49 protein-coding genes and 3 pseudogenes (2 of these 52 running past the window's edge) are annotated in these 56,138 nt (G+C 64.6%); 25 read left to right on the top strand and 27 right to left on the bottom strand.

Translation table 11 applies throughout. From position 1 onward, the window contains the following. On the bottom strand, window positions 1-362 hold the beginning of the coding sequence (gene paaG / locus HWV67_RS07200; protein WP_175650569.1) for a 2-(1,2-epoxy-1,2-dihydrophenyl)acetyl-CoA isomerase PaaG. Its footprint begins 430 nt before the window's first position; only the first 362 of its 792 coding nucleotides appear in the window; the start codon lies at window positions 360-362; the stop codon falls past the left edge of the window. Between the two features lie 11 nt (window positions 363-373). Further along, window positions 374-1,144, bottom strand: coding sequence for a 2,3-dehydroadipyl-CoA hydratase PaaF (paaF, locus tag HWV67_RS07195; protein WP_175650568.1), 771 nt, complete (start codon window positions 1,142-1,144; stop codon window positions 374-376). Between the two features lie 238 nt (window positions 1,145-1,382). Between paaF and paaY the strand changes: the two genes are divergently transcribed. The 3 genes from paaY (at window position 1,383) to HWV67_RS07180 (ending at window position 4,904) form a co-directional block, all read left to right on the top strand. Beyond that, window positions 1,383-1,982: a phenylacetic acid degradation protein PaaY gene (paaY, locus tag HWV67_RS07190; protein WP_175650567.1), complete on the top strand. Its 600-nt coding sequence runs from the start codon at window positions 1,383-1,385 to the stop codon at window positions 1,980-1,982. Window positions 1,983-2,057: 75 nt separating this feature from the next. Then, complete coding sequence (paaX, locus tag HWV67_RS07185) at window positions 2,058-2,981, top strand: phenylacetic acid degradation operon negative regulatory protein PaaX (RefSeq protein WP_175650566.1); 924 nt, start codon at window positions 2,058-2,060, stop codon at window positions 2,979-2,981. A 69-nt stretch (window positions 2,982-3,050) separates the two neighbouring features. Continuing rightward, window positions 3,051-4,904 (top strand): hypothetical protein, encoded by a 1,854-nt coding sequence (locus HWV67_RS07180; protein WP_175650565.1) that lies wholly within the window; start codon window positions 3,051-3,053, stop codon window positions 4,902-4,904. Window positions 4,905-4,910: 6 nt separating this feature from the next. Here the strand turns inward: HWV67_RS07180 and HWV67_RS07175 are convergent, their stop codons facing one another. The 5 genes and pseudogenes from HWV67_RS07175 to wecB all read right to left on the bottom strand — a co-directional run bounded on the left by HWV67_RS07175 (window position 4,911) and on the right by wecB (window position 13,685). Then, window positions 4,911-6,020 (bottom strand): GGDEF domain-containing protein, encoded by a 1,110-nt coding sequence (locus HWV67_RS07175; RefSeq protein ID WP_175650564.1) that lies wholly within the window; start codon window positions 6,018-6,020, stop codon window positions 4,911-4,913. Between the two features lie 340 nt (window positions 6,021-6,360). Continuing rightward, window positions 6,361-7,200, bottom strand: coding sequence for a DUF4434 family protein (locus HWV67_RS07170; protein ID WP_175650563.1), 840 nt, complete (start codon window positions 7,198-7,200; stop codon window positions 6,361-6,363). Beyond that, window positions 7,200-10,351 (bottom strand): annotated as a pseudogene (locus HWV67_RS07165) (NfrA family protein). The gene HWV67_RS07170 and the pseudogene HWV67_RS07165 overlap by 1 nt, the downstream one beginning before the upstream one ends. Beyond that, a complete protein-coding gene (gene nfrB, locus HWV67_RS07160; RefSeq protein WP_175650562.1) occupies window positions 10,348-12,522 on the bottom strand; it encodes a cyclic di-3',5'-guanylate-activated glycosyltransferase NfrB in 2,175 nt (724 codons plus the stop codon). The pseudogene HWV67_RS07165 and the gene nfrB overlap by 4 nt, the downstream one beginning before the upstream one ends. After that, window positions 12,519-13,685, bottom strand: coding sequence for a non-hydrolyzing UDP-N-acetylglucosamine 2-epimerase (wecB, locus tag HWV67_RS07155; protein WP_175650561.1), 1,167 nt, complete (start codon window positions 13,683-13,685; stop codon window positions 12,519-12,521). Before wecB ends, nfrB begins: the two co-directional genes overlap by 4 nt. Window positions 13,686-13,985: 300 nt before the next feature. Here wecB and ilvA point away from each other — a divergent pair, with 300 nt between their 5' ends. The 5 genes and pseudogenes from ilvA to HWV67_RS32030 all read left to right on the top strand — a co-directional run bounded on the left by ilvA (window position 13,986) and on the right by HWV67_RS32030 (window position 19,612). Beyond that, window positions 13,986-15,548, top strand: a complete 1,563-nt coding sequence (gene ilvA, locus HWV67_RS07150; RefSeq protein WP_175650560.1) for a threonine ammonia-lyase, biosynthetic — start codon at window positions 13,986-13,988, stop codon at window positions 15,546-15,548. Window positions 15,549-15,628: 80 nt separating this feature from the next. Then, window positions 15,629-16,777 carry an L-threonine dehydrogenase gene (yiaY, locus tag HWV67_RS07145; RefSeq protein ID WP_175650559.1) on the top strand — a complete coding sequence of 383 codons (1,149 nt, stop codon included), beginning with the start codon at window positions 15,629-15,631 and terminating at the stop codon, window positions 16,775-16,777. A 404-nt stretch (window positions 16,778-17,181) separates the two neighbouring features. After that, a complete protein-coding gene (locus tag HWV67_RS07140; protein ID WP_175650558.1) occupies window positions 17,182-18,201 on the top strand; it encodes a LacI family DNA-binding transcriptional regulator in 1,020 nt (339 codons plus the stop codon). A gap of 91 nt (window positions 18,202-18,292) precedes the next feature. Then, window positions 18,293-19,075 (top strand): annotated as a pseudogene (locus tag HWV67_RS32035) (PAS domain-containing protein); the annotation flags it as partial. Between the two features lie 42 nt (window positions 19,076-19,117). After that, window positions 19,118-19,612, top strand: a complete 495-nt coding sequence (locus HWV67_RS32030; protein WP_225422445.1) for a methyl-accepting chemotaxis protein — start codon at window positions 19,118-19,120, stop codon at window positions 19,610-19,612. Window positions 19,613-19,659: 47 nt separating this feature from the next. Here HWV67_RS32030 and HWV67_RS07130 read toward each other — a convergent pair whose 3' ends face one another. The 5 genes from HWV67_RS07130 to HWV67_RS07110 form a co-directional block, all read right to left on the bottom strand. After that, window positions 19,660-20,862, bottom strand: coding sequence for an MFS transporter (locus HWV67_RS07130; RefSeq protein ID WP_175650556.1), 1,203 nt, complete (start codon window positions 20,860-20,862; stop codon window positions 19,660-19,662). A 58-nt stretch (window positions 20,863-20,920) separates the two neighbouring features. Further along, window positions 20,921-21,970, bottom strand: coding sequence for a heme-dependent oxidative N-demethylase family protein (locus tag HWV67_RS07125; protein WP_175650555.1), 1,050 nt, complete (start codon window positions 21,968-21,970; stop codon window positions 20,921-20,923). Between the two features lie 16 nt (window positions 21,971-21,986). Further along, window positions 21,987-22,955, bottom strand: coding sequence for a PDR/VanB family oxidoreductase (locus HWV67_RS07120; protein WP_175650554.1), 969 nt, complete (start codon window positions 22,953-22,955; stop codon window positions 21,987-21,989). Beyond that, window positions 22,952-23,557, bottom strand: coding sequence for a dimethylamine monooxygenase subunit DmmA family protein (locus HWV67_RS07115; RefSeq protein WP_095155041.1), 606 nt, complete (start codon window positions 23,555-23,557; stop codon window positions 22,952-22,954). The genes HWV67_RS07120 and HWV67_RS07115 overlap by 4 nt, the downstream gene beginning before the upstream one ends. Before the next feature lie 239 nt (window positions 23,558-23,796). Continuing rightward, complete coding sequence (locus HWV67_RS07110) at window positions 23,797-25,221, bottom strand: gamma-aminobutyraldehyde dehydrogenase (protein ID WP_175650553.1); 1,425 nt, start codon at window positions 25,219-25,221, stop codon at window positions 23,797-23,799. 249 nt (window positions 25,222-25,470) lie between these two features. Here HWV67_RS07110 and HWV67_RS07105 point away from each other — a divergent pair, with 249 nt between their 5' ends. Then, entirely contained in the window at window positions 25,471-26,223 is a 753-nt protein-coding gene (locus HWV67_RS07105) for a FadR/GntR family transcriptional regulator (RefSeq protein WP_175650552.1), read from the top strand. Between the two features lie 62 nt (window positions 26,224-26,285). Then, window positions 26,286-27,035: a PDC sensor domain-containing protein gene (locus HWV67_RS07100; protein ID WP_110968615.1), complete on the top strand. Its 750-nt coding sequence runs from the start codon at window positions 26,286-26,288 to the stop codon at window positions 27,033-27,035. Window positions 27,036-27,082: 47 nt separating this feature from the next. Here HWV67_RS07100 and HWV67_RS07095 read toward each other — a convergent pair whose 3' ends face one another. The 3 genes from HWV67_RS07095 to HWV67_RS07085 form a co-directional block, all read right to left on the bottom strand. Next, on the bottom strand, window positions 27,083-30,346 hold the full coding sequence (locus HWV67_RS07095) for a transporter substrate-binding domain-containing protein (RefSeq protein WP_175650551.1): 3,264 nt from the start codon (window positions 30,344-30,346) through the stop codon (window positions 27,083-27,085). 7 nt (window positions 30,347-30,353) lie between these two features. Further along, window positions 30,354-30,968 carry a response regulator transcription factor gene (locus HWV67_RS07090; RefSeq protein ID WP_175650550.1) on the bottom strand — a complete coding sequence of 205 codons (615 nt, stop codon included), beginning with the start codon at window positions 30,966-30,968 and terminating at the stop codon, window positions 30,354-30,356. Between the two features lie 283 nt (window positions 30,969-31,251). After that, a complete protein-coding gene (locus HWV67_RS07085; protein ID WP_175650549.1) occupies window positions 31,252-31,842 on the bottom strand; it encodes an eCIS core domain-containing protein in 591 nt (196 codons plus the stop codon). Between the two features lie 154 nt (window positions 31,843-31,996). On the opposite strand from HWV67_RS07085, the gene HWV67_RS07080 reads away from it, so the two are divergent. Further along, entirely contained in the window at window positions 31,997-32,626 is a 630-nt protein-coding gene (locus HWV67_RS07080; RefSeq protein WP_175650548.1) for a LysE family translocator, read from the top strand. 7 nt (window positions 32,627-32,633) lie between these two features. Here the strand turns inward: HWV67_RS07080 and HWV67_RS07075 are convergent, their stop codons facing one another. Then, a complete protein-coding gene (locus HWV67_RS07075; protein WP_175650547.1) occupies window positions 32,634-33,200 on the bottom strand; it encodes a TetR/AcrR family transcriptional regulator in 567 nt (188 codons plus the stop codon). Window positions 33,201-33,292: 92 nt separating this feature from the next. On the opposite strand from HWV67_RS07075, the gene HWV67_RS07070 reads away from it, so the two are divergent. Next, on the top strand, window positions 33,293-34,027 hold the full coding sequence (locus tag HWV67_RS07070; protein ID WP_175650546.1) for an SDR family oxidoreductase: 735 nt from the start codon (window positions 33,293-33,295) through the stop codon (window positions 34,025-34,027). A 53-nt stretch (window positions 34,028-34,080) separates the two neighbouring features. Then, complete coding sequence (locus HWV67_RS07065) at window positions 34,081-34,671, top strand: 2-hydroxychromene-2-carboxylate isomerase (RefSeq protein ID WP_175650545.1); 591 nt, start codon at window positions 34,081-34,083, stop codon at window positions 34,669-34,671. A gap of 28 nt (window positions 34,672-34,699) precedes the next feature. Here HWV67_RS07065 and HWV67_RS07060 read toward each other — a convergent pair whose 3' ends face one another. Beyond that, window positions 34,700-35,605, bottom strand: coding sequence for a helix-turn-helix domain-containing protein (locus HWV67_RS07060; protein WP_175650544.1), 906 nt, complete (start codon window positions 35,603-35,605; stop codon window positions 34,700-34,702). Between the two features lie 175 nt (window positions 35,606-35,780). On the opposite strand from HWV67_RS07060, the gene HWV67_RS07055 reads away from it, so the two are divergent. From HWV67_RS07055 to HWV67_RS07040, 4 genes are all read left to right on the top strand, one after another. Continuing rightward, a complete protein-coding gene (locus HWV67_RS07055; RefSeq protein ID WP_175650543.1) occupies window positions 35,781-36,608 on the top strand; it encodes an SDR family NAD(P)-dependent oxidoreductase in 828 nt (275 codons plus the stop codon). Beyond that, a complete protein-coding gene (locus HWV67_RS07050; protein ID WP_175650542.1) occupies window positions 36,605-38,335 on the top strand; it encodes an FAD-dependent oxidoreductase in 1,731 nt (576 codons plus the stop codon). The genes HWV67_RS07055 and HWV67_RS07050 overlap by 4 nt, the downstream gene beginning before the upstream one ends. Then, on the top strand, window positions 38,335-38,664 hold the full coding sequence (locus tag HWV67_RS07045) for an NIPSNAP family protein (RefSeq protein WP_175650541.1): 330 nt from the start codon (window positions 38,335-38,337) through the stop codon (window positions 38,662-38,664). Before HWV67_RS07050 ends, HWV67_RS07045 begins: the two co-directional genes overlap by 1 nt. 84 nt (window positions 38,665-38,748) lie before the next feature. Further along, window positions 38,749-40,098, top strand: a complete 1,350-nt coding sequence (locus tag HWV67_RS07040) for an MFS transporter (RefSeq protein WP_175650540.1) — start codon at window positions 38,749-38,751, stop codon at window positions 40,096-40,098. Here HWV67_RS07040 and ampC read toward each other — a convergent pair whose 3' ends face one another. The 3 genes and pseudogenes from ampC to HWV67_RS32370 all read right to left on the bottom strand — a co-directional run. Beyond that, complete coding sequence (gene ampC, locus HWV67_RS07035) at window positions 40,099-41,229, bottom strand: class C beta-lactamase (RefSeq protein WP_175650539.1); 1,131 nt, start codon at window positions 41,227-41,229, stop codon at window positions 40,099-40,101. A gap of 80 nt (window positions 41,230-41,309) precedes the next feature. Beyond that, window positions 41,310-42,077: a methyl-accepting chemotaxis protein gene (locus HWV67_RS32375; protein ID WP_444851804.1), complete on the bottom strand. Its 768-nt coding sequence runs from the start codon at window positions 42,075-42,077 to the stop codon at window positions 41,310-41,312. An 87-nt stretch (window positions 42,078-42,164) separates the two neighbouring features. Beyond that, a pseudogene (locus tag HWV67_RS32370) lies at window positions 42,165-43,052 on the bottom strand (cache domain-containing protein); the annotation flags it as partial. 458 nt (window positions 43,053-43,510) lie between these two features. Here HWV67_RS32370 and HWV67_RS07025 point away from each other — a divergent pair. The 3 genes from HWV67_RS07025 to HWV67_RS07015 all read left to right on the top strand — a co-directional run bounded on the left by HWV67_RS07025 (window position 43,511) and on the right by HWV67_RS07015 (window position 45,641). Beyond that, a complete protein-coding gene (locus HWV67_RS07025; protein WP_175650537.1) occupies window positions 43,511-43,828 on the top strand; it encodes a DUF2388 domain-containing protein in 318 nt (105 codons plus the stop codon). Window positions 43,829-43,911: 83 nt separating this feature from the next. Beyond that, a complete protein-coding gene (locus HWV67_RS07020; protein WP_175650536.1) occupies window positions 43,912-44,358 on the top strand; it encodes an SRPBCC family protein in 447 nt (148 codons plus the stop codon). 83 nt (window positions 44,359-44,441) lie between these two features. Further along, window positions 44,442-45,641 (top strand): MFS transporter, encoded by a 1,200-nt coding sequence (locus HWV67_RS07015; protein WP_175650535.1) that lies wholly within the window; start codon window positions 44,442-44,444, stop codon window positions 45,639-45,641. Between the two features lie 2 nt (window positions 45,642-45,643). Here the strand turns inward: HWV67_RS07015 and HWV67_RS07010 are convergent, their stop codons facing one another. Continuing rightward, entirely contained in the window at window positions 45,644-46,114 is a 471-nt protein-coding gene (locus tag HWV67_RS07010; RefSeq protein WP_110968604.1) for an FAD/FMN-containing dehydrogenase, read from the bottom strand. A 90-nt stretch (window positions 46,115-46,204) separates the two neighbouring features. Next, on the bottom strand, window positions 46,205-47,002 hold the full coding sequence (locus tag HWV67_RS07005; protein WP_175650534.1) for an AraC family transcriptional regulator: 798 nt from the start codon (window positions 47,000-47,002) through the stop codon (window positions 46,205-46,207). 82 nt (window positions 47,003-47,084) lie between these two features. On the opposite strand from HWV67_RS07005, the gene HWV67_RS07000 reads away from it, so the two are divergent. Then, window positions 47,085-48,056, top strand: coding sequence for a bile acid:sodium symporter family protein (locus HWV67_RS07000; protein ID WP_175650533.1), 972 nt, complete (start codon window positions 47,085-47,087; stop codon window positions 48,054-48,056). A gap of 200 nt (window positions 48,057-48,256) precedes the next feature. On the opposite strand, the gene HWV67_RS06995 is transcribed toward HWV67_RS07000, so the two are convergent. From HWV67_RS06995 to HWV67_RS06985, 3 genes are read right to left on the bottom strand one after another with little or no spacing between them, the layout of a single operon-like run. After that, window positions 48,257-49,540: a hypothetical protein gene (locus HWV67_RS06995; protein WP_175650532.1), complete on the bottom strand. Its 1,284-nt coding sequence runs from the start codon at window positions 49,538-49,540 to the stop codon at window positions 48,257-48,259. After that, window positions 49,537-51,264 (bottom strand): hypothetical protein, encoded by a 1,728-nt coding sequence (locus tag HWV67_RS06990; RefSeq protein WP_175650531.1) that lies wholly within the window; start codon window positions 51,262-51,264, stop codon window positions 49,537-49,539. The genes HWV67_RS06995 and HWV67_RS06990 overlap by 4 nt, the downstream gene beginning before the upstream one ends. A gap of 49 nt (window positions 51,265-51,313) precedes the next feature. After that, window positions 51,314-51,793, bottom strand: a complete 480-nt coding sequence (locus HWV67_RS06985) for a GNAT family N-acetyltransferase (RefSeq protein ID WP_175650530.1) — start codon at window positions 51,791-51,793, stop codon at window positions 51,314-51,316. 194 nt (window positions 51,794-51,987) lie between these two features. Between HWV67_RS06985 and HWV67_RS06980 the strand changes: the two genes are divergently transcribed. From HWV67_RS06980 to HWV67_RS06965, 4 genes are all read left to right on the top strand, one after another. Next, window positions 51,988-52,611, top strand: a complete 624-nt coding sequence (locus tag HWV67_RS06980) for a LysE family translocator (protein WP_175650529.1) — start codon at window positions 51,988-51,990, stop codon at window positions 52,609-52,611. Window positions 52,612-52,628: 17 nt separating this feature from the next. After that, window positions 52,629-53,531, top strand: coding sequence for an alpha/beta fold hydrolase (locus tag HWV67_RS06975; RefSeq protein WP_175650528.1), 903 nt, complete (start codon window positions 52,629-52,631; stop codon window positions 53,529-53,531). A gap of 96 nt (window positions 53,532-53,627) precedes the next feature. Beyond that, entirely contained in the window at window positions 53,628-54,500 is an 873-nt protein-coding gene (locus tag HWV67_RS06970; RefSeq protein WP_175650527.1) for a pirin family protein, read from the top strand. A gap of 208 nt (window positions 54,501-54,708) precedes the next feature. Beyond that, on the top strand, window positions 54,709-54,984 hold the full coding sequence (locus tag HWV67_RS06965) for a DUF1652 domain-containing protein (RefSeq protein ID WP_306167776.1): 276 nt from the start codon (window positions 54,709-54,711) through the stop codon (window positions 54,982-54,984). 378 nt (window positions 54,985-55,362) lie between these two features. Here the strand turns inward: HWV67_RS06965 and alkB are convergent, their stop codons facing one another. Beyond that, entirely contained in the window at window positions 55,363-56,016 is a 654-nt protein-coding gene (gene alkB / locus HWV67_RS06960) for a DNA oxidative demethylase AlkB (RefSeq protein WP_175650525.1), read from the bottom strand. A 64-nt stretch (window positions 56,017-56,080) separates the two neighbouring features. After that, a protein-coding gene (locus HWV67_RS06955) for a LysR substrate-binding domain-containing protein (RefSeq protein WP_175650524.1) crosses the window boundary here: on the bottom strand, window positions 56,081-56,138 show its final stretch. It continues 869 nt past the right edge of the window; the window shows 58 of its 927 coding nt (coding positions 870-927); its start codon lies off the right edge, out of view; its stop codon occupies window positions 56,081-56,083.

The raw sequence follows: 56,138 nt of genomic DNA, 5'->3' as shown, positions 1-56,138 counted from the left end.
GCCAGCGGAATATTCGCCCCGGCGCCGGCGGCAACGCCGTTGACCGCGCAGATCACCGGGATCGGCAGCTCGCGCAGGGTACGGATCAGCGGGTTGTAGAAGCGCTCGATGGACAGGCCGAGGTCGGGCATTTCTGCGCCGGGGGCGACGTTGCGGTCACTGAGGTCTTGTCCGGCACAGAAGCCGCGGCCTTCGGCGGTCAGCAGCAGGACGCGGACGTCGCCGTTGTTCTGCACGGTTTTCAGGGCCTCGCGCACTTCCTGATGCATCAGCGTATTGAAGCTGTTCAGTTGCTCGGGGCGGTTGAGGCTCAGGGTGGCGACCCCGGCTTCGATGGAAAACAGGATGTGCTGGTAGCTCATGACGGGTCCTCTTAGCAGCCTTTGAATTGGGCCGGGCGTTTTTCCTGGAAGGCGCGGATGCCTTCGTTGCGGTCGGCGGTGCCGGCCAGCAGGGTGAAGGCGTGGCGTTCGAAGCGCAGACCGCTGGCAAGGTCCAGGTCCTGGGCCTTGAGCACGGCTTCCTTGGCCAGACGCACCGCCAGCGGCGCTTTGGCGGCAATGCGCTGGGCGATCTGCAGGGCGCGTTCGACAGTCAGTTCTGGTGGGGTGATTTCGCTGACCAGCCCGGCATCGAGGGCGCGGCGGGCGCTGATGGATTCGCCGGCGAGGACCATCTGCATCGCCAGCGACTTGCCCACCGCCCGCAGCAGGCGCTGGGTGCCACCGGCGCCGGGCATGATCCCGAGGTTGATTTCCGGCTGGCCGAACTGGGCGTCGTCGCCGGCAATCAGGATGTCGGCGTGCATCGCCAGTTCGCAGCCACCGCCCAGGGCGTAGCCGTTGACCGCAGCGATCAGCGGTTTGGGGAAGCGGGTGATTTGCTGCCAATGGGCCTGGCGCGGGTCGTCGAGCATGCCGACCAGATCGCGCTCGGCCATTTCGTTGAGGTCGGCGCCGGCGGCGAAGGCCTTGCGGCTGCCGGTGATGACCACGGCGCGGACCTCGGGGTCGTCGGCGCAGCGTTGCAGTTCGTCCGCCAGCTCGCCCAGCAGTTCGGTGGTCAGGGCATTCAGTGCATGTGGACGATGCAGGGTGATCAGGCGTGTGGCCTGATGCGCCTGCACCACAAGGGTGTTCGGCATCACGACTTCCTCGCAAGGCTCGCCGGACTCACAGGTCGGCGTTTTATTGTTGGACGGGCTCGATGGCCGTTTCGCCAAAGTATAGGCATAATGCGATACAGAAAAACAACATCAACAATTAAAAATGTGTCCAATAGAAGATTGTAATGCTCAGGAAAGTCCGTTATCCCTAAGCAAAACCTTGTGTTAAGGGTTTTCGTGAAATTGCCTGTTGCGTATCGTTTCGAGGAGAAATGGCATGACTTGTTACAGCATCGACGGCCTGACCCCGGTGGTTCACCCCACGGCGTACGTGCACCCGTCGGCGGTATTGATCGGTGATGTGATCATCGGGCCCAACTGCTATGTCGGCCCGCTGGCCGCGCTGCGCGGCGACTTCGGACGGATCGTCCTGGAGGAGGGCGCCAACCTGCAGGACACCTGCGTCATGCACGGCTTTCCGGCCAGCGACACGGTGGTCGAGCGCAACGGCCATGTTGGCCACGGCGCGGTATTGCACGGCTGCCGGGTGGGCGAGGATGCGTTGATCGGGATGAACGCCGTGGTACTCGACAACGCCCGCATCGCGCCGCGCTGTATCGTTTCGGCGGGCGCACTGGTCAAGGCCGGGTTCCATTGCGAGGAACAATCGCTGGTGCTGGGCTCGCCGGCAAAAGTGACGCGGCGCCTGAGCGACGACGAAGTGGCCTGGAAACAGACCGGCACCCGCGCCTATCAGCAACTGACCCGACGCTGCCTTGAAAGCCTGCGCGAGTGCGAGCCCCTGAGCGAGATGGAGGCCGGTCGCGGCCCCTACCGCGACGACGCCGTGCGCCCGAAATTGCCGGGCGGCGCCTGAACCGCCAGCGCGCCGCGAGCATGGTCATGCTGCGGGCGCGCGGGTATATTCCTTCCTTTTCTGACCGGAACGCTTATGTCGTCCCTCACGCCACTCGACCACCTGATCGACCGCTTCCAGCAACAGACACCGGTTCGCGCCAGCTCCCTGATCGTCACCCTGTATGGCGATGCCATCGAACCCCGTGGCGGGACGGTATGGCTGGGCAGCCTGATCCAGTTGCTCGAACCCATGGGCATCAATGAGCGGCTGATTCGCACCTCGATCTTTCGCCTGACCAAGGAAAACTGGCTGACCGCCGAGAAGGTCGGCCGGCGCAGCTACTACAGCCTCACCGGCACCGGGCGGCGGCGTTTCGAGAAAGCCTTCAAGCGTGTCTATGCGGCCAATCCACCGGCGTGGGACGGCTCCTGGTGCCTGGCGATCCTGACCCAGTTGCCCCAGGACAAACGCAAGGAAGTCCGCGAGGAACTGGAATGGCAGGGCTTTGGCGCCATCTCCCCCGGCGTGCTCGGTTGCCCGCGCTGCGAGCGTGCGGATGTCAACGCCACCCTGGTGGACCTCGGCGCCCAGGAAGACACCATCCTCTTCGAAACCACTGCCCAGGACGTGCTGGCCTCCAAGGCGCTGCGCATGCAGGTGCGCGAAAGCTGGAAGATCGACGAACTGGCGGCGCACTACAGCGAGTTCATCCAGTTGTTCCGGCCGTTGTGGCAGAGCCTCAAGGAACAGGACACCCTCGACCCGAAAGCCTGCTTCCTGGCCCGGGTGCTGCTGATCCATGAATACCGCAAGCTGCTGCTGCGCGATCCGCAGCTGCCGGACGAGTTGCTGCCGGGTGATTGGGAAGGCCGCGCAGCGCGGCAGTTGTGCCGCAATATCTACCGGTTGATCCACGCCGCGGCCGAGCAGTGGCTGGAGGCGGCGATGGAGACGGCGGACGGGCCGTTGCCCGAAGCGGGCGAGGGTTTTTACAAGCGCTTTGGTGGGTTGACCTGATAAAAATGCCAGTTGTGCCGAACAGGGTTTGAGAGGCTCACTGAAGTCCTTCCGAAGAGGGACTTCAACATGGCCAAACCTTCCCTGTCGCAACTGAAGTCCTGGCTGACCAGCGGGTCAAGAGGCCTGGGCTGGGAAATGATCGTCGCCTATGACCGGGACATGATCAACGAACTGCTGCAACAGCAGTACATCCACCGGTTCAGCCAAGACGACTTTTTACCGGCGATTTCTCAAAGCATCGACCTGACCTACTCCAGCGAGCATATGCAGGACATCAGGCTCAGGGCGCCGGTGGCTTCAGTTGAAAGTGATTCGCTGCGCTTGAGCATGGACTGCATCAGCGGAATGATCATCACCGAGGTAACGATGGCGGGCGTAGTGCCTCATGTCGGCAAGATCCGCAACCTGTTGCCTGTTGGAGGGCCTCAACTGACGTTGGGCGTGCCGTTGACGCAGTTGGGTGGACAGGTGAGCGACGGTCGAAAGATTGTCCTGGATATCAGCAAGGGGACTGAATTCTCGGCCAACTTCGTACTCGACACACTGGATCGAAAAGCCATTGGTCAGCGCTTCAAAGAAGCCTTTCAGAAGCTGCCTGAGCGGTTGCGGGTGTATGAGTTGGGCCGGCTCGCCGATGACTTCCCCGTGCCGAAAAATGTCGCCGCGCGGGTCATGCCCGTCCCCGCAACGCGAGATGACGCGCTCACCAGCAGTGGCGGCGCACTGCTGATGTTCTTGCGTTTCGACAAGAACTCCGACGGTGCCTTTCCTGGTCCGGACTTCATGTACCTGATTCCAGAACACGTCGCGTTCAAGCGATATACAACGACTACCGTGCTTTTCGATGCCTATGCGCGGGCGCTTGGCGATGAAGCCGGCGAAGACACACTTCCTTCAGCCCTGAATCCCATCTCTTTTGGTGACTACCATCAGTTTGTCGTGCATGACATTAGCGCCGGTTCTGCGCCAGGGCTGCATCTGGCGGCTTACGGCAACGTTCAACTCCCGAGCGGTGTGTTTGACGTCATTCCGGCATTTCCGGTCATCTGGGCGGGGGCCTATTTCGGCTTTGACATGATGCCTTCGGGGGTTAACTGGGTATTTAAATGGAGCGTGCGCGCAACGGAGCCGGGCAACAGTAACGTCGGCAGAATCAGCGCCGTTGGCAATTACTTTCCACCTGCGCCCGCGTCAATGAAGAGAGACTGCGAGAACGTCACGGTATCGGCCAGTTGGAGCCTACCAGGGCGGGAATTGCGCTCTTCCGCCCTGGTTTCCGTTTTGAAGCATCCCGTGGCTGTTTCACCGGGTTTTGAGGTTTGCAACGCCGGACAGAGCGTAGTCATGTCGGCGGCTATTCCTTCTACGCACGGTTCGACGCTTTCTTGGCAGATTGTTTCGCCGAACATGGGTGGAACGCTCAAAACGGCAACCAATCGACTGAGCTCCACCTACCAGGCGGCCGCCCCAGGTACACACAAGACGGCCATGTATCTGGAGAGGGTCCGCGTCAAAAGCACTTATTCCCATACCCCGGAGGACGAACAGTTCGTCTCGATACTGGTCCTGAACATCATCCCCTCGGTGCCGATGTTCATCAGCGCGCAGAGCAAGCCGGAAACCAACCGCGTTCAGCTTCAGGTTCTGCGCAAAGGCGTTCCGGTCAATCTGGGCGAGGTTGGCGACCGTTTACTCGAGCGAATGCTCATGCCTGCAACCTGCAACGTCACGGAGGACGGCATTTTTTCGGCAGCCGCTACGGCGAGCGGCTTTGCGATATTGCACCTGACCGTGCTCGATAACTTTTCCGATCACCACGGCTTTATTGTCATTCCCCTGCCGTTATGGGCGCACGGCGATATCTTGCAGCGGACCAATCTATCGATCCAGCAACACGCCATGGCGCGCGCCGCGGACTGATCCGGCTCAGTCCACATGAGCCGCTATCGACGTATCGGGTGCCCGCCACACCACATACCGGTCCTTGCCTTCATGCTTGGCGTCGTACAGCGCAGCATCCGCCCGGCCGAGGGCATTGCTCAGGTTGTCGCCGGGCTCGATGCGGGTCAGGCCGATGCTGATGGTCACCGGGTGTTCGCCCGGGGTCTCGCGCACCAGCGCGCACAGCGCCGCCACGCGTTCTTCGGTGGCCTGTTGATCGAGACCCCAGAGGTAGATCACGAACTCCTCGCCGCCCAGCCGGGCATAGACGAACTCGTTCATGCTGGCCTTGATATTGGCGGCGATGCGCTTGAGCACCACGTCGCCGCTGTCATGGCCGAACTGGTCGTTGACCCGCTTGAAGTTGTCGATGTCGATCATCGCCAAATAGCGGCCCTGGCCTTCGTGGTCGGTGCCCAGGTGCTGCTCGGCCTGGGTCATGAACGAGCGGCGGTTGGGGATTTCCGTGAGTACGTCGATATAGGCCTGATCCAGCAGCAGGCGCGACATGTAGAAATTCTGCAGCTTGGACTCGCGCAACACGCTGTAGCTGTGGAAGGTCAGGCCGGTGATAAAGGCGGCGTAGCTGATGATCATCAGGCCGCGCAGGTCGAGCAGGTGGGTGCCCTCGGCCTGGAACGGGTTGAGCAGCAGCCAGGTGACCAGGGCGCTGGCGAAATAGGACCAGCGCCGCACCGGCAGCACCGAGAACGAATAGAGGATGCTCGACGCCGCCATGATCAACCAGCCGGCTTGCAGGTCTCCCAGGGTGTCGTCCACCACCCAGTGCACGGCGAAGGCCATGAGGCTGACGAACAGCAGGTTGAGCACGCTGAAGTGATCGGCCTTGCGCACGAACAACAGGACCACCGTGAGGATGCACATGCCGCTGATCAGCAGCATCGAGCGGTAGGTGAAGCCCTGGCCGCCGATGAAACTCAGCAGCAGATCGAAAAGCACCCAGATGGCGATGCTCAGGCAGAACACCAGCAGGCAGAAACCGCGCAGGCGATCAAAGTCGTGCTGACGGAACTCGGCGCGGATCGCGGCGGGGGCGGTGTGTTTGCGGAGCTGGTTTTCGATGGTTTTGTACATGGCTTCTAATGTGTTGGGAGGCTTAGGGCCTCATCGCTGCATGTGTATCTACACATGTCGCAGACAGCGCAGGACGCCAGATCGCCTCGTATTGTGGGAGCGGATTCATCCGCGAAGGGCCGCACAGCGGCCCTAAATCCATCCAGCACGTTGTTTCTGTCTGGACTGGTTATCACATTCAGGCGTCCTGGTGGTCGAAAGAAATGCCGGACATAGACAGCGACCTCGTGCTGGATGGTTTTGGGGCCGCTGTGCGGCCCTTCGCGGATGAATCCGCTCCCACAGAATCGCGAGTGGCTGACGGTTAGCGATTGCCTACGAGATGTGTGGATACCCATGCTTATCTAGGCGAACTGGGCAGCACTTTAGCCCAAGGCCGGTAATTCAGCGCGAACACCGCTTCGGTATGACACCTCGCACCCATGGTCGGCGCGCGGGGTACCGCGCGGAAGGCCTCACCCTCGGCGCTGACCTGACGAAACGCTTCGCGAATGATGCCCACCTCGCACGGCAGGGCGTCGGCGTATCGTTGCCGCACCAGCGGGCTGAGGCGGCCGGTGCCGCTGCCGTCCTGCCACCAGAGGTTGAGCTTGAGTGCCGCCAGTTCGGCGAACCAGCTCGCCTGCACCCCCGGCGCCAGTTTGCCCGTGCTGAAGGCGCTCAGGTGCAGCGGGCCATCGAGCTTGCGGTTGAATTCCTGCAGTTGCGTGTACAGCACGTCGCGGCGATCGGAGGCCTGGAAGTGCAGGTCATCCAGCTCCATCGGCAGGTACCAGCCGGCCACCGGCAGTTTCCACTGTTCGCGTACTTCGCGCTGCTGGGTCAGGGACTCGCCGAGCTGCGCTTGCCAGTAGGCGGCCAGGCCCGCGCTGTCCAGTTCATTGATGCGGGTGTAGTACGCGCTGTCCATATGCAGCCCGACCACCAGTTCCAGCCCCTGGGCATGGGCTTCGCGCAGGCTGTTGGCAAGCCAGCCGGAGGCGCCGCCGAAGCGCTCGTCGCCGTAACGCGTCCACTGCACGATCAGGGTCCGCCCACCGTTCTGCACGGTGTCGCGCCAGAGCTGGCGCCACTGTTCGGCGGTCAGCACGGCATCCTGGTTCAGGGGTTGATAGATTACCCGCTGGTCAGCGACGACCGGCAGACAGACCAGCAATAACAGCATCAACAGTCGACGCATCAGAAAGTCAGCTCCACACCCAACAGCACGCCGTTGGCGCGTTCGTAAAGATTGCCGCCGAGGGACTGCTGGTACTCGGTGCGTACCTTCAGTGAACCGCGATAGGCGTTGTAGCGGTCGTCGTCGAACCACCATTGCCAGCGCAGGCCGACCCCGGCGCGCAGGTCCTGGCGCCAGTCGTTGCTCGGGTCCTGGCTGGCGAATTCGACGAAGCCGTAAGGCATCAGCGTTTGCGGCGACTGGCTGTCGAGCTTCCAGGTATGACCCTGCTGGTAGCGCGACAGCCATTGATGGTCGCCGGCGCGGGTCCACCAGGCGGCATCGAGGTAGAGGAAACGTTCGTTCCAGTCGTCCTCATCGACGCGCCAGTCGGCGCGGTAGTCGCCCTGGTCGAAGAACGAGGCGGTGGCCCGCAGCAGCAGGTCGTTGCTGCTTTCGGCGTGGCTGCGCAGGTCTTGCCAGTTGTCGCCGACCTTGGCCGGGCTGAGCAGTTGCCCGAGGCTCAGGCCGTTGTAGTGCTCGGCGTCGATCTGCCGCTGGTGATACAGCTCGGCGTAGAGGTTGAGGTTGGCCTGACCCAACGGCTTGTAACGCAGGCCGACGCCGGTGCCCATGCTTTGCGCGTAGTCGCTGCGACCGCTGCCGCCAAACAGCACCCGGCCATACACCGACAGGGTGCTGCCGTTGCGGCTCGGTTCTTCGCCGAGGGCGTGGTCCCACATGGCCAGTTGCACGTTCTGCGACTGGGCGCGGCGTTGCGGGTTGTCGGCGGCGCGGAAGTTGTCGTTGGTCGAGACGCCCGCTGGTGACCAGGTGCTGGCCAGGGTCACGGTGTCACGCCGCGACAACGCTTCGTGGGCGCGGCGTTGCCGGTACTTGCGCGCTTCGAGGCTGCCGTATTCGTCGTCGCCGCCCACCAGGTCCTGTTCCACGTCGAGCACCCGGCGCAGTTCTTTGCGGGCGGCGGCGCTGTCCTCGACCTCGTCGTAGCGCCAGGCCAGGGTTTCGCCGATCCGGTAATCCTCGGGGAAGCTGCGGGTGGCCTGTTGCAGGTACGGGATGGACTGGCGGCGCACGGCCGGGTCTTTGTCACCAGAAGGCGCATGCCGTAGTCGGCGCGATAGCGCGGTTGCTGCGGCGCCAGTCGCACGGCTTCGGCCAGCCAGGCGGTGCTCTGGGCCAGGTCGCCGTTTTTTTGTGCGGTGATCGAGGCGTCGTAGTAGTGCTCGGCACGGGGTTGGTGTTGCAGGGCCTGGCGACGCCGTTCCAGCGCCAGCGGCAGGTCGCCGTGGTGTTCGGCGATGGCCGCGCCCAGCGCCCAGTCGTCGGCGTGCGGGTGGGCCGCGCTGTTCCAGTGTTGCTCGGCGCTTGCGGTGTTGCCGGCTTTCAGTGCACTGCTGGCAGCGGTCAGGCGGGCATTATCGGTCCATTCGGCGGCAGGCAGGCTGTCGAAGATCCGCACGGCCGCGGCCGGGTCGCCGGCAGCGTCGAGGGCGTAGGCCAGCGGCAGGCGGCTGCCACGGTCGCCCAGGCGTTCGGCAGCCTGGTAATAGATCACCGCTTCACCCGGTCGCTCCGGCATCGCGCAACGGCCCAACGCCCGAAGCTGGCCGACCTCACGCGGTTCGCCGGGGATCGCCGCGCGCACGGCATCGCACTGGCCGCTTTCCGCCAGCCGCGCCAGCAGCAAGGCGCGGCTGGCCGGATCGACACGCGGGATCAGGCTGCTGACACGTCGGGCATCAAGCGGCGTATCGGTTTGACTGTAAAGCCCGGCCAGGCGTTGCAGCAGCGGGGCGGGCAGGCGTCCCTGACGGCGGTCGTAAGCCTGTTCCAGCAAACTCCGCGCCTCGGCCCTGCGGCCCGCTTCGAGCATCAGGTATGTGGCCTGATTCAGGGCGTCGAGGCTGCCGGTCTGGCGGTAGAGGTTGATCCAGGCGGCGCTGGCATCGCCGCGACGGCCGCTGTTCTGCAGCAGTTCGGCGCGTTGCTGGAGCACCGTCGGGGTCTGCGGCTGCGCGGCCAGCCAGTCCATGACCTGGCGGGTCTTGCCTTCTTCCCGCCAGACCTCCAGCAGCCGCTGTTGCCGCTGGCTGTCCCACGGTTGCGGCAGGCGCTGGCTTTGCAGCAGGTCGTCGGCGTGCAGGCGCTGGGCGAGTATCAGCCAGGTTTTCGGGTCGTCCTCGGCATTGCACTGGCGCAGTTGTTCCAGCGCCTGTTGCGAATCATGCCGCGACAGCCATTCGGCGGTTTCCAGGCACGGGCGCTGGAGGCCGTTGCTGAGTTCGCGGACCAGCGTGCTGTCCTCGCTCTGACGGGCCAGTTCCAGCAATTGCTGGCGTTGTTGCGGATGATTGCGGTCGGCTTCCGGCAGCGATTGCAGCCAGCGCCGGGCCTGCTGTTCGTGGCCCATGGCGACGGCGCGGTCGACCATGGCCAGGCGGGTCTTGCGCGCGGCGTCTGCCGAAGGCGCCTGTTTGAGCAGGTTTTGCAGGGGCGCATCATCCAGCCGCTGCACGTAGGCGTTGGCCAGGCGTTGCCAGTCTTCGGCGTTGAGCGCGCCGCTGGCGACCAAGGGCGCGAGCTGATCGATGGTTTCGTTCCAGTCGCTGACCTGTTCGGCCCAGTTGGCCCGGGCCTGGCGCAGAACGTTGTCGTCGCCATGCGGGCGCAACTGGTTGAGCCAGGCCAGGGCTTTCGCCGGACCACCGGACTTGCCCAGGCTCAGGCTGTAGGCCTGCCACAGGCGCACGCGCTGGTTCAGTTCGCTGTCCTGCAGCCAGCGCTCGACGGTGCTGGCGTCGGGCGGGTCCTGCTCGATCCAGACCAGACGCAGGTCGAGCAATTCGTCTTGCTGGGTGGCGGCAGCCTGGGCCTCGGCCAGTTGTTCGGCGTCGCGGTAGCGGCCCTGGTGCGCCAGCGCCTGGATCAGCAGGGCGCGTGCCTCGTCGTTGTTCGGTACGCGCTCCAGCAGGTGACGAGTAAGGCGCTCGACCTCGGCCCAGTTGTTGTTTTTCGCCTCACGGTAGCTGCGGTCCATGTACGGGAAGCTGCGGAATCGGTCGAAGTCGCTCATCGGCGCGGCCACCGTGGGCACGCTATACAGGCACAGCAACAAGCCGGTGAGGGCCAGAGGGACGCGGTTGCTCATGCCACCTCCTGGACAAGCCGGAACGCGGCCTGCTGTTCGGCGGCCTGTTCGGCCAGGGCATCCTGCAGCACTTGTTCGGTGATGATGCCGCGTTCGATCAGGTACTCGCCGAGGCTCTTGCGCTCCGGGTCGAAGTCGATCAGGACCTGATTGAACAGGGTGGTGGGGACCATACCGCGAGTCTGCAGCAAGGTGCCGAGCAGCACCTGGTGATGGCTGACCTGCTCGATCAGCGCGGCGTTATCACGATGGCGTTGCAGTACCGCGAGCATCTGCCGGGTGTCCTCTTTCTGCCAAGGGCTGGGGTAGTGGTAGCGCAGGCCGAGGGTGACCCGGCCCTGCGGCGCGAGCCGGCAACTGACCGGGCGTTTGAGCTGACGGGCGATGGCCCCTAGCGATACCTGGCTGACCGGGCTTTCGCTGGCCAGCACCAGGGTCTTGCCTTCTTCGGCCACCGGCAGCACGCCGTAGTGCATGGCGAGTTTGCGCGGCAACTGGGCGATCAGCTGCGGATCGATGGCGAACGGGTCCAGCGGTGCCCACGGCAAATCCAGTTGTTCGGCGAGGGTTTCGGCCAGTTGTTCGCTGGTGATCAGCCCGCGGATCAGCAGTTCGCGGCCCAGGCGTCGGCGTTCCGGGGAGGTGATCGCCGCCTGCAGTTGCTGCTCGGTGAGCAGGCCTTTTTCGATCAGGCGCTGGCCCAGCGGGGTGCGCGCCGGCGCGGCCAGGGCGGGGAATTCATGGGTGGTCTTGTCCCAGGCCACCCGCCGCGAATCGCCCATTTCCAGCACCTGGCGCAGGGCGCGGACGTTGGCGAAGAAGTTGACGAAGTTGCTCCACATCATTCGTGGCGCCGACAGCAGTCCCTGGAAAATGCCGTAGTAGCGGGTGACGAACCAGGCGCGCTGGAACAGCCGGTTGAGCAGCAGGAAACCGTTGAGCCAGAGCAGGGTGCTGAGCAACGCACTTTCGCCGAGGATCGACGGGAAGCGCCAGGACTCTGGGAAGATCACGGTGATCAGCAGCATCACCAGCAGCACCAGCAACAACAGGTTGACCAGGAACCCCAGCAAGTAGGCGAACAGCCCGCGGCGGTCGCGCCAGAGGAAGTAGTTGAGCGCGCCCTTGCGGCTCCAGCCGAGGTTGGTGGTGCCCTGGAAGACGATGCCGACGATCCACCGCGATTTTTGCCGGATCGCGTGCTGCCAGTCCCGCGGGAAGTGTTCGCGCACACAGATCACCTGGGCGAACGCCTTGCTCATGCCTGGCGCCCAGACCCGCTTCAGGGCCAGTTTCGGATCGCTGATGGAGTAGCGGGCGAAGATGCACTTCATGCCTTTCTGCTTGAGGCGAAAACCGATGTCGTAGTCCTCGGTCAGGCTCTGTACGTCGAAGGCGATGCCGTCGCCGTCTTCCAGCAGGGCACTGATCGCGCGGCGGCTGAAACAGGTGCCGACCCCGGCGCTCGGCACCTGGCCGGTGAGGGCCTCGCGGACAATAACGTCCTTGCCGTGGTTTTCGGCGAACTCGTCGACGTAGTGCCCGGCCGTGAACCCGTTCCACTCGGGGGCGAACGGATAGACCGGGATCTGGATCATGTCCTTGGCTGGCAGCAGGTAGTTGAACAGGCGCAGTTCCATGGGCGAGATGACGTCTTCGGCGTCATGCAGAATGAAGCCTGCGAACTCGATACGGGCGTCGCTCTCGAAGCGCAGGATGGCGTCGATCACGTTGTTCAGGCAGTCGGCCTTGCTAGTGGGGCCGGGGCGGGCGCAAACCACCTTGTGCACGTTGGGGTAGTGCAGGCACACGGCATCGACGTCGGCCTGGGTCTGCGGGTCGTTGGGGTAGGTGCCGACGAAGATCTGGTAGTTCTCGTAGTCGATGGTCGAGGCCGCCAGCCGCGCCATTTCGCCGACCACGCCGACCTCGTTCCAGGCCGGAACCATGATCGCCAGCGGCTTTTCCGCCACCTCGAACAGGCGTTTCTCGTCGGCGTGCGGATGCTTGTCGTAGATGCGCAGGCTACGAAACAGCTTGCGCGCCCAGTAGACGATATCGATGAACAGGTCATCCAGGCCGAGCAGGAACATCAGGCTGGCGAGGATGATTGCCAGCCACTTCAAACCGAACAGGGCATAGGTGAGGACATCGACCCAGAACAGACTCATGAGGCGGCGTGCCCGTTGGCGTTTTCCTCCAGCCAGCGGCTGAGTCGTTCGGCAATGCGTTCGCTGGCGTGGCCGTCGCCCACCGGGAAAAACACCTGGCTCATGCGCGCATAGGTGGCCGGGTCATCGAGCAAATGGCTGGTCTCGCGGACAATGCGCTCGGTCAGGGTGCCGACCAGCATCACCGTGCCGCCTTCCAGCACCGCCGGGCGCTCGGTGACCTTGCGCAGCACCAGCACCGGTTTACCCAGCGCCGGGGCTTCTTCCTGGACGCCGCCGGAGTCGGTGAGGATCAGGTAGGCGCGGTCCATCAGCCAGACGAAGTGCTGATAGTTCTGCGGCGGGATCAGCAGGATGTTGGGCTGGTTCGACAGCACCGAGTACACCGCTTTCTGCACTTGCGGGTTGAGGTGCACCGGGTAGACGAACTGCACGTCCGGGTAGCGCAGCGCCAGTTCTGCCAGGGCCAGGCAGATACGTTCGAAGCCCGGGCCGAAGTTCTCGCGACGGTGGCCGGTGATGAGGATCATTCGCTGGTCGTCGCGCAGGGTGCTCAGCGGCGAGTCGGCGGCGGGGTGCCAGGCGTTGCGCTGCAGGTACTCGCGCATCCACAGCAGGGCATCGATCACCGTGTTGCCGGTGACTTCCAGGTGTTCCAGCGGTACGCCCTCGTGCAGCAGGTTGTCGCGCGAATCGCGGGTGGGCGGGAAATGCAGGTCGGCGATAACCCCGGTCAGGCGCCGGTTGGCTTCCTCCGGCCACGGCGCGCGCAGGTTGCCGGTGCGCAGGCCGGCCTCGACGTGGGCGATGGGAATCTGTCGGTTGAAGGCGGCGAGAGCGGCGATAAAGCTGGTGGTGGTGTCGCCGTGGACCAGCACGATGCGCGGCTGGAAGCGCTCGTAGGCGCCGTCGATCTGCCCGAGCAATTGCTGCGAGAGGCTGTTGAGCGTCTGGTTCTGGGTCATCACCTGAAGGTCTTCGTCGACGTTCAGGCCGAAGTCGTTGAGCACCTGCTGGAGCATTTCCCGGTGCTGTCCGGTGGAACAGATATTCAGCTCGATTTCCGGCCACTGGCGCAGCACTCGCGCCAGTGGCGCCATCTTGATCGCTTCGGGGCGGGTGCCGAAAACCATCATGACTTTGTAAGGAGTGCCTGCGCTCATGGTCCGGTCCCTCAGAGGCTATGAGTCATACGTGCCTTGCGTGTGCGTAGGCATTAGATACAAGCAGCGGAGTCGGAGGTTGTCCAATCAGCACCCGGCAGCTTTTTGAATCAATCGTTGACTTGGCAAGTGCACTTCGCTAGTTTCGCTGGCATGACAAATCTCCCGCTTGTGCCGACCCACAGCATTATTACCGCCATTATCAGATTGGCGGGTTAGCTGGCACTTGCACCGAACCCGCCCTGGAGGCGGGTTCTTTCTCTCGACTCCTGGGCTCTTTGAAAAAACCAGGAGTTACCGATGACCAGCCTCACCGCATACCCCCGTACAGCCGTTGGCGCACCGAACCTGCTGGCGGACTATGTGCGCCGGATTCTTGCCGCGCCGGTGTACGACCTGGCCATTGAAACCCCATTGCAACCGGCCCGCGCGCTCTCGGCGCAACTGGGCAATCAAGTGCTGCTCAAGCGCGAAGACCTGCAGCCGACCTTCTCCTTCAAAGTCCGTGGTGCCTACAACCGCCTCAGCCGCCTGACCCAGGACCAGCGTGATCGCGGCGTGATCACCGCATCCGCCGGCAACCATGCCCAGGGCGTGGCGCTGGCGGCCCGTGAACTGGGCATTGTCGCGACCATCGTGATGCCGGAAACCACCCCGGCGCTCAAGGTCGAGGGCGTGCGCTCCCGTGGCGGCAATGTGGTGCTGCATGGCGACGCCTTCCCCCGTGCCCTGGCGCACGCACTGCAACTGGCGCAGAGCGAAGGCGCGACCTTCGTCCCGCCCTTCGACGACCCGGACGTGATCGCCGGGCAGGGCACCGTGGCCATGGAAATCCTTCGCCAGCAGCAGGGCCCGCTGGATGCCATCTTCGTTCCGGTCGGGGGTGGCGGCTTGATCGCCGGCATCGCCGCGTACGTGAAATACCTGCGGCCCGAGGTCAAGGTCATCGGCGTCGAACCGCACGATTCCAACTGCCTGCAGGCGGCCCTGGCGGCCGGCGAGCGGGTGGTGTTGCCGCAGGTCGGCACCTTCGCCGACGGCGTGGCGGTGGCGCAGATCGGCGCCCATTGCTTTGATGTCTGCCGGCATTACGTGGACGAAGTGATCACCGTCAGCAGCGACGAGCTGTGCGCGGCAATCAAGGACATCTACGACGACACCCGCTCCATCACCGAGCCGTCCGGCGCCTTGGCGGTCGCGGGGATCAAGAAGTACGTCGCCGCCCGTGGCGTGCGCGGGCAGACCCTGGTGGCGATCGACTCCGGCGCCAACGTCAACTTCGACCGCCTGCGCCATGTCGCCGAACGCGCCGAGCTGGGCGAGCAGCGTGAAGCGGTGATCGCCGTGACCATCCCCGAGCGCCCCGGCAGCTTCCGTGCCTTCTGCCAGGCTCTGGGTCGTCGGCAGATCACCGAGTTCAATTACCGCTACTACCCCGGCAAGGAAGCGCGGCTGTTTGTCGGCGTACAAACCCACCCGCTGACCGATCCGCGCGACGCACTGTTGGCCAGCCTGCGCGAGCAGGGCTACGAGGTGGTCGACCTGACCGACAACGAACTGGCCAAGCTGCACATCCGCCACACCGTGGGCGGGCACGCGGGGCCGGGGGCTGACGAGCGTGTGCTGCGCTTCGAATTCCCCGAGCGGCCGGGCGCGTTGCTGGGCTTCCTGGAAAGCCTCGGCAAGCGCTGGAACATCAGCCTGTTCCATTACCGCAACCACGGCGCTGCCGAGGCGCGGGTATTCGCCGCGCTGGAAGTGCCGGCCGAGGAGCGCGACGGCCTGCCGGGCGCGCTGGATGCCATGAGTTATCGCTATTGGGACGAGACCGACAATCCGGCGTACCGGCTGTTCCTTGGCTGAATTGCCCTAGATCAACACGTGCTGCCCATGACCGGTGGATGCTTGAAAGTACCGAGATAAAGCCACTGAGGGACAAAACCATGAGCAGCACGTTTTTCATTCCAGCCGTGAATATCATGGGCATCGGCTGCCTTGACGAAGCGATGACCGCCATTGCCGGCTACGGCTTTCGCAAGGCCTTGATCGTGACCGACGCGGGCCTGGCCAAGGCCGGCGTTGCCCAGAAGATCGTCGAACAACTGGCGCTGCGCGATATCGACGCCGCGGTGTTCGACGGCGCCAAGCCAAACCCGAGCATCGCCAACGTCGAGCAGGGCCTGGCGCTGCTGCAACGGGAAAAGTGCGACTTCGTGGTTTCCCTAGGCGGCGGCTCGCCCCATGACTGCGCCAAGGGCATTGCCCTGTGCGCCACCAACGGCGGCAAGATCGCCGACTACGAGGGCGTCGACCGCTCCGCCAAGCCGCAACTGCCGCTGGTAGCGATCAACACCACTGCTGGCACCGCCAGCGAAATGACCCGGTTCTGCATCATCACCGACGAAGCGCGCCACGTGAAAATGGCCATCGTTGACCGTAACGTCACGCCGATTCTGTCGGTCAACGACCCGGCGCTGATGGTCGGCATGCCCAAGTCGCTGACTGCCGCCACCGGCATGGATGCGCTGACCCATGCGATCGAGGCCTATGTGTCCACTGCGGCGTCGCCTATTACCGATGCCTGCGCACTGAAGGCGATCGAACTGATCAGCGCCAACCTGCGCCAGGTCGTGGCGGACGGTACCAACATGCAGGCGCGGGAGAGCATGGCTTATGCCCAGTTCCTCGCCGGTATGGCTTTCAACAATGCGTCGCTGGGTTATGTGCACGCGATGGCGCACCAGTTGGGCGGCTTCTATGACTTGCCTCACGGCGTGTGCAACGCGGTGCTGCTGCCTCATGTGCAGCGTTTCAACGCCCGTGTGGCTGCGGCGCGGCTGCGGGATGTCGCGGCGGCGCTGGGTGTGCCGGTGGGCGAACTGGATGCCGAGCAGGGCGCGGCCGCGGCGATTGCGGCGATCGAGCAGTTGAGCCGGGATATCGACATCCCGCCGGGACTGGCGGCGCTGGGGGCGAAGGTGGAAGACGTGCCGATCCTCGCGACCAACGCCCTGAAAGACGCCTGCGGCCTGACCAACCCACGGCCGGCGAGCCAGGCGGAGATCGAGGCGGTGTTCAAGGCGGCGTTTTGAGTTTGGGTCTGGGGTAAGTTGTCTTATTTGAGGGCCTTATCGTTGCCTCAGGCAAGACGCGGAACCTGTGGGAGCGGCCTTCAGCCGCGAAGGGCCGCACAGCGGCCCCAAAATCATCCAGCACGAGTTGGCTGTCGACATCCGGCATTTCTTTCACCTTGAGGATGCCTGAATGTGAGATCCCAACCCGCCAGAAGCAATGTGCTGGATGGATTCAGGGCCGCTGTGCGGCCCTTCGCGGCTGAAGGCCGCTCCCACAGGATCGCAAGTGGCCGAAAGCTTGCGAGATACCCATGCAGCGATGAGGCCTTCAATCACACCAAAAACCTACCCGCCTGAACCCTTGCCACCCTGCCACCGCATCTCTAACCTTGCCGGTCTTTGTGTCTTGCCCCCGAGCCCCCATGACCCGCAGCACCTCCCGCACCACCGGACGTCCCACGTTGGCCGAAGTGGCCCGGCTTTCCGGGGTTTCCCCGATCACCGTGTCCCGCGCCCTGCGTGGTGTCGCCACGGTGGCGCCGGAGCTGGTGGAAAAGGTCCGCGCCGCTGCCACGGAGCTGGGTTACGTCGCCAACCCGGCCGCCCGCGCTCTGGCTTCCGCGCAGAGCCAGTCGGTGGTGGTGCTGATTCCTTCGCTGTCCAACCAACTGTTCGTCGAGACCCTCGACGCCATCCATGACGTCCTGCGCCCCCGTGGCCTGGAAGTGCTGATCGGCAATTACCACTACGACGCCACTGTGGAAGAAAACCTGATCCGCAATTACCTGGCCTATCAGCCCCGCGGCCTGCTGCTCACCGGTTTCGAGCGCAGCGACGCCGCCCGGCAGATGCTCGCCGCCAGCCGCGTGCCTTGCGTGCATATGATGGAACTGAGCAATGAGCCGGGCACGCTGTCGGTGGGTTTCTCGCAGCAGGACGCCGGTCGCGCCGTGGCCCGCCACCTGATCGAGCGCGGGCGGCGACGCCTCGGTTTTGTCGCCGCGCAACTGGATGCGCGGGTGATGCAGCGTGCCGAAGGCTTTCGCCAGGCCCTCGGCGAGGCCGGATTGTACGACCCGGAGCTGGAATTGCTGGTACCGGAGCCGTCATCCATCGGGCTGGGTGGCGAGTTGTTCAGCCAGTTGCTGGCCCGTCACGGCGATATCGACGGCCTGTTCTTCTGCAACGACGACCTCGCCCAGGGCGCGATCTACCAGGCGCAACGCCAGGGCATCGCGGTGCCGAAGCAGGTGGCGATGGTCGGGTTCAACGACCTGCCGGCCGCGGCCCATATGGTCCCGCGGCTGACCTCGATCCGCACGCCACGGGCCGCGGTGGGGCATCACGCGGCCCAGGCGCTGCTGGCCTTGCTCGACGGAAAACGCGGGCAAGCGCTCACCCGCGACCTCGGTTTCGAGCTGATGGTGCGCGAAAGCAGTTGATTAAAGCCGATAAGCGGTGCTGGCAGACTGCTTGCGAGGCGCTTTGGCGCATCTACGCTTAGCTCAATTCCGCCCATGGAGTGAGCGCGACATGTTTGACTCCCATCGCAAAACCGATCTAGCAGAAATCGAGCGGTGTAATCGGGCGTTGGCAGAAGCCAACGCGAAGCTGGCCGCGATCAGCCGTTCCATGGCAATGATCGAGTTCAGCCCCGACGGAGTAGTACTCGACGCCAATGAACACTTTTGCAAAGCCATGGGCTACCGCCTCGAAGACATTCGCGGTCAGCATCACCGGATGTTTTGCGACGAAGCCTTCACCAAGACCGAAGAGTACCGCCAGCTCTGGCGCGACCTGGCGCGGGGCGAGCCGCGCAGTGGCACGTTTTTGCGGTTGAACCGGCAACACAAGGAAATCTGGCTCGAAGCCAGCTACATGCCGGTGTTCGGCACGGGTGGGCAGGTCACCAGCATCATCAAGGTGGCCTCCGAAATCACCGAGCGGGTGGTCCACGAGCACGAGGCTGACTGCCTGCTTGAAGCCATCGGCCGCTCGATGGCGGTCATCGAATTCACCCCTGACGGGCGGGTGATCAAGGCCAACGACAATTTCCTCAACACCATGCGCTACCGTCTCGACGAGGTGGTCGGCCAGCACCACAGCCTGTTTTGCCACAAGAGCGAAAGCGAGTCGCCGGCGTACAAGGGCTTTTGGGCCTCGCTCAACCGTGGCGAATACCACTCGCATCGTTTCGAGCGGGTGAACAAGCTCGGGCAGATGGTCTACCTCGAAGCGTCCTATAACCCGATCTTCGACACCCATGGCCGGCTCTACAAAGTGGTCAAGTTCGCCAGCGACATTACCCAGCAGATCTGCACCCAGCAATCCGCCGCCGAGGCCGCCCACGCCACCTCGGTGCAGAACGACGCCTGCGCTCGCAAAGGCTCGGAGGTGGTGCAGCAGACCGTGCATGTGATCGAGGAAATCTCCCATGACCTCAACGAAGCGGCGCGCAGCATTGATGCGGTGAGCCGTCAGTCGGAGTTGATCGGGCAAATCGTCCAGACCATCCGCGGTATTGCCGACCAGACCAACCTGCTGGCGCTCAACGCGGCCATCGAGGCGGCGCGGGCCGGTGAGCACGGGCGCGGGTTTGCGGTAGTGGCGGATGAAGTGCGCAATCTTGCGGCGCGCACCAGCAAGGCGACGCTGGAGATTGTCGAGGTGGTGCGGCAGAACCACGATCTGTCGCTGAATGCCGTGGCCAGCATGCAGTCAAGCCTGAGCCGCACCGGGCTGGGGGTGGAACTGGCCAATGAGGCCGGGGAAGTGATCCTCGAGATCCAGCAGGGCTCGCAGCATGTGGTGGATGCGATCAGCCAGATCAATTCGACGTTGCAGTTGCATTAGTCTGTCAGGGCCTCATCGCTGGCTGACCAGCGATGAGGCCATTCAACTCAAACGGCCGCAGCCAACTGCGCCACCACATGCTCCCGCCGAATCCGCGCCAGCGGCACGCTGACCAGCGCCAGCGTCAGCACCACCGTCACGGCAATTCCCCACGCCGCCAAGGTGAAGCCGCCGAGGGAAATCAACCCGCCGGAAATCGCCGGCCCGACCGCCAGGCCCAGGCTCAGGAAGCTGCCGGCTGCCGCAACCACACGACCTTCACGGTCCAGTTCCGCCGCAAGGCCGGTCAGATAGCTCAGGGCGTAGAAGTAGGTGATGCAGATGGTCATCACGCCAGCGGTGTACATGGTCTTGGAGTGCTCGCCCAGCACATAGGCGAGGCTGGTGCCGCCGGTCAGCAGCACCGCGAGGATCACCGGGGTGCTCATGCCGAAGCGCTTGCCGATCATTGCCGCCAGCAGCGGGCCGATCAGGCCGACCACCGATTGCACCGACAACAGCACGCCCAACTCGTCGCCGCTGTAGCCGACCATGGTGCCGATCCGCTCGACAAAGGCCCAGCCCATGGTGTCGCGGGCCTGGAAGACGAACATCGCAAGCATCATGCAGACCGCCGGCAAACTCAGCAGGACATTGCCCGCACCCTTGCCGGTGACCGGGTTCAGTAGTGGTGCGGCAACCGGCGCCTGTTGTTGCATCGCCGGAATCGCCAGCAGCATCACCGCCATGGTCGCGGCCATCGCGTAATACAGGCCGGGCAGGCCATACAACGCCATGACCTTGGCGTAACCCAGCATGACCACGATCATCAGCAGGACCGACAGCACGTTCATGTGGCCGGCGATGCGGTCGGGGTGTTTGGCGCTGGCCACTGCGGCGTTGCCGCAGGCCAGGGCCAGGCCCGCGCCGATGCCGGCGATGCAGCGCACGGCGGCGAGGGCGTAAAGGTTGTCGATATTGGCGCTGACCAGGTTGGCGGCAATCGCCAGCAGGGTGCCGGCCAGGGCCAGCGTGCGGCGTGGCGCGCGGCCCATGAACGGCGCAACCAGCAGCGAGGCAAGCATGGTGAAGCCGAATTCCGCCGACATCAGCAGCCCGGCCTGGGCTTCGTTGAGTTGCAGGTCGTGGATGATGGCGCTGATCAGGAACGGCAGGGCCCAGAGGCCCAGCAGACCGACCCCGTAGGCGGACCCCGCGGCGGAGAACACCAGGCTCCAGCTTTCAGGCAGGACGTTGCGTATTGTTTTCATTGTGTATTCCCGGAGTGCACGCAAAAAAGCGCGCCATTATCGGCGCGCTCATCAAGGTTTACTGCTGACTTTCGTCGACTGGTGTTCCGTCGTCATATTGCGACAGCCAGGTGACCATGGCGTCGCGATAACGGGTGAAGCCCTTGTAATCCACCAATTCCTGGTCGAGGTCGCGGATGACCCGGTGCATGCGCTTGGCCCATTGCGGGGCGAACTCGGCCAGTTGCTTGAGGCTGACCAGGTAGGTGCGCACCGGGAACAGTACGGCGTTGCTGCGCGGCAGACGGTGCAGCGGTTGCAGTTCGATCCGCAGGTTGACCAGTTCGCCGGCATTTTCCGCGGTGACGATGGTGCGATCCGGCGCCCAGTCCGGCAGGGTCTCGGCGGAGGTTTCCAGGCGCGGGTTGACGGTGATCGACCAGTTGGTGCGGCGCACCGGGTGGCCAGGGCGCAGGCGCAGAAGGAATTTCAGCGCGCGCTGCAAGATGCCCATTTCATGCAGCTTGGGCACCGGGCCGTGGAACTCCATGAAGCTCATGCCGAGGTTGAAGCGCAGCGAATAGTCGGCGCGCTGGGTCGCCATACCGGCGCCCATCACCAGCGTGTCGTCACGCTCTTCGAGCAGGATGAATTCGCCCTGGGCCTGGCGGGTGATGTATTCCATCGGGTCCATCGGCAGGGTGCTGGCATCGCCGAACACGAAGGTGTCGTCGAGTTGCAGCGGACGGTTGATCCAGCGCCACTGGGTGCCTTTCTTCTCCAGGGTGAAATGCTCGGGGTAGTCCCGGGAATAGGACTCCATCAGCAGTTCGAGCAGGTCCCACTGCGCTTCCATCATGTGCGCCAGGGCGGCGTAGTGCACGCCCGGCTGGCTTTCGAGGATCTGCGCGCGGTGATGGCACTCGGAGATGTAATGCTCGTCGATGTCGAACTGACCGCGCAGCGCGCCCGTGCCGAACGGCACATGCGGCTCGACGTTCATCGAGTACATGTACTGGTCTTCCGGGTAAGGGAAGGGCAGGCGCAGCACCGCGTCGCGGCTGTTGCTGTAGGTGAAGTCGCTGGCGTCGACGTCGGCGTAGGTTTCGATCGGCTTGAATACGGTCATGGGTGTTCTTCCTGTCTCAGAGGTCTACGACCAGGCGGCTGCAGTTGGCGCGGGATACGCAGGGCATGAATTTGCGCTTGCTCAGCTTGTCTTCCTCGCTGAGCCAGTCGTCGCGGTGGTCCAGCTCGCCGTCGACTTCCAGCACTTCGGTTTCGCAGTAGCCGCAGGCGCCGCCGCGGCACAGGTAGGGCACGGCATAGCCGGCTTGTTCGGCGGCTTCGAGCAGCGATTGTTCGGCGGGCACTTCAATGGTCACGCCCTGGCGCGCCAGGGTGACGCTGAACGGCAGGCCGTTGGAGCCTTGTTCGACGAAGCGCTCGTAGTGAATGTGGCTGTCGGTCCAGCCCAGGGTGTGGGCGCTTTCGACGGTGTCGTCGATCATGCTGTCTGGGCCGCAGACATAGACATGGCTGCCCAGCGGGCGGCCGGCGAGGATGCGCGGGATGTCCATGCGCTCGTCCTGGCCTTGCACATACAAATGCACCCGGGCGCCGTAGCGGGCTTGCAGCTCGCGACCGAGGGCGAGGTGTTCCGGGCCGCGCACGGCCAGGTGCAGCTCGAAGGTGGACTGCTTGAGCTGCAGCTCTTCCAGCTGCGAATACACCGGGGTAATGCCCACGCCGCCAGCGATGAACAGGTGCTGGCGGGCGTGTTTGGCCAGCGGGAACAGGTTGGCCGGTTGCAGCAGGTGCAGCAGGTCGCCTTCCTTGACCTGGTCGTGGAGGAAGCGTGAACCGCCGCGACCTTCGCTGACCCGGCGCACGGCGATCTGGTAGGCGCTGGCGTCGTAGGGCGAACTCATCAGCGAGTAGGCGTTGCGGTGAGTCTTGTCACCGTCTTCTAGAACCACCACCACATGGCTGCCGCCGGAGAAGGCCGGCAGGCTCTTGCCATCCGGATCGATCAGGGTGAAGCGGGTGATTTCCGGGGTCAGCGGTTCGATCCGGGCAACGCGGACGGCGAGGGTGCCGTTATGGGTATTCATGTGTCGAGCTCCTCGGCAGCGGGCAGTTCGCCTGGGACTTCGCCGTCGGCCTTGATGCCCTGGAAGGCGGCCAGACGACGGGAATAGTGGTCGCGCACCACCAGGTTGAGCTGGCAACCGGGGCAGGTGAAGACGCGCTGCGCAACGTTCTCGGTGTAGGTGTCGCAGTGCGCGCACCAGACCCGGCGAACCAGGGTGCCGCTGTGTTCGCGCAGCACTTCGTCGCGGTTCAGGTCGACTTCGTTGGCGGCCTGCATGGCGGTGCCGATAAAGCTTTCCGAGCCGCTCAAGTACAGGCGGGTGCCCATATGGGCGGCGCCGAGGCGTTCGCGCAAGGCGTCGAGCAGCGCCTGGTTGCTGGGGAACACTTCCAGTCCCGCCACATCGGCGTCTTGCAGGTCCTGCAAGTGGGTGTGGCCGGAGAAGGATTCGGTGGAGTAGAGCAGGGCGCTGTTGTGGCGCTGTTCGGCGGACATGTCCGCGATCAGGCGCAGCATGGCCGCGCCGCCGCTGCCCTGGCCCGCGATCAGGTGGCGCAGGCCGCCCGTCATGGGTTGCAGCCGGTCGTAGACCGGACGGCTCTTGATGCCGGTGATAAGCATGGGTGACACACCTCGTAAGTCGTTACCCCGGTTTTGGGCCGGTTGGTAACAATGGCGACCGGTTTCTGCTTCGTGTCGGGGATAAAGCAGAACCTATGCCATATTGCCTATGGTTTTATATGTTTTATCGCAAAGGCCGGTTTTGGGCCGGTTTCATCAGGTGGTGCAAAGGTGAAGGGTGCTGCCGGCGACCGGAGCGGTGCCGTGAAGGGGGGCGCCAGTCACCCTTTCGGTGCTGATCAGTGCTTGAACATCACGTGACGGACGCAGGTGTAGTCTTCCAGGCCGTACATCGACATGTCCTTGCCGTAGCCCGACTGCTTCATGCCGCCGTGGGGCATTTCGCTGACCAGCATGAAGTGCGTGTTGACCCAGGTGCAGCCGTACTGCAGGCGCGCGGCCAGGCGGTTGGCGCGGCCGACGTCGCGGGTCCAGACCGAGGAGGCCAGGCCGTAGTCGGAGTCGTTGGCCCAGGCCAGGGCCTGCGCTTCGTCGTCGAACGGGGTAATGCTGACCACCGGCCCGAAGACTTCGCGCTGGACGATTTCATCGTCCTGGCGGGCATCGGCCAGCACGGTCGGCTCGAAGAAGAAGCCCGGGCCGTCGACGCGGTTGCCGCCGGTGACCACACGGATATGCGGCTGCGCCTTGGCGCGCTCGACGAAACCGGCCACGCGTTCCAGGTGATCGCGGGTGATCAGCGGGCCCAGCTCGGTTTCGGGATCGTCCTGCAGGCCCATGCGCAGGCTGGCGACAGCCTCGCCCAACTGGCTGACGAAGCGCTCGTAGACGCCTTTCTGAACATAGAGGCGGCAGGCGGCGGTGCAGTCCTGGCCGGCGTTGTAGAAGGCGAAGGCGCGGATGCCTTCGACGGCGGCGTCGATATCGGCGTCATCGAAGATCAGCACCGGTGCCTTGCCGCCCAGTTCCATATGGGTGCGCTTCACACTGCTGGCGGTGCTGGAGATGATCCGCGCGCCGGTGGCGACTGAACCGGTCAGCGACACCATGCGCACCTTGGCGTGGTTGACCAGCGGCTCGCCGACGCTCGGGCCGCGACCGAAGAGGATGTTGACCACGCCGGCGGGGAACAGCTCGGCGATGATTTCGCCGAGGGCGAGAGCGGTCAGCGGCGTCTGTTCGGACGGCTTGAGCACCACGGTATTGCCGGCGGCCAGGGCCGGGGCGAGTTTCCAGGCGACCATCATCAACGGGTAGTTCCACGGCGCGATGGAGGCGACCACGCCCAGCGGGTCGCGGCGGATCATCGAGGTGTGGCCCGGCAGGTATTCGCCACCGGCAGAGCCGGACAGGCAACGGCTGGCACCGGCGAAGAAGCGGAACACGTCAGCGATGGCCGGGATTTCGTCGTTGAGGGCGGCCTGGTAAGGCTTGCCGCAGTTCTGCGACTCCAGGCGGGCGAGGGTTTCTGCTTCGGCCTCGATACGGTCGGCCAGCTTGAGCAGCAGGTGCGCGCGGTCTTTCGGCGGGGTCTGCGACCAGGCGTCGAACGCCTGGTCGGCGGCCTGCACTGCGGCATCGACCTGGGCGCTGCTGGCTTCGGGGATGTTCGCCAGGACGCTGCCCTCGGAGGGGTTGTACACGGCGTAGAGAGCACCTTGCCCATCGATCAACTGGCCATTGATCAGGAGTCGGGTTTGCATGGCGTATTCCTTGGTTGGACTTATTGACGGAAATCGCGGAGGCAGGCGCGGAGGCAGTGAGTGTCCGCGTTCCTGCTTTAAACATATGAAACCATATCTTAAAGTTTGAATCTTGCCAACTGGCTTGGGAAAGGTAACTTGAGGGGAATTCGGCGCTATCACGCGCCCGGTTCTTCGCTATAAGATGCGGGATTGAATTTTTTCGCCGAGGCTGGCTTCAGGCTCTGCAATGCTCGATAGGGAGAGGCAATGACTGCCCTGAATAGTGCTCGTAACACCGCATTCATCCGGCTGCGCCAGGAAGGGCGCACCGATGAGGTGGCGCGCAGGTTGGTGGAGGCCATCGAACTGGGCCTGTTCGCCGAAGGCCAGCAGTTGCCCAGCGAAGCGGAACTGGCGCTGCAACTGGGCGTGGCCACCGTCACCCTGCGCGAGGCGCTGGTGGTGCTGCGCCAGCGTGGCCTGATCGAGACCCGGCGCGGGCGTAACGGTGGCAGTTTCGTCTGCGCGCCGATCGAGCTGCCCGAGGCGTTGCTGCTGCAACGCCTGCGCGACATGAGCGGCCCGGACCTGCGCGACCTGGGCGACGAGCAGACCGCCATTTCCGGTACCGCCGCGCGCCTGGCTGCCCGGCGCAGCTCGCCCGAGCAGCAGGCGCGCATCGCCCATCACATCGACATGCTGCGCCAGGCCGCCACGCGTCAGGCGCGGCATCGCGCCGATGCCCGTTTCCATATCGAGGTGGCCGCAGCTGCCCAGTCGCTGCGCCTGACCAACGCAGAGATGCGCTTGCAATCCGAAGTGGGTGAACTGCTGTGGATGGACGCGGCGGGTGGCGGCGATGTGGCGGTGGTGGAGCAGGAGCATCAGGCCATCTTGCAGGCGCTGGTCGCGGGAGACGCGGTGCTGGCCGGTGCGCTGGCCGAGGCCCATGTCAGCCGCGGTATCAAGCGCCTGATCAGCCTGCGCCTGGAACTGCTGGCCGAAACCGATGAAGACTGAAATGGCGTGACACAACGCCTGATGACATAACAAGAAATGCCGAACCTGCGTGAGGTAATGCCATGTTTGCCCTGAGCGATAACGCGTCCTTTTCGGCCTGCGCCCAGCAGTTGGACAGCACCCTGGGGACTATTTTCAACCAGGTCCGCGAGTTGGTGGAGGACACCCGATCGCTCTGGGAGCGGGTTCTGGCCGAGGGCCGGCAGCCCGCCGCGAAAGACCTGGCGTCCCTGCGCCCGGCCATCGACCGCCAGCTGCTCGCGACCGGTGCCTTTGGCTGCGGTGGTGGTGTGATCGTCGAGCCCAACTGCCTGGCCGACCGGGAAATGCACCTGGAATGGTGGTACCTGGCGGACGGCGGCAAGACCCTGCCGCTGCGGCCCAACTTCGACCGGCGCCGCGAGAATTACTACGACTACACCGAAATGCCCTGGTACCGCCGTCCCCGCGATACCGGCAAGAGCGTGGTGGAGGGGCCTTACGTCGACCTCTACGGCACCAACATGTACGTGCTGACCTTCACCATGCCGATCATGGTGCAGGGGCGCTTCATCGGTGTGGCCGGGCTCGACCTGTCGCTGCACAACGTCGAACGCTTGCTGGTGCGCAGCTTGATGCGCCTGGACCATGAGGCGGTTTTGCTGTCTGCCGATGGCCGGGTGATCGCGTCCAACACGGCCAACTGGATGGTGGGGGATCTGGTCTCGACCTTGTTGAGCAATATGCAACTGGACGAGATTCGCCTGACGTTGTCGGAATCGGAGACGGGGTGGTCGCTGGTGCGGTTGCCGGGGTTGCGCAAGGCGCCTTGATCTTTTACCGGCTGATCGCGACCTTGTCGGGGCGCTGACCGTCGCGATCAGCCAAGCCTGCGCAACAACCTCTCCAGACTCTGCTCCAGCCGCCCCTTCAGCACCTGCAATTCCCCATCCCCCAACTTCTGCGCACACCCCCGTTCCAGCGCATCGCAATGCGCTACCAGCCCGCGGGCCTTGAGCATTTTCATGCCGCCGCGAATCCGGTGGACCAGCGCCTTGAGCGCCGGTCGCGGTGAGTCCGGGCCGAGGGCGCGCAAGGCGGCGAGATCCAGGGTGGTGCTGTGGGCCAGTTCGGCGATCAGGCGCTGGATCAGTTGCGGGTCGTTGAGGGTCAGGTGGCGCAGTTCATCGAGGTCGAAACCGCTGTCGTCCTCGCTGGCCGCCACGGCGGGCGTCACGTCCAGCCCGCTCAAATGCTGGCGCAAGGCACCAAGGCCGATAGGCTTGAACAGGCAGTCATCCATTCCCGACGCCAGGCAATGCTCGCGTTCCTCGGCCTGGGCATTGGCGGTCAGGCCGAGGATCAGGCAGCGGCGACGCTGGCTCGCGGCCTCTTCAGCTCGCACCGCCTGGGCTAACTCATGGCCGTCCATACCCGGCATATTGCAATCGGTGATCAGCACGTCGAACTGGCCGTCGCGCCATAGCTGCAACGCCGCGCTGCCGTCGCTGGCCTGGCTGACGCGGTGGCCGAGCACGCCGAGTTGCTTGTCCAGCAGCATCAGGTTGGCCGGGTAGTCATCCACCACGAGGATGTTCAGCGCCGGGCTGTTGGCCGGCGTCTCGCTGGTCACTTCCGCGCGCTCCAGCGGGCCGGCCCACGGCAGGTTCAGGTCGATCACCACCCGGGTGCCCTGGCCGGGTTCGCTGGAAAGCCGCAGCGCGCCGCCCATCAATTCGCACAGGGTCCGGCTGATCACCAGGCCGAGGCCGGTGCCCTGGCGCGCCGGTTGCTGGCCGACCTGGGCGAAGGGGCTGAACAGCCGCGCCTGATCGGCCGCGCTGATGCCGATGCCGCTGTCGCGGACGCTGAGTTCGATGCGGGCGTTCAGGTCGTCGCTCGCCGCTTCGATATTCAACTCGACCCGGACCACCCCGTGCTCGGTGAACTTGATGGCGTTGCTCAGCAGGTTGGACAGCACCTGGCGCAACCGCAGCGGATCGACCAGCACCGACCGCGCCGGGCCGCGCAGGTCCAGTTCCAGGCTCAAGCCCTTGAGCCGGGCGCTGCTGTCGAAGACTTGCGCGGCACTGCGGATCAGCAGCGGCAGGTCGGTAGGTTCGGGGGCCAGGGCCATGTGCCCGGACTCGATGCGGGCGATGTCGAGCACGTCACCGATCAGTTCCAGCAGCCCGCTGGCGGAGTCGAAGGCGACTTGCAGCGACGGCTGGTCGATGCGGCCCTGACCCGCATCTTTCAGGGCCAGTTCCAGCAGGCCGATCACCGCGTTCATCGGCGTGCGGATTTCATGGCTCATGGTGGCGAGAAACGCGCTTTTGGCGTGGTTGGCGTTGTCGGCCTGCTCCTTGGCCTGGCGCAGTTCCAGTAGCAGGCCTTCGCTGATTTTCAGTTGCCGTTGCAGCGCCTGTTCGGCCTCGGTGCGCTGGCCGATCAAGCGGCGCAGGTAGCGGTTCCAGAACACCACGGCGGCAATCAGCAGGCCGGCAACCACCAGAATCTGCAGCACCAGCCCGCGGTAGTTGCGCCACGGGTTGTCGCTGATCAAGGCATTGGTCCGCCAGCGGTTGGCAAGCTGGGTCATTTCGTCCGGCTCGATGCTGAGCAGGGTCTTTTCCAGGATCGAATGCAGCAGGGTGTTGCCGTGGGCGGTGGCGAACGCGGCGGTTGCCGGGGTGTCGTCGAGCAGCGCGGCAATGCGCAGGCGGTCCTTGAACAGCCGGCTAATGAAGTAGGCGGCGTTGATCTGCGAACTGATGGCGGCATCGGCGCGGCCCTGGGCGACGTATTCCATCAGCGCCAGCGGGTCATCGACCTCCACCAGTTCGATTGCCGGGTGCTCACGGCGCAAGGTTTGCGCGTACGGCGTGCCACGGATCAACGCCAGGCGTTTGCCGGCCAGCGCTTCGGCGGTGTCGGGTGCATTGGCGTGGGCGGCAGTGACCAGCACCCGTGGCGTGGTCAGGTAAGGCCGGGTGAAATCGAGGGTGCGGGCGCGCTCGGCGCCGTAGGGCAGGGTGCCGACCAGATCGGCCTGGCCGTCCTCCACCAACTGGATCATCTCCGGCACCGAGGCCGCCTCGACAACCTGGAAATCCAGGCCGGTGCGCAGGCCGATCTGCTCCAGCAGGTCCGCGGTGATGCCGCGAAACTGCTGTTTGTCGTCAATGAAGGTCAGGGGCGCGAAGTACTTGTTGATCGCCACCCTGACCTTGGGATTCGCGCGGATCCACGCCTGTTCGTTCGGCGTCAGAACCAGCGCGCCGCGGTTGAGCAGGACGCTGTTGAGGCCGCTGCTCCAGCGCCGGGCGACGTTGATCCGGTCACTTTCCGACAGGCTGTCGAGGGCCTGGTTGAGTACCCGCAGCAAGGTGCTGTTGTCGTGTTCGAGGGCGAAATTGAAGGTCGAGCGCAGCGGCTTGACGTAGTAGCTGATCTGCACGCTGTCGCGGTAGTGGTTGCCGATCAGGTAGTCGGCGCTGATGGCATCGCCGATAAAGGCGTCGGCATCGCCCTGGGTCAGGGCCGACAGCGCGGCCATGCTCGAGGCATAAAGCTGCAGGTTCGCGCGGGGATAGACCTCACGGATGCGTTCGGCCGGCAGGTAGTGATCGACCATCGCCAGGCGCAGCCCGGCGAGGTCATCGTCGGGGTTGCGTGGTTTGCCCAGCGGGGTGGCAATCACCGCCTGGTCCTCGGCGTAGGGCAGGCTCGACAGCAGCTCGCTGTCGGCTGCTTCAAAACCGTTAGCGCTGCCCAGCAGGTCGATTTCGCCACGGTGCAGGGCCTGGATCGCCGCGTTGCGGTCGGGGTAATGCAGCACCTGGACGCCGACCCGCAACTGCTCCGCCAGCAGCCCGGCGTAGTCGGCGGTCAGGCCTTCGTAATCGTGCTGGCTGACATTGATGTCGAAGGGTGGATAGTCCGGCGCCGAGGTGCCCAGGCGCAGGACCTTCTTGCGTTCCAGCCATTGCCGGTCGGCGCTGCCGAGGACCGGCGCGGCGCTGCTGCTCAGTGAGCGCCCGAGCAGTTCACGCGGGGTCACCGGCTCGCTGGCCGGCAGGGACGCGGGCAGCAGCAGAAGCAAACCGCCGAGGCCCCAGGCGCAGAACAGATGGGCGTTCATGAGCGCTTCAGATCATTTCGTGGCGGTTGGCCAGGTCGAGCAGTTCTGCCAGGGATTCGACCTGGAGCTTGTCCATGATGCGGGTCTTGTAAGTGCTGATGGTCTTCGCGCTGAGGATCATGGTTTCGGCGATTTCGTTGTTGTTTGCGCCTTTGGCTAGTTGGCGCATCACCTCGAACTCACGGTTGGACAGACGCTCAAGGCGGTCGGACTCGGAATTGCAGCGGGGCGCCATGCGCAGGGCGTCGGGCAGGTAGGAGTAACCGTTGAGCACGGCCTTGAGGGCGCCGCTGAAGATTTGCAGGTCTTCGTCCTTGCGCACGAAAGCCGACGCGCCGGCTTCGATGCAGCGCTTGGCGAAGAGCCTGGGCGGCAGCCCGGTGAACACCATGATCCGTGGCGCCGGGTTCAGGGCGCGCAGGCGTTCCAGCACGCTGAGACCGTCGAGCCGCGGCAGACCCAGGTCGAGAATCACCACATCGGGTTTGTGTTCCTGACTCAGGCTGACGGCGGTGACGCCGTCGTGGGCTTCGCCGACGACCTCGTAGCCCTCGCGCTCGAGCAGCAGGCGGGTGGCAAAACGAATGGTGGGGTGATCATCGACGATCAGAATCTTGTGCATCGCAGGCCCTGCATCAGGAATGGATTTTTCCCGAGTCACTCAGGAGAGGAAACCGCCGGTTCTGACGGGCCGCTCACGATACGTCGAATCAGGTTCGATGAGTACGAGGAGTATAGAAGCGTGGAACAATTCCGGCGGGATAGATGAAAATCCCTACAAGATCTGCGAAGAGTCTGTCAGTGGTACACGGCGCCAAGGGCGTTGGGCGCCGGGTGTGTTGCTGACGTGGCAAGGGGAAGTGTGCTGACACGCCGTTTCCCGTTGAGTCACTTCAAGGGTCGGCTCAATGCGCCGGATGCGCGGCGAGGGTGGCGCCCGGCGCCAGTTTGAGCGCTTTGCCGACTTCGGCCTGAATCGCATAGGCCGGCGCTTCCACCGCATCGAAATTGCGCGTGTAGCGCGCGGCGAACCCTTCCACGCCCCATTGCTGGTATTGCTGCACATGCTTGAGTTCGTGGGCCCAGAGGGCGACGTTGTCACGGGCGTCTTCGGCAGTGCGGAAGACGATCACATCGACCAGGGTCACGGCGCTGACATCGGGGTTCTGCAGGAAGGCGCTGGCCGCGTCGAGTTGCTGGGTGTTGCCGACCTGATAGCGGGCGGCATCGAGCACCTGGAAGTCGTACCACGGCTCCAGTTGCGCGCGGATGTGCAGCGGAATCGGTTCGACCCCGCTGGCCACGGCGCTGTCGCGTGACAGCGTGAGCCAGTTGGCCAGCCCCGAAGAGGCCATGCGTGTGACATTGTCGAGCAGGGTGAACAGGTCATCGGCCTGGCCCGTCGCCGGTGTGGCGGCGGACGCGACAGGCGCAACGCCGAGCGCCAGGCACAGCAGCAGCGAGGGGCACAGCCTGAAGGGAACGCGGAGGGACATGTAGCTCCTGCCGGGGATAAGCGGCGAATGTCGGGGACGTGCAGTTTGACCGGTCACGCAAACTTTAGTTACTACCGTCCGACAAATTGTCCGGGGGCTTGAGTGGGAAGGGCGGCGCAGGCATCCTTCGCGCTTTGATCTGCCTGGAGCCGTCATGGACGCCTCGACCCTTCTGCTATACGTCATCGCCGCCAGTGCGGTGATGGTCACGCCCGGCCCGGCGATGCTGCTGGCCCTCAACAACGGCGCCAGCCACGGCATGCGCGTGGCCGGCTTCGGCATGGCCGGGGCGATGCTCTCCGATCTGATCCTGATCGGCGCCGTGGGTTGTGGCCTTGGCGCCTTGCTGCAAGCGTCGGAACACTTGTTCAGCCTGGTCAAATGGGTGGGCGCGGCGTACCTGCTGTATCTCGCGGTGATGCTCTGGCGCGCGCCGGTGCAGGCGTTGAGTGCCAGCGGCACGGCGGCTGCGGTAAGCGGTCGTTCGAGCTTTCTGCGGGCGCTGTTCGTCGGCTTGTCCAATCCCAAGGGCTTGCTGTTCTTCTCGGCATTCCTGCCGCAGTTCATTCGCCCGGACCAGCCGGTACTGCAGCAGTATCTGGTGCTCGCGGTCGTCACCGCGTCGCTCGACTGTTTGGTGATGGTCGTCTATGCCCTCGGCGGACGGCACGCGGTGCGCGCCTTCTCGGCGCGGGTCATGCAATGGATCAACCGCGGCTGCGCCGGCATGCTCGCGGTGCTGGCGGTCGGCGTCAGCCTGTACCGCCGCAACGACCTGCACTGAGTTCCCCTTACGGCACTTGCTCCAGCGCTTTGCGCGCAAATCCCCGGCTAGCCGCCAGCACGGCCTCCCGGGTGTCTTCCCCGGCGAGCATCCGCGCCACCAGCAGCGCCCCGACACACTGACTCAGCAACACCCAGGCCAGGGCCTCGTCCTTCAGCGTGACCGCCCACGCCTGGTGCAGGGTTTTCAGCCAGTGTTCGGCCTCTTCCCGCACCTTGATATCCGCCCGGGCGATTTCCGCGCCCAGGGCCGGAATCGCGCAGCCGTTTTCCGGGTTGTGCAGGTGCGCCAGGCTCAGGTACTGGTCGAGGCAGCGCTGCAACTTGTCCCGGTTCAGCTCGCCGGCCTGGGTCTGCAGGTTGATGAAACTGTGGGACAGCTCCTCGCGGACGATCTCGCTGAACAGGTCATCCTTGGACGGGAAGTGGTTGTAGAAGGCGCCGCCCGTCAGGCCGATGGCCTTCATCAAGCCGGCCACGCCGGTGGACGAGAACCCGCCCTGCTTGGCCAGCGCGCCGCTGCTTTGCACCAGGCGTTGCCGGGTCTGTTCCTTGTGGTCGGTGGAATAGCGCACCTGGGAAATCCTCTGTTACACGCTTGACGAATGTGCGGATCGTAGCATAGCGTTCGTTAACTAAACGATCATTCATCAATGAGGCGACACCCATGACCGATAACAACAAGAAAGTCGTACTGGTGATCGGCGCTGGCGATGCCACGGGCGGTGCCATTGCCAAGCGCTTTGCCCGTGAAGGCTATATCGCCTGCGTGACCCGGCGCAGTGCCGACAAGTTGCAACCGCTGCTGGACGAGATCCGCGCCGAAGGTGGCCAGGCCCATGGTTTTGGCTCCGATGCGCGCAAGGAGGAGGAGGTCGCGGCGCTGGTGGAAGAGATCGAAAGCAGCATCGGCCCGATCGACGCCTTCGTCTTCAATATCGGCGCCAACGTGCCTTGCAGCATCCTTGAAGAAACCCCGCGCAAGTACTTCAAGATCTGGGAAATGGCCTGCTTCGCCGGCTTCCTCACCGCGCAGGCGGTGGCCCGGCGCATGGTCACCCGCGAGTGCGGCACCATTCTCTTCACCGGCGCCACCGCCGGCCTGCGCGGCGCGGCCGGGTTTGCCGCCTTCGCCGGGGCCAAGCACGGCATCCGCGCCCTGGCCCAGAGCATGGCGCGGGAGTTGGGCCCGCGTGGCATCCACGTTGGCCATGTGGTGGTGGATGGCGCCATCGACACCGCGTTTATCCGCGACAGCTTCCCCGAGCGTTACGCGCTCAAGGACCAGGACGGCATCCTCGACCCCGCGCATATCGCCGAAAACTACTGGCACCTGCATGCGCAGCCGCGGGATGCCTGGACCTTCGAACTGGACCTGCGCCCGTGGATGGAACGCTGGTAAGCCCCGTCGCTCGCCCTGGAATGACCCCATCTGCGCACAAGGACCTGAATCTCATGAGCAAGACCGTCGAATTTTTCTTCGATCTCGGAAGCCCCGCCAGCTACCTGGCCTGGACCCAACTGCCGCGACTGCGCGCCGAGCACGGCGCCAACGTGGTACTGCGCCCGATGTTGCTGGGCGGCGTGTTCCAGGCCACCGGCAACAGTTCGCCGGTGACCGTCCCGGCCAAGGCCCGCTACACCTACGTCGATTTCCAGCGTTATGCCGCCCGTTACGGCGTGACGCTGCGCTTCAGCCCGTATTTCCCGATCAACACCCTGACCTTGATGCGCGGCGCGATCGGCGTGCAACTGCGTCAGCCGGAGCGTTTCGAAGATTACCTGGCGGCGATGTTCACCGCGTTGTGGGTGACCGGGCGCAACCTCGGTGACCCCGCCGTGGTGGCCGAGGTGCTGACGGAGGCGGGCTTCGCGCCGGACGGCTTCGTTGCCTTGGTGGGCGATGCCGAGGTCAAGGCGGCGTTGAAGACGGTGACCGAAGAAGCGGTGACCCGCGGGGTGTTTGGTGCGCCGACGTTCTTTGTTGGCGAGCAGATGTTCTTTGGTCAGGACCGCCTGGACTTTGTGGTGGACGCCCTGGGCTGATCGGCCGTCGCGCGCTGGGCGGTGTCCTTCACGAACACCGCGCCAGCGCCGCCGAGGGTCTGCCGCCGCCGCGAAAGTCGCTCGGGCTCATCCCGGCGTGCTTGCGAAAGAACCGGCTGAAGTAACCGACATCGACAAAGCCCAGCTCATGGGCGATGCCTTTTACGCTCAGATCGGAGTGCCCCAGGCCGCGCTTGGCCTCCAGCACCATGCGGGCGTTGATCACGTTCATCGGGGTCATGCCCAAGTGCTCCTGGCACAGGCGGCCGAGGGTCGCGACGGTCATGCCCAGGTCGCTGGCGTAGGCGTTGAGCGGGCGATGCTCGCGAAAATGCATGTCCACCAGTTCGCGGAATGCAGTGAGCTGCTGGCTGCGACGTGACGGCACGCGGCGTTGCCCGTCATCGCCGCCCAGGTGCTCGTGGCGCAGGGTCTGGACAAACAGCGCCAGCAGCAGCGACATACTGCACGCCACATGCTCGCGGGCCCGGTTGTGGTACTCCTCGCTCAAGGCGCGGCACAGCGGCAGCAGCGGGTCTTCGTCCTCGCGCCAGTGCGGCAGGGCGATCACATGGGGTTTGCGAATCTGGCTCGACAGACCCGGCGCCAGCACCTGGGCGATGCTTTCCAGCGGATGCTGCGCCGCCGTGATGACCTGGCCCTCGACCTGGCCGGCCCAGTGGAAACCATGCACCACCTGGGCGGGCACGAACACCACGCACGGCGCCTGCACCGGCACCCGGTCGCTGTCGAACAGCACTTCACCGCCGCCGCTCTGCACGTAGAGCAACTGCAACAGGCCGTCATGCCGGTGGGCGGCGATTTCCCAGTTGTGGGCGCCGGAGCGTTTCGAGATCGACTCCACATGCAGCGACTCATGCCACACCGGCTGGGCCGTCTCGCCGTAGAGGGCGTAATTGGGGATCTTGTTCATGTTCTTGTAATTGTGTGATCGCGACCCGGCCACTGTGCCACAGCCCTGGCCGGGCATCAGGCGTGGCCGGCGATTTTGTCGAAAATGTCTGGACGGTTGCAGGTTTTGTCCATTCTTGCCGCAGGGCCGCGGTCCTAGTCTGTTCGCCAGAACAAGCGACACTCTGGAGAGCAGCATGAATAACAACAACATTTCCTCCCATTGGCTGGGCCTGGACGCCGCCGTTTGCGTGGTCACCGGCGGTGCCGGCGGGATTGGCGCGGCGCTGGCGGCGGCATTGGTGGAGCAGCACGCCCATGTGGTCCTGCTGGATCGCGACGCCGACAAATGCCGCGAACTGGCCGCCACCTTGGGCGAACACAGTGTCGGTGAGGTCAGCGCCCTGGCCTGCGATATCGCCGACCCGCGCAGCGTGGCCGAGGCGGCGGCCAAGGTGCAGGCGCTGCACGGCCGCTGCGATGTGCTGATCAATAACGCCAGTGTGCTGCGTCCGGGAGCGCTGGAAGGCCTCGACCTCGATCACTGGAATCAGGTGCTGGCGGTCAACCTCAGCGGCTATCTGCTGTGCGCCCAGGCGTTCGGCCGCTCGATGCTGGAGCGCGGCAGTGGCCGCATCGTCCATATCGCTTCGATTGCCGCCCATTTCCCGCAACCCAACAGCGGCGCTTATAGCGCGGCCAAGGCCGGGGTCAGCATGCTGTCGCGTCAGCTCGCGGTGGAGTGGGGGCCGCGCGGGGTGCGCAGCAACGCGGTGTGCCCGGGCTTGATCCGCACGCCGTTGTCGGCGGCGTTTTACGCCGATCCGGAAATCGAACGCCAGCGCAGCGCCATGACTGCCAACCGCCGTATCGGCGAGCCGGTGGATATTGCCCAGGCAGCGCTGTTTCTTGCCAGCCCGCGGGCCGATTACATCAACGGTGCCGAACTGACGGTGGATGGCGGCCTGGAAAGCATGCCCATGGCGCTGATTCCGCGTCCCGGTTTCGAGGGGGCGCGGTCATGAACGAGAGAAGCTGCGATGTGCTGGTGATCGGCGCTGGCGCCGGTGGCCTGGCGACCGCGATCACCGCGAAGAAACACGGGCTGGACGTGCTGCTCATCGAGAAGGACGACTGCTTCGGCGGCACCACAGCGTTTTCCGGTGGCGTGCTGTGGGTGCCGGGCAATGTCCACGGCAAGGCCCAGGGCGCTGGTGACAGCAGGGAAAAGGCCCTGACCTACCTGCGTAATGAAACCAGCGCCTGCTTCGATGAGGCCGGGGTCGAGGCGTTCCTGCGCTACGGCCCGGAGATGGTGGAGTACTTCGAGCGGGAAACGGCGGTCAAATTCGTCCCCACCCTGTACCCGGACTACCACCCGGAAGTGGGCGGCGGTCTGGATATCGGTCGCTCGATTCTGGCCGCGCCCTATGACATCCGTGGCCTGGGTGCTGACATGGCGCGCCTGCGCCCGCCGCTGAAGACCATCACCTTCATCGGCATGATGTTCAATTCGTCCAATGCCGACCTCAAGCACTTCTTCAACGTCACCCGCTCCCTGACTTCGTTTGCCTACGTCACCCGGCGCCTGTTGACCCACCTCAAGGAACTGGCGCTGTACCGCCGTGGAACCCAGGTCACCAGCGGCAATGCCCTGGCGGCGCGGCTGGTGCGCTCGGCACTGGACCTGGGCATCCCGATCCTCACCGGGACGCCGGCTCGCCAGTTGCTCAGCGAAGGCGGGCGGGTCACGGGCGCGCTGGCCAGCGAAAGCGGGCGCGAGCTGCGCATCAATGCCCGGCGCGGCGTGGTGCTGGCCTGTGGTGGTTTCTCCCACGACCTGCAACGGCTGAAACAGGCCTATCCCCATGTGCGTCGCGGTGGCGAGCATTTCTCGCCGGTGCCGGCGGGCAATAGCGGCGATGGCGCGCGCATGGCCGAAAGCCTCGGCGCCCGGGTGGAAATTCGTCTTCAAGCGCCTGCGGCGTGGATGCCGGTGTCGAAGGTGCCCATGGGCAGCGGGCGCTATACCGCGTTTCCGCACTTGCTCGACCGCTACAAACCGGGGGTGATCGGCGTGCTGCGCAGCGGTCGGCGTTTCACCAACGAATCGGACTCCTACCACGATGTCGGCGCGGCGCTGATCGACGCCTGCACCGGCGAGACGGAAACCGCCATGTGGCTGGTCTGCGACCGTCGTACCCTCGGCAAATACGGCCTCGGCTACGCCAAACCGGCGCCGATGCCTCAAGGTCCGCTATTGCGCAACGGCTACCTGTTCAAGGGCCGCACCCTCGCCGAACTGGCGGCGCGCACCGGCATCGATGCCCAAGGGCTGGAGCAGACCGTCCGCCAGTACAACCTCGGTGCGGTAAAGGGCGAGGACCGCCAGTTCGGGCGCGGTACCACCAGCTTCAACCGCTACCTGGCCGATCCCGCGCATCAACCGAACCCGTGCGTGGCGCCGATTGGCGAAGGCCCGTATTACGCGGTGAAAGTGATCATGGGCGATCTCGGCACCTTTGACGGCATCCGCACCAGCGTCGTCGGCGAAGTGCTTGGCGCCGACCAGCGGGCCATTGCCGGCCTCTACGCAGTGGGCAACGACCGCGCCAGCATCATGGGCGGCAACTACCCCGGCGCCGGCATCACCCTCGGCCCGATCATGACCTTTGGCTACATCACCGGCCGCCATCTGGCCGGCGTCGACCAGGGCCTTGCCGATGCCGGTGCTGCGCAGGAGGTGGGGTGATGGACAAGGCCATTGTCGATCACCGCATCTACACCATCAGGCCGCGGTGCATGGCGGCCTTTCTCGACGCCTTCGACCAACTGGCGATGCCGATCCTGCTACGCCACCTCGGCGCGCCGCTGGCGTTCTACACCAGCAGCATCGGTCCGCTGAACCAGGTGGTTCATCTATGGGGCTACGACAGCCTCGACGACTTCGAAATACGCAGTGCCGCGCGCGACGCCGACCCGGATTTCGCCGCCTACCTGCACGCCACCCGCGATCTGGTGCTGGCCCAGGAGACCCGCATCATCAAGCCCGTACACCTGCGCAGTCTCGACCGCCGTTGAGTTGCCGACCGCCGCGCGCCCACACGCGTGCGGCGGATTTCCGCGTGCTGCAACCACACACAAAAACAACAAGAGGCAAGGGCAGTGGACACTTCCAACAGCATCAATATTCGCCGGCTGATCGACGATCAGCCGGTCAGCGGCTACCAGAAATGGGTGGTCTTCCTCGGTTTCCTGATCATCGCCCTGGATGGTCTGGATGTGGCAATCATCGGCTTCATCGCGCCGCAACTGAAAAGCGAATGGGGGCTGGGGCCGCAGGACCTCGGCCCGGTGCTCAGCGCCGCACTGATCGGCCTGGCCCTGGGCGCGCTGGTGGCCGGGCCTCTGGCGGACCGCTACGGGCGCAAGCTGGTGCTGTTGGGCAGCGTGTTGCTTTTCGGCGGCTGGACCCTCGCTTCGGCCTTCGCGCCGAATCTTGAAACCCTGGTGGCGCTGCGTTTTCTCACCGGACTCGGCCTCGGCGCGGCGATGCCCAACGCCAGTACCCTGGTCAGCGAATATGCGCCGACGCGCAGCCGGTCGTTGCTGATTACCCTGGCGTTCTGCGGGTTTTCCCTCGGCGCGGCGCTGGGCGGCTTCGCCAGCGCCTGGATGATTCCCAACCTGGGCTGGCGCAGCGTGCTGGTGCTGGGTGGCGTGCTGCCGTTGCTGGTGGCGCCGCTGTTGTACTGGCGGCTGCCGGAGTCGGTGACCTTTCTGGTGCGCCAGGGCGCCGACCCCGAGCGCATTCGCGCCATCGTCCGCCGCCTGGCGCCGGAGCGGGTCGGACCGGGCACGGTCTTCACCTTGCCGGCAGCCGTGACGGCGGGCGGCGGGGCGGTCGGCACCATCCTGTCGCCGGGTTATCGCTTCGGCACCCTGATGCTCTGGGGCGGTTACATCCTCGCGTTGTTCCTGGTCTATCTGTTCAGCGGCTGGTTGCCGACGCTGGTGAAGGAGGGCGGTGGTTACTCGGTGGCCGAGGCTGCGATCGTGACCGCCTGCTTCCAGATTGGCGGGCCGGTGGGCGCGATTTCGGTGGGCTGGGCCATGGACCGCTGGAACCCGCAGCGGGTACTGATGCTGGCCTTCGTGTTCAGTGGCGCGGTGATTTTCGCCATCGGCCAGGTGGCCGGTGCCTTTGCCTGGTTGTGCGTGATCGCCTGGGCCGTGGGCTTTGGCCTGAACGGCGCCAGCGTCGGCATGAATGCGCTGGCGGCGGCGTTCTATCCGGTCGAGGTGCGGGCCACCGGCGCCAGCTGGATGAGCGGCATCGGCCGTCTTGGGGCGATTCTCAGCGCCTTCGCCGGGGCGCAGATGCTGGCGGCGGGCTGGAGCTTCGCCCAGGTGTTCGCGTCATTGCTGATTCCGGCCGGTCTGGCGGCGCTGGCGGTGTTGTTGCAGGGGCGCCAGACCGGTGGAAGCGCCCCAGTGGCCGTCCGCGCGCGCTAGCTACTTGTCCAGCCGCTCCAGCAGGTTCCAGGCCAGCTTCACCCGCTCGCTATTGGGGTAGTTGCGGTTGGCCAGGATCACCACGCCACGCTGTTGCTCCGGCACGAACGCGATATACGCGCCAAAGCCGTTGGTGGCGCCGGTCTTGTTCACCCACGCCCGCTGTTGCGGCGCCAGCGGCGGGTTGAGGGCCTTGACCGGCGCGCCTTGCAGCGCGGTGAGGTTGTCGTTGCCGTCGAGCAGGGTCTGCAAGGCCAGGGGATAGGCGTATTGCTCCCAGATCAGGTCCTGGGTCATGGCGCCGCGCTGGAAGTAGCCGCGATGGGTTGCCTGCACGGCCTGTTCATAGGGTGCTGCGAGTTTCACCCGGCCCAGGTTGATCTCGACGAAGCGCAGCAGGTCGCTGCTGCTGCTTTTCAGGCCATAGGCTTCGTTGGCCAGCACGCCGGGATTGACCCGCACCGGGGTGCCCCCCTTGTCGTAGCCCCAGGCATACAGCGCCTGTTGGTCTTTCGGCACGGCGAGATAGGTGTGCGTGAGCCCAAGTTCCGGCAGAAGCTGCTCCTGCATGGCCGTGACGAACGGGGTTTGCAGTTGCTTGGCGGCAATCACGCCGAGCATGCCGATGCTCGGGTTGGCGTAGGTGCGCCAGGTGCCCGGTGGCTGTTGCGGCGTCCAGGCCTTGAGCCAGGCCAGCAGTTGCGCGTCGTTGGTCACGGCATCAGGGAATTGCAGCGGCATGCCGCCGGAGGTGTGGGTGGCGAGGTTGATCAGCGACAGTTTGCCGAACGGCGTGCCGGCCAGTTCCGGCAGGTACTCGCCGGCGCTGGCAGTCAGCGACAGTGTGCCCTTGGCCTGGGCGTAGCCGGCGAGGGTGGCGGTGAAGGTCTTGCTGATGGAACCCAGCTCGAACAGGGTGTCGCGGGTCACCGGCTGGCCGCTGGCCTTGTCGGCCACGCCGAACTCATAGAAGTGCTGGCGGCCGTGGTCGGTGATGGCGATGGCCAGGCCAGGAATGGCGTTGTCCCGCATCAGCACTTCGGCGGCGTCGCGAACCTGTCGGTCGAAATCGGTATCGGCCCAGGCGACCAGGGGCGTGGCGCAGAGCGCAACAAGGGCAAGAAGGCGCATGGAAAGCTTCCGTGTCGAAAAACACGCACCCTGCTTGAGAAGGGCGGAAGTATCAAGGCCGATACTTCCGCCGTGTCACCTCAGGACTTGAAGCGGCCCACCAGGCCACTCAGTTCCTGCGACACCTCCGACAGCCGTCCGGAGTCCTGTTGCGCCGAACGGGCCAGGTCCTCGACCCGCCGTGCTTCGTCGTAGATCTGCTGGATATGCCGGTTGATCTCTTCGGCGACGCTGTGCTGCTCTTCCGCCGCCGCCGAGATCTGCAGGTTCTGGTCGCGGATCTCGTTGACCGACAACTGGATGCCTTCGAAGCTGTCTTGCGCGCTGGCGATGGACGACACGCTGGCGCGGGACAGGTCCAGGCAGCTTTCCATTTTCTGCGAGACCTCCTGGGTCTTGCTGCCGAGGGTGCCGAGCAACTGATCGATCTCGCCGGTGGAGTCGGAGGTGCGCTTGGCCAGCGCCCGTACTTCATCGGCAACCACCGCGAAGCCGCGGCCCTGATCGCCGGCCCGGGCCGCCTCGATGGCCGCGTTCAGCGCCAGCAGGTTGGTCTGTTCGGCGATGGCGCGGATGGTGCCGAGGATCTGGTTGATGTCGCGGCTGCCCTGTTCCAGCTCGACCATGGCCTGGGACGATTCGGTCAGGCGATTGCTCAGGCGGTTGACGTTGCTGGTGGTCTGCTCGATCTGCTGCTTGCCTTCGGCCACCCGGCGGTGGCCATTTTCTGCGGCGTCGGCGGCGCTGCTGCAAGAGCGGGCCACTTCGTTGGCGGTGGCGACCATCTCGTTGAACGCTGTGGACACCAGTTCGACGGCTTCGCGCTGGCGCCCGGCGGCGTCGTTCATGTTGCCGGCCATTTCGCTGTTGGTCTGCGAGGCGCGTTGCAGGTTGCCCGAGGCGGCGCCGATGTGCTGGATCAACTGGCGAATCGCCGCGAGGAACTTGTTGAACCAGCCGGCCAGCTCGGCCGTTTCATCCTTGCCTTGCACTTGCAGGTCGCGGCGCAGGTCACCTTCGCCTTCGGCGATGGACTGCAGGCCGGTGCTGACTTGGCCGATCGGTTTGACGATCACCCGGGAGAACGCCGCTGCAACGAGGGCGAAGACCAGCGCCAGGACGATGACGATGATCGACGTGAGCCAGGTCATGCGGGTGGCGGTGCCCATCACTTCCTTGTGCTCGATCAGGCCGATGAAGTGCCAGCCCAGGCCCGGGGAGGTCCAGGTGTTGGCCATATAGCGCACGCCATTGAGTTCGACTTCGGTGACGCCCTGGCCGGTGGCTGCCAGGTGTGCGTACGGCGCGCCGAGGTCGGCGAGTTTCTTGAAGCTGTGGCTGGCGTCGCGCGGATCGACCAGCACGGTGCCGTCCTCGACCAGCATCACGTAGCCGCTTTCGCCCAGCTTGATGCTCTTGATCAGCTCGGTGAGGTTTTTCAGCGAGACACTGACGACGAACACGCCCTTGGCCTTGCCGGCCTCGTCGAGCAGCGCCCGCGCGGTGCCGACCAGGGCCACGTCATCCTTCTCGTAGTAGTACGCCGCCGTGCGCACGGTTTTTTGCGGGCTGGCCATGGCGGCCTTGTACCAGGGGCGAGTGCGCGGGTCGTAGTTGGCCAGTTGCGGGTCATCCGGCCACTTGGCGTAGCTGCCGTCTTCCAGGCCGATGGACAGAATCGCCGCGGCCGGATGAGTGGCGCCATAACGGGAAAAAGCTTCAATTACCTGTTTCGCCGCTGGCGGCAGTGGTTGGTTAGGGGCGTCGGTACTGATGTACTGTTTTAATTGTTCTACAGAGTTGTATACAGGATCTTTGGACATTTGATCGACGTTCTGCGAAGTGCCGTCGAAGAACTGCCGCATATTACCGTCGATCTGGCGTATTTCACGGGTGCTGCTCTCGACGAACTGATCGACCGCATCACTGCGGATACTCAACACTGATAGGGCTCCGACAAGGCTTACCGGGATAAAAGCCACCAGTACGAAGGCAAGTATGAGTTTGTTCTTTATTTTCATGGTGAGGTACATCCATGCAGGCAGGAGGCAGATGGCAGCGTTGTTTACAGTAATGGCAAGTTGCTATTTTTTTCTTTATCAGACCGCGTACATAAATATTTGGCAAGTACTTCGTATACATGTTGTTAGCGTATTGTCTTGAGCTATCGGTCAGGTTTTTCCCTGTTGGTTACCGGCCTTTCTGTTCATCCGATGGAACTACGTCCTGAGCGTGCGCATCCTAGACTGAGTAATACCTGTCATTTCCGGAGGATTCCGTCATGCGGCGTACATTGCTCGTTTCTTCGTTGTTGCTCTGCGTGCCTTTCGGCACGGCGCTGGCCCGGGTTGATGCTGGTGATGTCGCCACTTCGGCCGGTGTCTCCGCTTCGTTGTATTCCACCTTCAAGGACGACAAACGGATCATCCCGGCGCGGGACGAGGCGTCCAGCTTCGTCGCCAGCGGCGGTGCGATCCGCGGCGCGTACCTGGAGTCGGTGCTGCAACGCGTCCGCCAGGAAAACCCAGGCATCCAGGCCAGTGACGAAGAACTGGCGCGGGCGATTCTGGTGAGCGATCAATTCGGTGATGAGCGCTGAGATCGGCATCAGGCGAACGGCTGGACGCCGCGCGGGTCTTCAACTTGACTGGTTACACCCCGTGACCTGACCAGGAGATGACCATGAGCAGCAACACCGTTCGCCTGCACCGTGTGTTCAAGGCGCCCGCCGAGCGCGTCTACCGGGCGTTTCTCGATGCCGAGGCGATGGCCAAATGGCTGCCGCCCCACGGCTTCACCTGCAAGGTCGACCACTTCGACCCGCGGGTAGGTGGCACCTACAAGATGTCCTTCAGCAACTTCTCCAGCGGCCAGCGCCATGGCTTCGGCGGTGAGTACACCGAACTGCTGCCCAACGAGCGCATCCGCTACACCGACCGCTTCGACGACCCCAACCTGCCCGGCGAAATTATCGCGACCATCACCTTCAAGGCCGTGTCGTGCGGGACCGAGGTGCATATCGTCCAGGAAGGTCTGCCCAGCGTGATTCCGCTGGAAGGCTGTTACCTGGGCTGGCAGGAGTCGCTGAATCAATTGGCGGCGTTGGTGGAGCCGGAAATCTCGGGCTGAGTCACTTCCTGGGAGAAATGGCATCGTATTCATGTTTTGTTACTGTTTTAATGGTGAGTCCAGTTGCACGGACCGCCTGAATCATGCCCGAAGCTCACGACGCCGTTCTCCCATCCCGCACTGAAACCTCGCCGCGCCGCCGCGCCTTGCTGGCGGCCTGCGGCGCCCACGCCGTACACGATGGCCTGACTGATCTGATTTATGTGCTGCTGCCGATCTGGCAGGTCCAGTTCGGCCTGAGCTATGCGCAGATCGGCCTGCTGCGCGGCGCCTGGTCGGCCACCATGGCGGCGTTCCAGTTGCTGGCCAGCCGTGCGGCGCGGCGCTTTGGTCGCGAGCAGTTGCTGATTGGCGGCACCGTACTGATTGGCGTGGCCTACCTGCTGGCCGGGCAGGCGGGCGGCCTGATCGCCCTGTTCGCCGCGCTGGTGCTTGGCGGGCTTGGCGCCAGCACGCAACACCCGCTGGCTTCGTCGCTGGTCAGCGATACTCATGAGCCGGGGGCGCCGGTCAAACAGGCGCTGTCGCATTACAACTTCGCCGGTGATATCGGCAAAACCCTGATTCCCGCCTTGGTAGGCGTGTCCCTGACGGTAATGAGCTGGCGCCTGAGCGTGACCCTGGCCGGGGTGCTGGGCCTGCTGGCGGCGCTGGCGATGTACCTGCTGATCCCGCGCGGCAACAGCGCGCATGCGGCAGCCGCGAAAAAGGTCGGCGATCATGCCGGCACCGGCTCGGTGACCGGCCTGCGGGCGTTGCTGGCGACCGGCTTTCTCGACAGCGCCGTGCGCATGGGTTTCCTCACCTTCCTGCCATTCCTGCTCACCGACAAGGGCGCGGGCACGGCCGGCATTGGCCTGGCGTTGACCCTGCTGTTTATCGGCGGCGCCTTCGGCAAGCTGATCTGCGGCTACCTGGGGGCGCGGTTCGGCCTGCTGAAAACGGTGTGGCTGAGTGAGTCGCTGACGGCGGCGTTGGTGGTGGCGGCGGTGTTCCTGCCGCTCAACGCGCTGATGATCATGCTGCCGCTGCTCGGGCTGGTGCTCAATGGCACCTCGTCGGTGCTGTATGGCGTGGTGCCGGAACTGGCGGCGGCGGGCCGGCGGGAACAGGCGTTTGCCCTGTTCTACACCGGCACCATCGGCGGCGGGGCGCTGGCGCCGATTGTCTTCGGCCGCCTGGGGGATGCCAGCGGGGTGCCGTTCGCGCTGATGGTGCTGGCGGCGACCCTGCTGTTGACGCTGCCGCTGACCTGGTATGTGGACCGCGGCCTGCAGCGCTGAACTCAGCCTTGCGGCAAGGCGTCGAGGGCTTTGCGCAGGGCGTCGGCGTCGCTGAAGGTCTGTTTCGACACCAGCTTGCCGTTGTCCAGTTGCAGCACCTGCACCTGGGCTTCGCCGACCGCGTACTGCGGCACTACCTGGCCGTCGCGGTCGAGCACCACGCGGTAGTTGTAATCGCGCATTGCAGGGACGGCGAACAGCTTGCTGATCAGCGCCGGCATGCGCTGGATATCGGCGACGAACACCGCATGGCGCGCTTCCAGGTAACCCTTGGGCTGTTCCGCCACGGCGGCCTTGACCAGCTTGGCGCCGTCCATGTCGCCGGCGGCGAGCAGGACCCGGGTGCCGGCGTCGAGGCTGAAGGCCTGGTCATGCTGGTCGTTGAGGGTGAAGGGCTTGAGGGTGTCGCCCACTTCGGCGGCGTTGGCCATGAACGGCAGCAGGCCCAGCAGCAGTACGCAAGCAGCTTTCACAAATCGAATCCTTGAGCAGATTGGTAGGGAATTGCAGCAGGGGCGCAGCATAGCAAGCCTGAGCGGCAGCGACCTGCGGCATGCTGACGCTCAGTCTTTGTAAACCTGACCTCGCCCCAATTCCCCCGGCGACAGACCGAACAACCTGCCAAACGCCGCGCTGAAGGCCGACAGCGAGTCATAGCCGCAAGCCAGGGCCACGTCGGTGACTCGTTCGCCGCGCTCCAGCGCCGGCAGCGCGCTGACCAGGCGCATGCGCTGGCGCCAGGTGCGGAAGGTCATGCCGGTTTCCTTGAGAAACAGCCGGCTGAGGGTCTTTTCGCTGACCCCGGCTTTCTCGCTCGCATCCATCAGGCTGACGCTGGCGTGGGGCCGGGCCTGGGCCTTGCGACACAGTGCGCGCAGGCGCGGGTCACGGGGTTGCGGCAAGACCAGATCGAGTTCTTCGGCCAGGCGCAGGCGATCCACCAGCACCTCGGCCAGACGGCCATCGGCGCCGCTCAGGTCGTAGTCCACCGGCACCTCGCCGAAGGAGCGGATCAGCTCGCGCAGCAGCGGATCGACGGCGATCACCCGGCACTGCTCGCCGGGCCAGAGAGCCAGCGCGGGGTCAAGGTAGAGGCTGCGGATGCAGGCGTCGGCGGTACAGGTGACCCGGTGCGCGACCTGCGCCGGCACCCACACCGCACGGTGTGGCGGCACCACCAGCCGGGCGTTGTCGGTGTGCACTTGCAATACCCCGTGCAGCGCGTGGGACAACTGGCCCCACGGATGGCGGTGGCGGTAGTCGAGGGCGATATTCGGCAAACTGCTACGCTGCCCGTACAGCGGGCGCGGCAGGGCGGTGAGGTCGCTCAGTTGCAGCTGGTTTTGTCCGTTCGACGACATTAGTGGTGTTCTGGCGTTAGTCGGAAATTGCCGAACACCTTATCGTCTTCGCCACCTTCACCACAACACGCCGGAATGGACGATGAAACACCTGCGCTTACTGTTCGACAACTTCACCCTGGCCCTGCTCGCGGTGGTCGCCCTGGCCACCTGGCTGCCGGCGTCCGGCGCGGTCGCGACGTTTTTCGAAGGGCTGACGCACCTAGCCATCGGCCTGCTGTTCTTTCTGCATGGCGCCAAGCTGTCGCGCGAGGCGGTGGTCGCCGGGGCAGGGCACTGGCGCCTGCACCTGCTGGTGTTCGCCTGCACCTTTGTGATGTTCCCGCTGCTGGGGCTGCTGCTCAAACCGCTGATCCTGCCGCTGGTGGGCGATGCGCTGTACCTGGGCGTGCTCTACCTGTGCGCCTTGCCGGCCACGGTGCAATCGGCGATCGCCTTCACCTCCCTGGCCCGCGGCAACGTGCCGGCGGCCATCTGCAGCGCGGCGGCGTCCAGCCTGTTGGGGATCGTCCTGACGCCTCTGCTGGTGATGCTGCTGATGGGAGTCGAAGGCGACAGCGGTTCAAGCCTCGAAGCGGTAGGGGCGATCGTCCTGCAACTGCTGGTGCCGTTTGTCGCGGGGCAACTGGCGCGGCGCTGGATTGGCGGCTGGGTGGCGCGCAATGCTGGCTGGCTGAAGTCGGTGGACCAGGGCTCGATCCTGCTGGTGGTCTACACCGCGTTCAGCGGTGCGGTGGTCAGCGGGCTGTGGCATTCGGTACCGGTATCGCATTTGCTCGGGCTGACGCTGGTGTGCTGTGTGTTGCTGGCGCTGGTGTTGTTCTGCACCCAGAGCCTTGGGCGCTGGCTGGGGTTCAATGTCAAGGACCGCATCACCATTCTGTTCGCCGGATCGAAGAAGAGCATGGCGACCGGCGTGCCCATGGCCCAGTTGCTGTTTGCCGGCAGCGCGGTGGGGGCGTTGATTTTGCCGCTGATGCTGTTTCACCAGATTCAGTTGATGGTGTGTGCGGTGCTGGCGCAGCGGTATGCGGGGCGGGGGAGTGATGTCTGAGGCTTGGATCGAGCGATGCGCATCGGTATCTACACATCTTTCGGTCATGTGGTGGTTGGAAGGCGCTTGTCATAAGACCGAGTAATGGCCAGCAGGCGCTAGCCGATAGGTTTTCAGCGCTCTCAAGACCGAGCGCCGCCCGCGCGGCGCTCGATCTCAAGAACGCTAGAAAACCTGCGGCATGCGCCTGATGGCCATCCTCACAGATCAATAATGACTTCGTCGTAAAGCTGGTCCGGCGCCAAACGCTCGGTGTCGTGCAGGTGCGAGTCCTTGGCCAGTGCTTCGAGCAGGGTGCGCCGCGGTACTTCGGTGTTGCCGTCCTCGTCCTTGCTGCCGTACTGCTCGGGCAGTGTGGAGAGCACGCTGGTTAGGCGGCCGGGCTTGTCGGCGTTGCCTTTCTTGTGGAAATCGTCCCACAGGTTTTTCGGCGTCGCGTTGCGGCTGCCATGGTGACCGACCTTGTACAGGTCCACCGAGCCCAGCCGTTCGGCGACGCCGGGCTGGCTGAGGGCGTAGCGCCAATTCTCGATCTGCGCATCGCCAGGGAACAGCAGTTTCTTGTCGCCGATCTCGAACAGCAAGATCAGGCTGGTGTTGTTCATCGCCTTGTCCAGCGCGGTGACGATCGACATCCATTGCGTGCCGCGACTTTCGCGCACGCGCTGGGCGATCCAACGCGCCCGCCGTGGCAGCTTGCCGCCGGGGCTGTAGGGCGCCTCGGGAAACGGCGAGGTGCTGGCGCCGCGGCTGACCCGCTGGCCGAACAGCAGTTCGGGCTGGCGCAGCCAGTATTGCGGGTCGTCCTTGGCCTGGCGGCGGACTTCCGCGCTCTGTTCCACCGTCGGCGGGCCGAGGACCAGGGTGGTGACCCCCGGCAACACGTCGGCCAGCGGGTCGTCGGTGCCGTAGTGGGCGTAGGCGGCGCGGGCGCCAGGGCGATTGCCCATGTCAATGAGGTTCTTCACCGCGGCCTTGTTCTTGATGTTGTTCTCGCCGAGGAACCCCAGGCGCCGGGCCTGTTCCGGGCTGAGGCCCTTGGGCTGGCTTTTCAGGCGTTCGGTGAGGTTTTCGGCGAGCTGGTTCATGCCGTCCAGGGCCTGGGCATGGGCACTGGCCAGCGGAGCGGTGGCTTTTTCCGGGAGGTCGGGTTGCTCGGTCCAGGGTTGCAGGACCACGTCCGGCTCCAACGCGCGAATGATATCGCCCGGTCCCTGGCCATCCTTGCCGGGGGTAAAGCCGCTGATATGGTCGGCGTGGCGGTGGGTGGCGACCAGCGCCTGCAGCTTGCCGCCGCAACGGTCCTTGATGTCGTTGGCGATCTTGAGTATCTGCCCGGACTTGCTCACGCCCTTGGGCATGCTCACGGTGCCGAAGTCGATCAGTACATGGCGCTGGCTGTCGTCCGGGTAGACGAAGCGCAGCAGAAAACAATCGCCGAAACCCACCTGGTAGGCGAACAAATGCAGGCGGACCGGGCTCATGGCTGCACCTCCCCGGCGAGCGGCTGCATGGCCCGGGCCCGGTGGATGCGCACCAGGTCGGCGGCGGAGCCGGGCGCGGCGCCATTGCTCTCCGGACCGTACAGCCATTCCAGGCGCCGCACCTGCCAGCGAGCATCGGTCAGCGGCCGGTCGATGTGGTACTTGATGCGCCCGTACTGATCGAAAATCAGCGTGCCGGCGCCATACACGGTCATCGCGTCGGTGGTCGCCATCCACGCCGGACGCGGTTCCTTGAACACCGCCTTGAACTCGGCGCCGAACAGATTGACCCGGCTGGTGTACTCGCAGACCGTCTCGCGCAGGATAAAGCCGTCCGGGCCGAAGCGCAGGCTGGGGCGGACCGAGGTCACCTCGGTGTAGGCGTCGGTGTCGATGTGCAGGGTTTCGCGGTTTTCCCAGATGAAGCGGAACACCTCTTCGGAGTCGCGCAGCATCGAGTCGAAGTGGCTGCTGCGGTACTGGATCTTTTCGTTGTCGGCGAAGGTCAGCCAGCAGCCATCGGCATCGGTGCGCCCGGCGGGCACCTGGATGCCGTAGGCGGCGAAGGTGTCGCGGATGATCTGCCGGTAGCTGTAGCGCGAATCGTCCGGCGCCACTTCGGCGTCCACGGTGAGCAGCGCGGCCAGGTAGTGACCGAATTCCAGGTCCAGCGGCGGCGAGTAATCGAGTGCGCGGATGGCGATGGTCAGCAACTGGTCGGCGGCCTTGGCGCCTTCGTCGATGACCGCGTCGAGGTTGTAGCGGTTGTTGCCGAAGGTGCCGAGGGATTTGCGCCGCGCCACCCACAGCTCCAGCATGCTGCGCAGCATGGCCGCGGCGAAGATTTCACCGCGGCTGTGGGGCTCGGCGTAGTCGGGGTTGTCGAGGTAGTCAGTGGACGGGCGCAGTTGCACCGAACGGCGCAGCGGGTTGGCGCGCAGGCCGGTCATGGCCTGGCCGAACTGCTCGCCGAGGCCGAACAGCAGGGTGTCGGCCAGGGCGTCGATCTCCAGGGCGTCGCCGTCGATCAGGCGCACGCCGTCCTGTTGCTGGATGTCCACGCCGCGATAGCGGGTCAGGGCGAACTCGATCACCTCGCGCAGGGAAAACACCGAGAGCAGCGCCACCACATCGGCGAAGCCTTCATGAAAAGCCGCCTGGTCCGGGCCCGAGGCGTTCATGAAGCCGGCACGCAGGCCGTCGAGGATGGCGTGGGTCGCCTCGTGGGCAACGATGTCGTGGGAGAGGGCGGTGAACACCCAGTCCTCGCCGTCCTGGAAGTAGCCGAACATCAGCGCGCGGTCGTCCCGCGAGTAAAAGGCATTCGCCTCGACGAAGGCGTGGGGGACGATGTGCAATTGGTGCCCGTCGAAGCCCCAGGCAATCCGTCGGCCCAGCGCCAGTTCGAAGCGCGACAGGGTGCGCATGACCACCGCGTAGACCTGCTGGCAGTGAAAGCGCGGGTCTGCCAGCACGCCGGCCTGCGGCGGATCGAAGGGGTCAACGGCCTTGTCGCCTGGCGCCTGCTGGTAGGTGTGCGGGGTGTACAGGCGGTTGGCCGAGGCGTCGAAGTCGATCACCTTGACCCGGTAGCCGGTGGGCCCGTCCGCCAGCGACTCCAGCGGCACGCTGACCTTGGCGAACAGCGGCGTGCCGTCCGGGCTGGCCACCGCCGGGTCCTGGGCGAGGATGGTGAAGGGCTGGGTATTCGCTTTCGCCGCCATGGTTGCAGTTTCCCCTGTTCAATCCGTCGAAATGGGTGTGTTGCCGGTATCAGCCCTGGGCGAAGTTGCGCAAGGTATCGCCCTCCATTCGGTAGCGCACCCATTCGTCCTGGGGTTGCGCGCCGATGGAAAGGTAGAAATCGATGGCCGGCTGGTTCCAGTCGAGCACGCTCCACTCCAGCCGACCGCAGTCGTTGGCGCAGGCCACCTGGGCCAGGTGACGCAGGAGCAATTTGCCGGCGCCGGTGCCACGGGATTGCGGCGTGACGTAGAGGTCTTCGAGGTAAATGCCGTTTTTGCCGAGCCAGGTGGAGTAGCTGAAGAAGTACACGGCATAACCGATGGCCTGGCCGTCACGCTCGCAGATCAATCCCTTGGCGGTGCTGTCCGGGCTGAACAGGCTGCGCTGGATGTCCTCGACGCTGGCGATCACTTCATGGCGGGCGCGCTCGTACTCGGCCAGTTCAGTGATGAAGGTGAGGATTTGCCCGGCGTCTTCAGGCTGGGCGGGGCGGATGTGCAACGACATGAAAGGCATTCCGATGAAAAAGGTGCCGACATCGTAGTCCACTTTACCGGCGGCCGTCAGAGGGTGGCGGGTGGGACAGTGAAGTGTATCTGCGCAATAACGCAAAACTGTACCGCTGTGGGCGCACGGTTTCCCGGTAGGGTTTTACCTACAACGCCAAGGGGCGCGACGCCCCGATAATCAGGTACACCGCCATGCTGCTCACGTCCCTCAATCTGCTTTCAGCCTTCGTGCTGTTTGCCTTCGTTTCTTCGATCACACCCGGCCCGAACAACACCATGCTGCTGGCGTCGGGGGTGAACTTCGGCGTGCGTCGGACCATTCCCCATGCGCTGGGGGTGAGCATCGGTTTCATGGTGATGGTGCTTGGCGTCGGGCTCGGCCTGGGCGAGGTGTTCAAGCTCTACCCGATGGCCTACACCGTGCTGCGCTACGCCGGGGCCGCGTACCTGTTGTACCTGGCGTGGAAGATCGCCACCTCCGGGCCGATGTCGGCGAGCGATCCGCAAAACCGCAAGCCGCTGGGCTTCTGGGGCGCGGCCGCGTTCCAGTGGGTCAACCCCAAGGCCTGGGTGATGGCGGTCGGCGCGATCACCACCTACACGCCGGCCCAGGGCTACCTGTTCAACGTCGTGGTCATCGCTGCGGTGTTCTGCCTGGTCAACCTGCCGGCGGTGTGTGTCTGGGTGATGTTTGGCAGTGCATTACGGCGCTTCTTGCAGGATCCGCGTTGGCTTCGGCTGTTTAACCTGCTAATGGCAGCGCTGTTGGTGCTATCTCTGTATCCGCTGCTGTTTGTAGAATCGGGCTTTTCCTGATTCTGCTGCGAGCCCCGATGGAACTGATCCCCTGGTCGCATGATTGCGCCGAACACTTCACCCTGCGCGGCTGGCGTTCACCCGCCAGCGGCAGGCCGCTGCTGCACTTCATTCATGGCAACGGCTTCTGCACCCTGGCGTACCAGCCGCTGCTGGAACGCCTCGCGGTGCACTTCGATCTCTGGCTCAGCGATGTTCAAGGCCATGGCGACAGCGATCACGGTGGCGCCTTTGTCGGCTGGAACCGCAGCGCCGAACTGGCGCTGGAAGCCTTTCACGCCGGGCGCGGTGTCTACGGCGATGTGCCGATGTTCGCGGTGGGCCACAGTTTCGGCGGTGTGCTGACCGGATTGATGCTGGCCCGCGAGCCGCACCTGTTCCGCCGCGCGGTGCTGCTCGACCCGGTGGTGTTCAGCCGCTCGATGATCGGCGTGATGGGCGTGGCCAGCCTGTTCGGCATGCACCGCCGTCATGGCCTGGCCCGCAAGGCCGCGACCCGCCGCAGTTTCTGGCCGGACCGCCAGGCCGCCCACGACTCGCTGCAAGGCCGCGGCATCTTCAAAGGCTGGAACGAAGCGGCGCTGCAGGCCTATGTCGATCACGCCATCGGCGACTGCGGCGAAGGCGTGGTGCTCAAGTGCCGGCCCAGCCGCGAGGTGGAAATCTTCAGCTCCTTCCCGCAACGGATGTGGGCCTCGCTCACCAGCATCGCGGTCCCGACCCTGGTGCTCTACGGCGAGCAGACCTATCCCTTCGTGCCCTTGTCGTTGGCGCGCTGGGCACGCCTGAACCGCAAGGTCGAACCGCGCAAGGTGGCGGGCGGGCACTGCTTCATGCAGGAAGACCCGCAAGAAAGCGCTGCGCAGATCGAAGCCTGGGTGCTGGAAGCACTGACCGCCGACCAGGTGAAATCCGCTTGATTGTTCCACTAATGGAACGGTGCGGGCGTTTTTAGCCCTCTACCGCCTTTTTCGTTGCATGGGTATTGTGTGTCCCATGCAACGAGGAGGTTTTCAATGAAGAAGATTCAAGGCGTTTACCAAAGCCCGGCGGCCCATTGGGTCGGTGACGGTTTTTCGGTGCGCAGTCTGTTTACCTACGACAACCTGGCCCGCCATATCAGCCCGTTCCTGCTGCTGGATTACGCGGCACCCTATCACTTCAGCCCCACCAGCAGCCGCCGTGGCGTCGGCCAGCATCCGCACCGCGGCTTTGAAACCGTGACTATCGTCTATCAGGGCGAACTGGAGCACCGCGATTCCACTGGTGCCGGTGGCCTGATCGGCCCGGGCGACGTGCAGTGGATGACTGCCGCAGGCGGGATCATCCATGAAGAGTTCCACGCGCCATCGTTCGCCCGTTCCGGCGGGGTGATGGAAATGGTCCAGCTCTGGGTCAACCTGCCGGCCCGCGACAAATCCGCGCCTGCCGGTTACCAGACCCTTCTCGCTGCCGACATCCCGCGAGTCGAACTGCCTGCCGACGCCGGCAGCCTGCGCGTGATCGCCGGTGATTACCTTGGCCACCAAGGCCCGGCGCGGACCTTCACGCCCATGGACGTCTGGGACCTGCAAGTGCAGGCGGGCAAGTCCGTCAGCTTGTCCACGCAGCAGGGCTACAACGCGGCGCTGGTGGTGTTGGCCGGCAGTGTCAGGGTCAACGGCCAGCAGGACGTGGGCAAGGCGCAACTGGTGTTGTTCGAGCGCGACGGTGCGCAGGTGCAACTGCAAGCCAGCAGCGACAGCAAAGTGCTCTGGCTCAGCGGCGAGCCGCTGGACGAACCCATCGTCGGCTACGGGCCGTTCGTGATGAACAGCCAGGCAGAAATCGCCGAAGCGTTCGATGATTTTCACGCCGGCCGTTTCGGCCAGATGGGCGCCGAGGGGTGATCCGACAACCTTTCGTCTGATGGGCCGTCACCTCGCCTGAACCCGGCAGCGTGCGCGCCGCTCCTTAAGTCATGGCCTACGGGTCTGGCTGGTGACAGCCATGTGCGGGTTCAATGAGGGAAGGGCTGATCCATGGCTTTTTCAATTTGAACCTGCTGCCGGGCAGGCCTAACGTGGGCGATAGCCTTGACGATCAGAGGGTTTGACGATGCCAATGCATGGAGTGTGCGATCTTGAATTGCGGCAGTTGATAGAGGGCGCTTTCCTTCCGGACCACTGCGAGGTGCGCTGTGGTGACGGGATGTCGCTGACCCTGTATTTCCCTGCCGATGCAAAACGCCAGGCGATGGTGGTCGGCGATATCCAGCTAAACAGCCTGCCCGATTGCCGGGCGCTGGCTGATTTGGTGATGAAAGTGCGTCAGCAGCGTGAGTTGCACAGCCATGGGCGGTTGGACGTGCCGCATCTGATGGCTGGGCGTTGAGAACCGTACAGACCCTTGCGGCAGTATCGTTGGCTTGCCAGCGATAAGCATGGGTATCTACACATCTCACAGGTAAGTAAAAAGCTTCAGGCCACTTGCCATCCTGTGGGAGCGGATTCATCCGCGAAGGGCCGCAAAGCGGCCCTAAATCCATCCAGCACCTTGTTTCTAGCTGGTCCGAATCTTACATTCAGGCATCCTGAGGTCGAAAGAAATACCGAACATAGACGGCCACCTCGTGCGGGATGGTTTTGGGGCCGCTTTGCGGCCCTTCGCGGATGAATCCGCTCCCACAGGATGGCAAGTGGCTGACGTTTGCGGTCATCTGAGAGATGTGTAGATACCTATGCAGCGATAGCCCGCTCAGACAGCGCTAATCTACCCTGCCTTGCGCAACGTAAAATTGATCCGCCGCGCCCCGAGCAGCGGATGCACGCCGTCCTTGAGCGGCAATATCCCGTGAAAGCGCAACCGATCCTCACCACCCCACACCATCACATCCCCGTGCTGCAGCCCGATCCGCTGGGTACGGTCAGCCCGTTCGTGGCCGCCAAACAGAAAGGTCGCCGGCAACCCCAGTGACACCGACACGATCGGCTGGCTGAAGTCCCGCTCGTTGCGGTCCTGATGCAGGGTCAGGCGATTGCCGGGCAGGTAGCTGTTGACCAGGCAGGCATCCGGGGTGAAGTCGGCGAATCCGGCCTTGCTCGCGGCCTCCCGCGCGAGTTCCAGAAACACCGAAGGCAATGCCGGCCACGGCTCTCCGCTCAGCGGATCAAGCGGGCTGTAGCGATAGCCGCGCTGGTCGCTGATCCAGCCCAGTTCGCCGCAATTGGTCACCCGCACCGAGATGGTCCGGCCACCCGGCGTGGTCATGTTGCGAAACGGCGCGGCATGCACCACCCGGCGCAAGGCGGGTAGCAGGTGTTCCACGCGTTCCAGGGCGAAACCGGGCAGCACCACCGTCTGTTGGCCGACCCACTGCGGCTCGCGGCGCTGTGGCGAATCGAACAGCGCAAGTTCTGTCTGCATGCTCAAACACGCTCTGGGGGAAATCTGGCCGCCAGTATGAACCGGCGCGTGCAGGGTTGTCGGCTCACGCGACCGAACGGCGCTCGACGCCAGGCAGATCAGCATCAGGGCAGTGGCTGAGG

The sequence above is a fragment of the Pseudomonas sp. Marseille-P9899 genome (assembly GCF_903166565.1).
In the GTDB taxonomy this organism is placed as follows: Bacteria; Pseudomonadota; Gammaproteobacteria; order Pseudomonadales; family Pseudomonadaceae; genus Aquipseudomonas; species Aquipseudomonas huaxiensis.
Note: the sequence above shows the minus strand (reverse complement) of the source record. Positions and strands in the feature narration are given on the sequence as shown.

Coding starts and splice junctions, on each gene's coding strand:
- HWV67_RS07005 (WP_175650534.1), bottom strand. CDS start 47,002: ATGTCGTCGAACGGACAAAACCAGCTGCAACTGAGCGACCTCACCGCC.
- HWV67_RS07045 (WP_175650541.1), top strand. CDS start 38,335: ATGGACAAGGCCATTGTCGATCACCGCATCTACACCATCAGGCCGCGG.
- HWV67_RS07175 (WP_175650564.1), bottom strand. CDS start 6,020: ATGTACAAAACCATCGAAAACCAGCTCCGCAAACACACCGCCCCCGCC.
- alkB (WP_175650525.1), bottom strand. CDS start 56,016: ATGCAGACAGAACTTGCGCTGTTCGATTCGCCACAGCGCCGCGAGCCG.
- HWV67_RS06965 (WP_306167776.1), top strand. CDS start 54,709: ATGCCAATGCATGGAGTGTGCGATCTTGAATTGCGGCAGTTGATAGAG.
- yiaY (WP_175650559.1), top strand. CDS start 15,629: ATGAGCAGCACGTTTTTCATTCCAGCCGTGAATATCATGGGCATCGGC.
- HWV67_RS07060 (WP_175650544.1), bottom strand. CDS start 35,605: ATGAACAAGATCCCCAATTACGCCCTCTACGGCGAGACGGCCCAGCCG.
- paaF (WP_175650568.1), bottom strand. CDS start 1,144: ATGCCGAACACCCTTGTGGTGCAGGCGCATCAGGCCACACGCCTGATC.
- HWV67_RS07000 (WP_175650533.1), top strand. CDS start 47,085: ATGAAACACCTGCGCTTACTGTTCGACAACTTCACCCTGGCCCTGCTC.
- HWV67_RS06985 (WP_175650530.1), bottom strand. CDS start 51,793: ATGTCGTTGCACATCCGCCCCGCCCAGCCTGAAGACGCCGGGCAAATC.
- HWV67_RS07180 (WP_175650565.1), top strand. CDS start 3,051: ATGGCCAAACCTTCCCTGTCGCAACTGAAGTCCTGGCTGACCAGCGGG.
- HWV67_RS06970 (WP_175650527.1), top strand. CDS start 53,628: ATGAAGAAGATTCAAGGCGTTTACCAAAGCCCGGCGGCCCATTGGGTC.
- HWV67_RS07120 (WP_175650554.1), bottom strand. CDS start 22,955: ATGAATACCCATAACGGCACCCTCGCCGTCCGCGTTGCCCGGATCGAA.
- HWV67_RS06990 (WP_175650531.1), bottom strand. CDS start 51,264: ATGGCGGCGAAAGCGAATACCCAGCCCTTCACCATCCTCGCCCAGGAC.
- HWV67_RS07025 (WP_175650537.1), top strand. CDS start 43,511: ATGCGGCGTACATTGCTCGTTTCTTCGTTGTTGCTCTGCGTGCCTTTC.
- HWV67_RS07015 (WP_175650535.1), top strand. CDS start 44,442: ATGCCCGAAGCTCACGACGCCGTTCTCCCATCCCGCACTGAAACCTCG.
- nfrB (WP_175650562.1), bottom strand. CDS start 12,522: ATGAGTCTGTTCTGGGTCGATGTCCTCACCTATGCCCTGTTCGGTTTG.
- HWV67_RS07110 (WP_175650553.1), bottom strand. CDS start 25,221: ATGCAAACCCGACTCCTGATCAATGGCCAGTTGATCGATGGGCAAGGT.
- HWV67_RS07065 (WP_175650545.1), top strand. CDS start 34,081: ATGAGCAAGACCGTCGAATTTTTCTTCGATCTCGGAAGCCCCGCCAGC.
- HWV67_RS07130 (WP_175650556.1), bottom strand. CDS start 20,862: ATGAAAACAATACGCAACGTCCTGCCTGAAAGCTGGAGCCTGGTGTTC.
- HWV67_RS07085 (WP_175650549.1), bottom strand. CDS start 31,842: ATGTCCCTCCGCGTTCCCTTCAGGCTGTGCCCCTCGCTGCTGCTGTGC.
- HWV67_RS07055 (WP_175650543.1), top strand. CDS start 35,781: ATGAATAACAACAACATTTCCTCCCATTGGCTGGGCCTGGACGCCGCC.
- paaX (WP_175650566.1), top strand. CDS start 2,058: ATGTCGTCCCTCACGCCACTCGACCACCTGATCGACCGCTTCCAGCAA.
- HWV67_RS07105 (WP_175650552.1), top strand. CDS start 25,471: ATGACTGCCCTGAATAGTGCTCGTAACACCGCATTCATCCGGCTGCGC.
- HWV67_RS07090 (WP_175650550.1), bottom strand. CDS start 30,968: ATGCACAAGATTCTGATCGTCGATGATCACCCCACCATTCGTTTTGCC.
- paaY (WP_175650567.1), top strand. CDS start 1,383: ATGACTTGTTACAGCATCGACGGCCTGACCCCGGTGGTTCACCCCACG.
- HWV67_RS07100 (WP_110968615.1), top strand. CDS start 26,286: ATGTTTGCCCTGAGCGATAACGCGTCCTTTTCGGCCTGCGCCCAGCAG.
- HWV67_RS07050 (WP_175650542.1), top strand. CDS start 36,605: ATGAACGAGAGAAGCTGCGATGTGCTGGTGATCGGCGCTGGCGCCGGT.
- HWV67_RS07095 (WP_175650551.1), bottom strand. CDS start 30,346: ATGAACGCCCATCTGTTCTGCGCCTGGGGCCTCGGCGGTTTGCTTCTG.
- HWV67_RS06995 (WP_175650532.1), bottom strand. CDS start 49,540: ATGAGCCCGGTCCGCCTGCATTTGTTCGCCTACCAGGTGGGTTTCGGC.
- HWV67_RS07020 (WP_175650536.1), top strand. CDS start 43,912: ATGAGCAGCAACACCGTTCGCCTGCACCGTGTGTTCAAGGCGCCCGCC.
- HWV67_RS06975 (WP_175650528.1), top strand. CDS start 52,629: ATGGAACTGATCCCCTGGTCGCATGATTGCGCCGAACACTTCACCCTG.
- HWV67_RS06980 (WP_175650529.1), top strand. CDS start 51,988: ATGCTGCTCACGTCCCTCAATCTGCTTTCAGCCTTCGTGCTGTTTGCC.
- HWV67_RS07140 (WP_175650558.1), top strand. CDS start 17,182: ATGACCCGCAGCACCTCCCGCACCACCGGACGTCCCACGTTGGCCGAA.
- HWV67_RS07170 (WP_175650563.1), bottom strand. CDS start 7,200: ATGCGTCGACTGTTGATGCTGTTATTGCTGGTCTGTCTGCCGGTCGTC.
- HWV67_RS07115 (WP_095155041.1), bottom strand. CDS start 23,557: ATGCTTATCACCGGCATCAAGAGCCGTCCGGTCTACGACCGGCTGCAA.
- HWV67_RS07070 (WP_175650546.1), top strand. CDS start 33,293: ATGACCGATAACAACAAGAAAGTCGTACTGGTGATCGGCGCTGGCGAT.
- ampC (WP_175650539.1), bottom strand. CDS start 41,229: ATGCGCCTTCTTGCCCTTGTTGCGCTCTGCGCCACGCCCCTGGTCGCC.
- HWV67_RS07125 (WP_175650555.1), bottom strand. CDS start 21,970: ATGACCGTATTCAAGCCGATCGAAACCTACGCCGACGTCGACGCCAGC.
- HWV67_RS32375 (WP_444851804.1), bottom strand. CDS start 42,077: ATGAACGACGCCGCCGGGCGCCAGCGCGAAGCCGTCGAACTGGTGTCC.
- wecB (WP_175650561.1), bottom strand. CDS start 13,685: ATGAGCGCAGGCACTCCTTACAAAGTCATGATGGTTTTCGGCACCCGC.
- HWV67_RS07080 (WP_175650548.1), top strand. CDS start 31,997: ATGGACGCCTCGACCCTTCTGCTATACGTCATCGCCGCCAGTGCGGTG.
- ilvA (WP_175650560.1), top strand. CDS start 13,986: ATGACCAGCCTCACCGCATACCCCCGTACAGCCGTTGGCGCACCGAAC.